Origin of the sequence: Alteromonas sp. 07-89-2, from assembly GCF_013113925.1 — a bacterium.
Lineage (GTDB): Bacteria > Pseudomonadota > Gammaproteobacteria > Enterobacterales > Alteromonadaceae > Alteromonas > Alteromonas macleodii.
Map to the genome: position 1 here is coordinate 1 of NZ_VTYM01000027.1, position 55,547 is coordinate 55,547.

Annotated in this window: 43 protein-coding genes and 1 other RNA gene; 16 read left to right on the top strand and 28 right to left on the bottom strand. The window is 45.2% G+C overall.

All coding sequences use genetic code 11. From position 1 onward, the window contains the following. Positions 1-102: 102 nt before the first annotated feature. The 3 genes from F0261_RS16325 to F0261_RS16335 all read right to left on the bottom strand — a co-directional run bounded on the left by F0261_RS16325 (position 103) and on the right by F0261_RS16335 (position 3,554). On the bottom strand, positions 103-639 hold the full coding sequence (locus F0261_RS16325) for a redoxin domain-containing protein (protein WP_014975770.1): 537 nt from the start codon (positions 637-639) through the stop codon (positions 103-105). 319 nt (positions 640-958) lie between these two features. Next, positions 959-2,905: a M1 family metallopeptidase gene (locus F0261_RS16330; RefSeq protein WP_171338467.1), complete on the bottom strand. Its 1,947-nt coding sequence runs from the start codon at positions 2,903-2,905 to the stop codon at positions 959-961. 220 nt (positions 2,906-3,125) lie between these two features. After that, on the bottom strand, positions 3,126-3,554 hold the full coding sequence (locus tag F0261_RS16335; protein ID WP_171338468.1) for an organic hydroperoxide resistance protein: 429 nt from the start codon (positions 3,552-3,554) through the stop codon (positions 3,126-3,128). Between the two features lie 139 nt (positions 3,555-3,693). Between F0261_RS16335 and F0261_RS16340 the strand changes: the two genes are divergently transcribed. The 3 genes from F0261_RS16340 to F0261_RS16350 all read left to right on the top strand — a co-directional run bounded on the left by F0261_RS16340 (position 3,694) and on the right by F0261_RS16350 (position 5,726). Further along, entirely contained in the window at positions 3,694-4,137 is a 444-nt protein-coding gene (locus F0261_RS16340; protein ID WP_171338469.1) for a MarR family winged helix-turn-helix transcriptional regulator, read from the top strand. Between the two features lie 346 nt (positions 4,138-4,483). Beyond that, positions 4,484-5,158, top strand: a complete 675-nt coding sequence (locus F0261_RS16345) for a hemolysin III family protein (RefSeq protein ID WP_014948411.1) — start codon at positions 4,484-4,486, stop codon at positions 5,156-5,158. 46 nt (positions 5,159-5,204) lie between these two features. Next, a complete protein-coding gene (locus F0261_RS16350) occupies positions 5,205-5,726 on the top strand; it encodes a hypothetical protein (RefSeq protein ID WP_171338470.1) in 522 nt (173 codons plus the stop codon). Positions 5,727-5,832: 106 nt separating this feature from the next. Here the strand turns inward: F0261_RS16350 and F0261_RS16355 are convergent, their stop codons facing one another. The 4 genes from F0261_RS16355 to F0261_RS16370 all read right to left on the bottom strand — a co-directional run bounded on the left by F0261_RS16355 (position 5,833) and on the right by F0261_RS16370 (position 9,242). Then, positions 5,833-6,765: a hypothetical protein gene (locus F0261_RS16355; protein WP_014948409.1), complete on the bottom strand. Its 933-nt coding sequence runs from the start codon at positions 6,763-6,765 to the stop codon at positions 5,833-5,835. Positions 6,766-6,782: 17 nt separating this feature from the next. After that, positions 6,783-7,541 (bottom strand): hypothetical protein, encoded by a 759-nt coding sequence (locus tag F0261_RS16360; RefSeq protein WP_014948408.1) that lies wholly within the window; start codon positions 7,539-7,541, stop codon positions 6,783-6,785. Then, positions 7,541-8,077, bottom strand: coding sequence for an RNA polymerase sigma factor (locus tag F0261_RS16365; RefSeq protein ID WP_014948407.1), 537 nt, complete (start codon positions 8,075-8,077; stop codon positions 7,541-7,543). The genes F0261_RS16360 and F0261_RS16365 overlap by 1 nt, the downstream gene beginning before the upstream one ends. Before the next feature lie 256 nt (positions 8,078-8,333). Further along, a complete protein-coding gene (locus F0261_RS16370) occupies positions 8,334-9,242 on the bottom strand; it encodes a hydrogen peroxide-inducible genes activator (RefSeq protein WP_014948406.1) in 909 nt (302 codons plus the stop codon). Positions 9,243-9,577: 335 nt separating this feature from the next. Here F0261_RS16370 and F0261_RS16375 point away from each other — a divergent pair, with 335 nt between their 5' ends. Beyond that, positions 9,578-10,555 (top strand): universal stress protein, encoded by a 978-nt coding sequence (locus F0261_RS16375; RefSeq protein ID WP_014948405.1) that lies wholly within the window; start codon positions 9,578-9,580, stop codon positions 10,553-10,555. 96 nt (positions 10,556-10,651) lie between these two features. Here the strand turns inward: F0261_RS16375 and F0261_RS16380 are convergent, their stop codons facing one another. The 6 genes from F0261_RS16380 to F0261_RS16405 all read right to left on the bottom strand — a co-directional run bounded on the left by F0261_RS16380 (position 10,652) and on the right by F0261_RS16405 (position 17,682). After that, positions 10,652-11,923 carry an inorganic phosphate transporter gene (locus F0261_RS16380; RefSeq protein WP_039224609.1) on the bottom strand — a complete coding sequence of 424 codons (1,272 nt, stop codon included), beginning with the start codon at positions 11,921-11,923 and terminating at the stop codon, positions 10,652-10,654. 340 nt (positions 11,924-12,263) lie between these two features. Next, complete coding sequence (gene phoU / locus F0261_RS16385) at positions 12,264-12,980, bottom strand: phosphate signaling complex protein PhoU (protein ID WP_014948403.1); 717 nt, start codon at positions 12,978-12,980, stop codon at positions 12,264-12,266. Beyond that, positions 12,968-13,138 (bottom strand): hypothetical protein, encoded by a 171-nt coding sequence (locus F0261_RS16390; protein WP_171338471.1) that lies wholly within the window; start codon positions 13,136-13,138, stop codon positions 12,968-12,970. The genes phoU and F0261_RS16390 overlap by 13 nt, the downstream gene beginning before the upstream one ends. Next, entirely contained in the window at positions 13,131-13,937 is an 807-nt protein-coding gene (gene pstB, locus F0261_RS16395; RefSeq protein WP_014948402.1) for a phosphate ABC transporter ATP-binding protein PstB, read from the bottom strand. Before pstB ends, F0261_RS16390 begins: the two co-directional genes overlap by 8 nt. 15 nt (positions 13,938-13,952) lie before the next feature. Further along, positions 13,953-15,512 carry a phosphate ABC transporter permease PstA gene (gene pstA, locus F0261_RS16400; protein WP_075176031.1) on the bottom strand — a complete coding sequence of 520 codons (1,560 nt, stop codon included), beginning with the start codon at positions 15,510-15,512 and terminating at the stop codon, positions 13,953-13,955. Further along, positions 15,505-17,682 carry an ABC transporter permease subunit gene (locus F0261_RS16405; RefSeq protein WP_171338472.1) on the bottom strand — a complete coding sequence of 726 codons (2,178 nt, stop codon included), beginning with the start codon at positions 17,680-17,682 and terminating at the stop codon, positions 15,505-15,507. Before F0261_RS16405 ends, pstA begins: the two co-directional genes overlap by 8 nt. 209 nt (positions 17,683-17,891) lie before the next feature. On the opposite strand from F0261_RS16405, the gene F0261_RS16410 reads away from it, so the two are divergent. The 4 genes from F0261_RS16410 to F0261_RS16425 all read left to right on the top strand — a co-directional run bounded on the left by F0261_RS16410 (position 17,892) and on the right by F0261_RS16425 (position 23,154). Then, positions 17,892-18,398, top strand: coding sequence for a glycine cleavage system protein R (locus F0261_RS16410; protein WP_014975755.1), 507 nt, complete (start codon positions 17,892-17,894; stop codon positions 18,396-18,398). Between the two features lie 187 nt (positions 18,399-18,585). Further along, positions 18,586-20,658, top strand: a complete 2,073-nt coding sequence (ppk1, locus tag F0261_RS16415) for a polyphosphate kinase 1 (protein ID WP_014948398.1) — start codon at positions 18,586-18,588, stop codon at positions 20,656-20,658. 16 nt (positions 20,659-20,674) lie between these two features. Further along, the gene (gene ppx / locus F0261_RS16420; protein WP_171338473.1) at positions 20,675-22,237 is read left to right on the top strand and encodes an exopolyphosphatase; all 1,563 of its coding nucleotides are present in this window, start codon (positions 20,675-20,677) and stop codon (positions 22,235-22,237) included. Positions 22,238-22,386: 149 nt separating this feature from the next. Then, entirely contained in the window at positions 22,387-23,154 is a 768-nt protein-coding gene (locus tag F0261_RS16425; protein ID WP_171338474.1) for a transporter substrate-binding domain-containing protein, read from the top strand. A 24-nt stretch (positions 23,155-23,178) separates the two neighbouring features. Here the strand turns inward: F0261_RS16425 and F0261_RS16430 are convergent, their stop codons facing one another. After that, positions 23,179-25,305, bottom strand: coding sequence for a S9 family peptidase (locus F0261_RS16430; protein ID WP_171338475.1), 2,127 nt, complete (start codon positions 25,303-25,305; stop codon positions 23,179-23,181). Positions 25,306-25,538: 233 nt separating this feature from the next. On the opposite strand from F0261_RS16430, the gene F0261_RS16435 reads away from it, so the two are divergent. After that, the gene (locus F0261_RS16435) at positions 25,539-25,988 is read left to right on the top strand and encodes a hypothetical protein (RefSeq protein ID WP_171338476.1); all 450 of its coding nucleotides are present in this window, start codon (positions 25,539-25,541) and stop codon (positions 25,986-25,988) included. A 106-nt stretch (positions 25,989-26,094) separates the two neighbouring features. On the opposite strand, the gene F0261_RS16440 is transcribed toward F0261_RS16435, so the two are convergent. The 8 genes from F0261_RS16440 to tkt form a co-directional block, all read right to left on the bottom strand. Next, positions 26,095-27,573 (bottom strand): TolC family protein, encoded by a 1,479-nt coding sequence (locus tag F0261_RS16440; RefSeq protein ID WP_171338477.1) that lies wholly within the window; start codon positions 27,571-27,573, stop codon positions 26,095-26,097. Then, on the bottom strand, positions 27,563-30,748 hold the full coding sequence (locus F0261_RS16445) for an efflux RND transporter permease subunit (protein ID WP_171338478.1): 3,186 nt from the start codon (positions 30,746-30,748) through the stop codon (positions 27,563-27,565). The genes F0261_RS16440 and F0261_RS16445 overlap by 11 nt, the downstream gene beginning before the upstream one ends. A 9-nt stretch (positions 30,749-30,757) precedes the next feature. Beyond that, on the bottom strand, positions 30,758-31,843 hold the full coding sequence (locus F0261_RS16450) for an efflux RND transporter periplasmic adaptor subunit (protein ID WP_171338479.1): 1,086 nt from the start codon (positions 31,841-31,843) through the stop codon (positions 30,758-30,760). A gap of 195 nt (positions 31,844-32,038) precedes the next feature. Further along, entirely contained in the window at positions 32,039-32,353 is a 315-nt protein-coding gene (locus tag F0261_RS16455) for a hypothetical protein (protein WP_232306460.1), read from the bottom strand. Positions 32,354-32,575: 222 nt separating this feature from the next. Continuing rightward, the gene (locus F0261_RS16460; protein WP_171338480.1) at positions 32,576-33,475 is read right to left on the bottom strand and encodes a fructose bisphosphate aldolase; all 900 of its coding nucleotides are present in this window, start codon (positions 33,473-33,475) and stop codon (positions 32,576-32,578) included. A 301-nt stretch (positions 33,476-33,776) separates the two neighbouring features. After that, positions 33,777-34,952 (bottom strand): phosphoglycerate kinase, encoded by a 1,176-nt coding sequence (locus F0261_RS16465; protein WP_014975742.1) that lies wholly within the window; start codon positions 34,950-34,952, stop codon positions 33,777-33,779. Positions 34,953-35,068: 116 nt separating this feature from the next. Next, positions 35,069-36,079 carry an erythrose-4-phosphate dehydrogenase gene (epd, locus tag F0261_RS16470; RefSeq protein ID WP_014948384.1) on the bottom strand — a complete coding sequence of 337 codons (1,011 nt, stop codon included), beginning with the start codon at positions 36,077-36,079 and terminating at the stop codon, positions 35,069-35,071. Positions 36,080-36,097: 18 nt separating this feature from the next. Continuing rightward, entirely contained in the window at positions 36,098-38,089 is a 1,992-nt protein-coding gene (gene tkt, locus F0261_RS16475) for a transketolase (RefSeq protein WP_076011292.1), read from the bottom strand. Between the two features lie 394 nt (positions 38,090-38,483). On the opposite strand from tkt, the gene metK reads away from it, so the two are divergent. Next, entirely contained in the window at positions 38,484-39,629 is a 1,146-nt protein-coding gene (metK, locus tag F0261_RS16480) for a methionine adenosyltransferase (protein ID WP_014948382.1), read from the top strand. Between the two features lie 239 nt (positions 39,630-39,868). After that, positions 39,869-40,339: a hypothetical protein gene (locus tag F0261_RS16485; RefSeq protein WP_171338481.1), complete on the top strand. Its 471-nt coding sequence runs from the start codon at positions 39,869-39,871 to the stop codon at positions 40,337-40,339. 88 nt (positions 40,340-40,427) lie between these two features. Here F0261_RS16485 and F0261_RS16490 read toward each other — a convergent pair whose 3' ends face one another. Beyond that, positions 40,428-40,925, bottom strand: a complete 498-nt coding sequence (locus F0261_RS16490) for an exonuclease domain-containing protein (RefSeq protein WP_014978429.1) — start codon at positions 40,923-40,925, stop codon at positions 40,428-40,430. Positions 40,926-41,261: 336 nt separating this feature from the next. Here F0261_RS16490 and F0261_RS16495 point away from each other — a divergent pair, with 336 nt between their 5' ends. From F0261_RS16495 to F0261_RS16505, 3 genes are read left to right on the top strand one after another with little or no spacing between them, the layout of a single operon-like run. Then, on the top strand, positions 41,262-42,440 hold the full coding sequence (locus F0261_RS16495) for an ABC transporter substrate-binding protein (RefSeq protein ID WP_171338482.1): 1,179 nt from the start codon (positions 41,262-41,264) through the stop codon (positions 42,438-42,440). Then, complete coding sequence (locus F0261_RS16500) at positions 42,437-45,316, top strand: ATP-binding protein (RefSeq protein ID WP_171338483.1); 2,880 nt, start codon at positions 42,437-42,439, stop codon at positions 45,314-45,316. Before F0261_RS16495 ends, F0261_RS16500 begins: the two co-directional genes overlap by 4 nt. A 23-nt stretch (positions 45,317-45,339) precedes the next feature. Further along, entirely contained in the window at positions 45,340-46,104 is a 765-nt protein-coding gene (locus F0261_RS16505) for an ABC transporter substrate-binding protein (RefSeq protein ID WP_014978427.1), read from the top strand. A gap of 19 nt (positions 46,105-46,123) precedes the next feature. Here the strand turns inward: F0261_RS16505 and F0261_RS16510 are convergent, their stop codons facing one another. Beyond that, complete coding sequence (locus tag F0261_RS16510; protein ID WP_171338484.1) at positions 46,124-47,068, bottom strand: EamA family transporter; 945 nt, start codon at positions 47,066-47,068, stop codon at positions 46,124-46,126. A 400-nt stretch (positions 47,069-47,468) separates the two neighbouring features. Between F0261_RS16510 and F0261_RS16515 the strand changes: the two genes are divergently transcribed. Next, positions 47,469-49,865, top strand: a complete 2,397-nt coding sequence (locus tag F0261_RS16515; protein ID WP_171338485.1) for a TonB-dependent receptor — start codon at positions 47,469-47,471, stop codon at positions 49,863-49,865. Between the two features lie 68 nt (positions 49,866-49,933). On the opposite strand, the gene rnpB is transcribed toward F0261_RS16515, so the two are convergent. The 4 genes from rnpB to F0261_RS16535 form a co-directional block, all read right to left on the bottom strand. Further along, positions 49,934-50,284, bottom strand: an RNA gene (gene rnpB, locus F0261_RS16520) — RNase P RNA component class A. 37 nt (positions 50,285-50,321) lie between these two features. After that, on the bottom strand, positions 50,322-51,785 hold the full coding sequence (locus tag F0261_RS16525) for a potassium/proton antiporter (protein ID WP_171338486.1): 1,464 nt from the start codon (positions 51,783-51,785) through the stop codon (positions 50,322-50,324). A gap of 161 nt (positions 51,786-51,946) precedes the next feature. Continuing rightward, positions 51,947-54,514, bottom strand: coding sequence for a protein translocase subunit SecD (gene secD, locus F0261_RS16530; RefSeq protein WP_171338487.1), 2,568 nt, complete (start codon positions 54,512-54,514; stop codon positions 51,947-51,949). A gap of 84 nt (positions 54,515-54,598) precedes the next feature. Then, positions 54,599-54,913 carry a hypothetical protein gene (locus tag F0261_RS16535; RefSeq protein WP_239245054.1) on the bottom strand — a complete coding sequence of 105 codons (315 nt, stop codon included), beginning with the start codon at positions 54,911-54,913 and terminating at the stop codon, positions 54,599-54,601. Positions 54,914-55,164: 251 nt separating this feature from the next. Here F0261_RS16535 and F0261_RS16540 point away from each other — a divergent pair, with 251 nt between their 5' ends. Then, positions 55,165-55,440 carry an alpha-E domain-containing protein gene (locus tag F0261_RS16540; RefSeq protein ID WP_014978406.1) on the top strand — a complete coding sequence of 92 codons (276 nt, stop codon included), beginning with the start codon at positions 55,165-55,167 and terminating at the stop codon, positions 55,438-55,440. The last annotated feature ends 107 nt before the right edge of the window (positions 55,441-55,547 follow it).

A 55,547-nucleotide genomic window follows, 5' to 3' on the forward strand; every position in this document is an offset into this window, starting at 1 on the left:
AATATCCATTTGGGTCTCCTCACCTTGTTAACTTGATTGTTCAATTCCAAGTTTGGCACATTGCGATGCCGTTTGAGGGGGGAGACCATTCCATCGTTGACCTTATCCTTTAAAGGTGCCTCGAATGGGGTAGTTGTTATCTGGGTTACGTATAAACTCCAAGCCTGATACGAGTTGCTCTAAGTCTGGGCGCACAAACGGCGCATTTGCTATTTCAGCAATATGAATGTCGTTTTTTTCATTCACTACAAATAGCGCAGGTTCAGCAAAATTGTGGTCGGTTTCTTTATCTGAGCGCGGCTTGGAGATGTATAGCCCAAGTTTTTCCATATCTTCTTGCGAGAGACCGTAAGCAATAGGGAACGTAATCGACAGGTCGTCTAGATGCTCATCGAGCTGTGCTTTGCTGTCACCACTTACAGCCACCAAATCAATATTGAGCTCGCGTAGACGACCTTTATAATCTTCTAATTTGTTCAGGAATTTAGTACATATTGGGCAGTGTTTACCGCGATAAACAACCACCATTTTCCAATCACATCCCTCTTCTTTATTGGTAAGCGACACCGTTTCCCCTGTGGATAGGGTTGCTGAGACATCGGGAAATGTCGTTGCTGGATGCATTTTTTGCGTATACATAAAAACTCCTTAAAGTCGGTTTAATCCTTCAAAGTACAAGCGAGATCGCGATAAGCTGCTTTGTACAGATACACATCAAAGTAAAATTCTATACGTTGTACCCAACTTTCAGATCGTTTGTTTGAACAATTGTTCAAATTTTTATTATTTTTCCTCTCGCGTTTTCTATACCAGTGACAGACACAAAAAAGCAGCTCAATTGAGCTGCTTTAATTTTTTAGCCAAGTAACGGTAATCTACAAACGTAGACCTTTATTGTCGTTATCACAAAAACGAAGGTCTTCTTATCGAGACCGGTTCGTATGAGTCTAATAAAGGCTTAGTTCACATAGCCTTCATTAGCTTTCACTGTAAGTGGGTGATAGCCCGGTTTCGCTTCTTCAAATGCGCGTTTAGCAAACGCCTTGCCTTCAGGTGTTTTTGATAGCTCGCGGTAGAGGGGCTTAACAAGCTTATTGCGCCCTATCGACACCAAGTAGCTATACAAACGATCATAGGCAGGCTGATAGTTATTCTCTACTGCGATCATCAACCAGCTATGAGCAATTTCGTTGTTTTTAGTCGAGGTGAGTGAAAACGCTGAATCTAGCTCAGCCAGCTGTGCGTTGCTTAGCGATTCAGGCATGTTGTTTAGAAAATATAGCCACTCGTGTACAGTCCACTGCGCAGTTTCAATATCCGCCGCTTTCACGTCGCCAGAAAGCCAAGCGCTTCGTGTGTCATCGATTTTAGTGAACGCATCAGATTCTGGCTGTGGCGCTTCCTCGGGAATGCCTGGTTCAAAAATCCACGTTTGGATGCGCTCCGCGTCTAGCTTATCTGGATATTGCTTTAACAAGGTATCATCTAAATAAGCAATAAACGTGTCGGTAGTAATGCTCTTAAAAGCAAAGTCTTTAAAGTACTGCATTAAGAAAGCATCAAAGTTTTCTCGGCCAATCTTTTGTTCAATTTCACGTAAGAACAGTGCGCCTTTTTCATAGGGAATATTTGAGAAAACATCGTCCGGATTGCGACCACGAAGGTCGATAGCCAGGATCTCATCATTTTCCTCTAATGCAGCAACATCATTCTCCAGGTCTTGATAACCGAGCACCGCTTCTTTTTTAAAACGATCGTGACCGTAGATCATTTCCATAATTCGGTAAGTTAAGTAGGTTGTGAAGCCCTCGTTTAACCACAGATCACGCCATGTAGCGTTTGTTACCGTGTTACCAGACCAGCTGTGCGCCAGTTCATGAGCAATCAATGAAACCAAGCTTTTATCACCCGCGATAACCGTTGGGGTGATAAACGACAAACGAGGGTTTTCCATACCGCCAAACGGGAATGACGGCGGTAGAATTAATAGATCGTAACGGTCCCACTGGTAAGGTCCATAGGTTTCTTCTGTTACTTCTAACATCGCCTCTGTATCTTCAAATTCTTTCGCTGCACTTTCAAGTAGCGCAGGCTCAGCATACACACCGGTACGTTCACCCATGGCTTTAAATTCTAAATCACCTATTGCCAACGCGATAAGATACGAAGGGATAGGCTGCGGCATAGTGAACTCATATTCACCATCGCGCTCGGTGGTAGGATCGTTTGACGCACTCATCACCGCCAACAGCGCTTCAGGTGTCTTAATGGTCGCGTCATAGGTTACGCGTACTTGCGGTGAGTCTTGAAGCGGAATGAAGCTTCGCGCGTGAACCGCTTGCGCTTGGGTAAACAGAAACGGGTGCTTTTTACCTGCAGTTTGCGCTGGCGTTAACCATTGTACGCCAGACGCTTCAGGTGAGGTTGAATACGCAACCGTTACTGCGTTTGCGGAACTAGGTAACGTAATCGTAAGAGGTGTACCTAAATCAGGGTCGACCTCTCCCATTTCAAAAGGAACACTTTCACCGTCTACGGTAACACTTTGAATGTCTAATGCTCGCGTATCTAACACCAATGTGTTGTTGTCGGGCTTTTCACGCTTTACATCAAGCGTTACGTCGCCAACAAGCTGCTTGGTCTCAAAGTTTGCAGTTAGGTTTAGACTGAGATGGGTAACCCGAATCTCATTAGGGTTCGCGAAGGAGTGATAATCTACCCCAGAGGCAATAGCCGCGTCAGCTTGGTTTGCTACTGCAACATTTTGTGCTTCAGTGTCTGAAGTCGAGTCTACGCTGACGGCTTGATCTTTGTCTGTCTTGGCTGCGTCTACATTGCTGTTGTCACTGCATGCGAACAAAACAGGCGCGCATACGAATGTAGCCAGTAATCCGTATTTTTTCATATAACTTCCTAAAGGATGATTGATACGATCTCAGTGTATCAATCTGTTATATGACTGGCGACTCTAATTCGAAGAGCTGCGTTGTAACTGCGCTATATTTCGAAAAGCAGTAAGGGTTAACGTGAATAAGTGCAGGATAGCTACGCCATCTGACGAAGGCGTAGCTATTTGACAAGGGCATTAACTATCTGCGTTAACCGCTGACTCGTTTGCCGTTTAATTAAGCAAGGCTAATATCTACTTCAATGTTACCGCGGGTCGCATTTGAGTATGGGCATACTTGATGCGCAGTTTCCACCAAGCCTTGCGCTTGTGCTTTGTCCATATCGCCCAAATCTACCGTCAGTTTTACTGCTATAGCAAAGCCTTGTTCAATAGGTCCAATTGCAACGTTGCCAGTTACACTAATGTCATCGGCCAGCTTAATTTTTTGCGATGCAGCCACATGCTTAAGTGCACCGATAAAGCACGCCGAATAGCCCGCTGCGAACATTTGTTCGGGGTTCGTCCCTTCTCCACCTGCACCGCCCAGCTCTTTAGGTGTAGAGAGTTTAAGGTCTAGCTTACCATCACTTGATTTCGCTGTTCCTTCACGACCACCCGTTGCTATTGCACTTCCAGTATAAACGACTTGTTGAAGTTTATGCATAGTTACTCTCCTCATAAATTTATTTAAACAACTACTTTGCATGCAAAATAAATTATCACCAAACCAACTTGCAGATCAAGTGTTTTGCATGCAAAATATTATTGTTAAGAAAAAGCCGTATCGATAAGGGTTAAGCGTCATGTCAGAATTATTAAAGTTGGAAAATCAGCTTTGCCACCGTTTTTATACGCTGTCGAATGCATTCACTCGTGCTTACCGCCCCCTTCTTAAAGCGCTGGATATCACCTATCCTCAATATGTGACTTTAATGGCGCTTTGGGAAGATGACGACATTACTATTGCCGAGCTTTTAGACAGAACGGCCATAGACGGTGGTGCTATGTCGCTGATTCTTAAAAAGCTACAAGAAAAAGGCTTTTTAGTTGTCACTAAAGATAAAGCCGACAAACGCGTTAAGCGCGTTCAACTCACTGAAACGGGCAAGAAGAAGAAAGCCATAGCAGAAGACGTTCCTGCGCAAATGCTCTGCAAGCTCAATGGCATGACTGCAGATGAAAGCCGTACGTTAAAAGTCCTACTGGACAAATTAGGCGGCTGTTTCGAGAATGCAGATTTAAACTAGTCCGGATAGATAATCACCACTCAGCCCTTCATTCCCACGCTTTGCTAGGAAACTTGCCAGCGCCTTGTTAGTGGGCAATTATCTATGCGTATTGGTATTTTAACCTCTTTTTGTAATCTGATTGTCATCAGATTTTTGACGTTTTCTGTTATTATTTTCGCATTGAGCGAACAAGTGTGCGCTATAATTGTCCTAATGGACGTAGTAGGGAAAATGCTGAACCGCGCGCTTCAATTGAAAGCGCTAGTCGCTGAAATGATCGCATGTCTTGTCGAGAAAGTGCGACAAGAGGCTTTAAAGGCATTTACTACCCATTATTCTTAGAAATAAAAAAACAGGAGCTGTGATGATCCAAGAACAGATTCAGACACAGGCTGTGCCACAATCAAAAAGCATTCCTGCAAAAGCCTACTCTGTACTGGAAGAGTGGCTGAACAGCATTAGTCATGGGGTTGGCTTTATTGCTGCTATCGTGGGTTTAGTATTTATGTTGTATCGAGCGGAAGATACGCTCGCGTTAACCACTGCAGCTATTTATGGCTCTACACTCATTCTGGTGTTTTTAAGCTCAACCCTTTATCACGCCATTTCCCATCAAAAGGCAAAGGGATGGCTTAAGCTATTTGACCACAGCGCAATATACTTATTGATAGCAGGTACTTACACACCATTATTACTGGTTTCGATTGGTGGCGTGTTGGGTATTACTATGACCGCGATTATCTGGAGCTTGGCAATTGGCGGCGTGGCGTTTAAGCTCGTCGCGCAGCACCGTTTCCCAAAGGTATCCGTGATGACTTATTTGCTGATGGGATGGATTGCACTGGGTCTTATCTACCCTCTTTATGTCGCCCTTCCCGGTGCTGGCCTATGGTTATTGGTAGCAGGCGGGCTGTGTTTCAGTGTAGGCGTGTGCTTTTACGTGGCAAAAAAGGTAAAGTACACCCATGCAATTTGGCACATGTTCGTGATTGGCGGATGTAGCTGCCACTACTTTTCAATTTATTATTTTGTCGTTTAACAAAAGGCCCAAATTAAGCTGCTATGCCAAAACCATGTAAAAACTTATGCTAACAAACAAGCAAGACGCTGAGAAAAAGAAAGACAGCACTACGTTGACACCAAGTATTGCGTGGTTTTCACTACACGCAGGCCAAATATGCTTGGGTAAAAAGCCCGTTGAAAGTGACTTTGAACGCCTTAAGTCACTGGGTGTTACCCATATTGCAACGGTTCAGACCAGTGAAGAACATGCGCCAGTTATACGCGAAAATTCTGTCGCAGCTGGGCTAGAGTGGCTATGGGTTCCCTTTGTACATCCATCGTCAGAATCGCCTACTGAGGATACGCATCTTCATCAATACCTTCATGAACTATCTCAAATGTTGACCGAAGGAGCGAAGATATACTTACATTGCGATGGCTCACAGCACCGCTGTAGCCTTTTGTTCTATGCACTTTGCCACTATTGCCGTGTTCCATCTAATAGCGCTTACAATGCACTACACAGCTTTGGCGCTAGTGCGGCAAATAACCTTAAGAGATCTGAACTCACATGGGCAGCAGAATTAGGGCATATTGCACCTTAAATGTAGGCCAATAAAAGGCGCGCCTTTGTTATCAACGTTCATTAACGAAGGCGCGCGTGCTGTTTTAACAAAGCAAAGCGTTCATAAGTGCGCCGAGCTTATTTATTTAAAACTGATAAATATTAGCGTTGGTGAGAAGTTTATTCGCGTCTATTTTTTCTTGAACACAGCGCACTATATCAGCACGAGTAAATACATAAATTCGGTCTTTGCGCTCGCGGCTCTCGTCCATTTCAAAATCTTTCAGCACCATACTGATATGTTCATTTTCCGGCAGACCGCGTAAGCCTGATCCAAATCGGCATAAGGTCTCGCTCATGCTCGACTCAAAACCGGCCAGAAACGTTTTGTAAGCTTGCTGCTGCTGCGCTTTTCGCGCCTCCATTTGTTTAGTCTGTTCTTTTTCAATGGCTTTGAGCTCATCCCTCATGCTTTTCTCTTTCGCTTCTAATTGCTTAAGCTGCTCACCAGACTGCTCTTTTTGCGCGAGTAACTCTTTTTTTCGCGCCTCGTCTGCGTGACGCAATTCAAAGGTAATATCTCGCAGTTCGCGCTCTACTTCTCTTGCTTCCCAGGCAAGTTCACGCTGCATGTTGCGCAAGTCGCGTAAGCGACTATTGTTGTCAGCAAACGCCTGAGAAAAACGATGGCTGGTTTCTTCTGCGTAAGCTTCCCACTCTCTGGCTGCTTCAAACACAATGTCATCTACATCACTAAACGAATTTGCAGACGGAACTGGTGGTGCAGGTGGTACGGTGGCAACTAATCCTTCTACCAGCGTTTCTATCTCTCGTACCCAGTTACCGCTTTGGCCTCTTACTGAAAAAGTAAATACCGCCCCCTGGCCAGCAAGATAGCTGGTTTCAATTTGACTCACTCTCCAAGAATCAGTCGCGGCATTTTGTCGTAAGGACGTTTTGAGTACCCCAGACATTATTTCTAATTCATTTGATAGCGTGTCATATTTTTGCGCACTTTGTGCGTTCGCAAGACCACCAGCAGCAGAGCAAAGTAGTAAAGCAGTTAATAAACGTTTCATAATTTCACCTAATTACATTAATCATCTAGCGACGACTGTGGATTGTTTGTTTCATACGGCATGGCTAATGGCACTTCAGAACGGCTTTTGGGTAAATTTACCGCGCTGTACCCTATTTCAATGTCATCAATTTCATCCTGTAGACGCGTAAATTGGCGTGCATAGAATCTTTGATCATCAATACGCTGCTCGTTGATAAATTTAATAAGCTCGGCAAAGTCGTGTTTGCGTTCTTCTCTACTCGATGCTAACAAGTACTTAGTAAGCTCCGCACTGCTTTGTTGCTGCTGTGTAGATAGCGCCTGAGCGTATTCTTTGAATAGTGTTTGGTTTGCTTGTTGATAGAAATCACGTTGCTCACCTAAAGCTTTAGCAACTTCTTGCGTAACGCGTTGCTCAACCATTTCATCCACTGCGTTGGCGCTTTTGTTTGAAAACGTAAGCGCTATACCGTTATCGCTATACGACAGCTTTGCACCGGTGAGTACGGCTAACAGCGCACAGGCCGACATGGCCATGGCACACGACGGCAAGCTAAACCAAGACGACAGCGAACGTGGTTCATCTTTCTTAAAAAAGGTCTGTTCTTTGTCCCACTGGGGAAGTGCCGGAGCAACGAAGCTTGCACTTGCGCTGTTCAAACGGACGCTATTTTCTACCGCCTGCGCGAACTCAGCATCTGAATCGCACAACGCGTTAAACTGCTTTTCCTGCTCGCTATCAAGCGAGTTGTCCAAATAAGCTGAGAATAAGGCTTCTTTGTCATATAAGGTCATTATTCCAACTCCAACTTCAACTTCAACTTTGCCAAGGCTGCGTAAAGTCGCGACTTAGCGGTATTTACTGAGATATCCATTTGCTGTGCAATTTCTTCGAACGTGAAGTGGCCGAAGAATTTCAATTCCACCACCGCCTTTTGGCCCAAAGGTAGGGTCTGCATAGCCTGCGTTAATGCTCTACTCTCTCTGTCGCTATAAAGCTGCATTTCAGGGCATGGCGCACCGCAAAGTGGCGCCTGTATATCGTCAATGTCAGAATGCGGCTTTCGCTTGCGATACAGTTCAACGCAGCGACAGTGGGCAATGCGATAGAGCCAACTTTTAAAACTGCCCTCACCTTTAAAACAGGCAAGACTGCGAAACACAGAGATAAAAATCTCCTGCATTAAATCTGCTGCATCATGGCTATTCCCTGTCATTCGAATACCGTATTGATACATAGCGGTTTCGTAGCGAGATATAAGCGTAAACCACGCTTTTTTATTACCCTTTAATGCCTGTTCCACGAGTTTTTCATCTCGTTTATTAAACACGCCGTTCCCCGTTTTTACGCTCTTTTTTTTACTTAACCATTAAGTCGATAAGCTTTGCAAAAAAGTTTGTTTAATTGATAAATAAATTGTCATTTAGGGAATAACGCCAATGAAACTGTGCTTTAAGCGATGGATGAAGAACTTCTTTGGGGTTGGTGCACAAGACAATAATTGATGTCAGCAATAAAAAAGCGGCTGAACCTATAGGCTTAACCGCTTTAGCTAAATATGAAAGGTAGCGCGCTCAGCGCCAAGGTTATTTTAGTGTAGGAATAGGCAACAGTGGCGAGATAATTTCACCGATACGACGAAACAGCTGCATACGCGTAGTGCCTGAACGCCATACTAAGCCAATCTCACGAAACCCCTGCTCTTCAGCGGGGAAGCTCTTAAGACCTGTGTGCTCAAGAATAGACTGGTTTATCGCAAGTTCAGGTAAGAAGGTGTAACCCATTTTGCTATTCGCTAATTGCACCAAGGTATATAAGCTGCTTGCCGCTACGCTGCTAATTTGGTCGCTGTGCTGAAGGTTACACGCGCTCACCGCATGCCCGGTCATACAATGTTCTTGCTGAAGTAAGAAAATACTCTTTTTAGGCAGGGTTGAAATGTCGACAGGATTAGGTAGTTGCTCAGCCATATCTTTGTGCGCAATAAGATGGAACGGGTCATGCCCCAAGACCATCTGTTTACACCCTGGTGTTTCCATTGGCAACGCTAGAATAAGTAAGTCTAATCTGCCGTCGGTCAATTGCTGTAGCAACTTCTCCGTTGTGTCTTCCTGCATTTCTAAGTTGATCTCGGGTAAAAATGCAGAAAACGCCCCCATCATGCCTTCAAAAAGAAACGGCGCAATGGTTGGAATAACACCTAGTTTTAAGGTGCCTCGCTGCCAATTGCCCGCGTTTTGCGCATACTCAACCAGCTCTCCCGCTTCCTGAAGTAGCACTTTACTGCGTTCAACAATATCTAGTCCCAACGATGTAAACACAAAGGTTTTATGTTCACGCTCAAGAAGTTGGCTTCCGAAGTGCTCTTCAAGGTTCTGAATGGCCGTACTCAATGTTGACTGACTTACGTTACAGCGCTGTGCAGCACGGTGAAAATGTTGCTCTTGATGTAGCGTCACCAAATAGTGCAGGTGCTTAAGATTAGGCCATTTCATGGGCATCTCACAATTATTTAAAAAGGGATTAAAAAATATTGGATTAATCTAACATAAAGATTAAATAGCGCCTAGGGTTGATACCCATGGTTAACGAGAGCGATCTTCTATTATTCGCAGCTGTGCGTATACAACATCCTAAAAAAAGAGGTAGATAATTCTGTTTATTGTGCAATCTATAAGAAGCTTTTGAGAATTTGACATTTCGCGCTGGAAAGCCCCCATAAGTAGCGTTAGGATTAAATTAAAGCATTATACGCAACATATTTTTACAGCGAAGTAAGACCCGCTCTTGTATCATTCAGTCAATAGAGCAATTAACTATTGAGGGCAGTATGAAAGGACATTATAAGAACATTTTATGCGTATTGAGTGACTCGCATCGTCAAGATGATACGGTAGCCCAAGCACTGCATATCGCCAAAGCGCATCAAGCCTCGCTTACCATTATGCTTTCGTTAGAATCTTTACCGCCCAACGCCAGTATGGTTATGGAGTCTTTCTCTTATGTTGATTCTCAGCAAACCATGGAAACCCAAGCCCAGCATTGGTTAAAAGAACAAGCAGAAAGCTGGGGAAAACACTATCCTGTGTCTACCGCGGTAACGGTAGGTCAGCCGCTCATTGACGTTGTGCGTTATGTAAAAAAGAACAATATCGATCTAGTAATTAAACGGGCAGAAGAGAGCTTTCTAGATAAGTTGTTCGGAAGCTTAGACATGCGTTTATTCCGCAAATGCCCTTGCCCGGTTTGGATCATTAACCACAAGCCTCGCAGTCAGTACAAAAACGTAGTTGCAGCACTGGATTTAAACTATCACTATCCACAGCATGAAGTGTCTATTAGGCGCGATCTTAATCGCGACATTTTGCGTCACGCAAGCCAAATAGCCTTGCTAGAATTTGCACAGCTGCACATTGTCCACGTTTTCGATGCGGTTCCTGAGAACATAGCAAGAGACGGGTTTATATCGGTTGATAACGACAGAATGGAAACCGATCTTGCAAAAATCCATGCCGAGCGTGAATCGGAACTAGACAAATTGCTTGAAGAACTAGGCAATGAATTGGATGACAATGTATTAGAGTATTTGAAACCTCTGAAGCACATTGTTCACGGCTACCCTAGAAGAGAAATTGCAGCCACTACCACGTCCCTTGATACCGACATTATCGTAATGGGCACAGTGGCACGTTTGGGCGTGCCTGGCTATATCATGGGCGACACCGCGGAAGAAACCATTCATCAGCTAAAATGCGCCGTAGTGGGCGTTAAACCACGCGGTTTTGAAACGCCTATCTCTATTGATTAAAGAAAACATTCCACAAACAAAAAGGCCGTGCTTCACTTCAAGCACGGCCTTTTTTAATTCTTTTCGCTTAATACGAACGTTTGTAAGCGCTGTGTTTTACGCTACGCCAAACGACGCTTTAAGAATGTAGAAGAAAATAATCGAGAGGATTGCGCCTGCAGGCAACGTAACAATCCACGATACGACGATATTTCTCACAATGCCTAGGTTAAGCGCTGATACACCACGCGCCAGACCTACACCTAGTACCGCTCCTACAAGCGTTTGGGTAGTCGAAATAGGTAAACCTGTACCTGATGCGATAACTACCGTACACGCTGCAGCGAGTTCTGCTGCAAAACCGCGGCTTGGTGTTAAGTGTGTAATACCTTGACCAATGGTCTTGATAACGCGATGTCCAAATAGCGCAAGACCCGCAACAATACCTAAACCACCAAGAGGAAGGATCCAAGGTGCAAGCGTAGTGCTAGAGTTAATTTCGCCGCCACTACTTACTACGCTAACTACCGCAGCCAATGGTCCAATAGCGTTAGCTACATCATTTGAACCGTGGGCAAACGCCATACAACAGGCTGTTACTACCATTAGAAGTGCGAATACTTTCTCAACGTTAGCCGCCTGTAGGTCTGCATCTTCAGAACCGCTGAACTTCATACGGCCGATAAACCATTTACCCAAGAAGCCCAACGCTACGGCAATAGCAATCGCCAGCACATATCCGTTAACAGCGCTTAGCTCTAAACCAACGTGCTTAAGGCCTTTCTTGATAGTAACAAGCGACATCACAAAGCCCGCTAATGCCATATAGAACGGCACATAACGCTTAGCATTTGCAAACGGAGAGGCAGTTTGGAAGATGAGCTTGTGCGCGCTCATGAAAATAAGATAAGCAATGATGCCTGAAATAGCTGGGGTTACTACCCAACTACCAACAATACCACCCACTTTGTCCCATGCTACTGCGTCCATGCTGACGCCAGTGGCAGTAAAACCGATGATTGCACCGATAATTGAGTGAGTGGTAGATACAGGCCACCCCAACCATGACGCTACCGCAAGCCAGATTCCAGCTGCAAGTAGTGATGAGATCATGCCTAATACAAGGTATTCAGGTATGTCTATAAAATAGGTTGAGTCGATAATCCCTTTTCGAATGGTAGACGTTACTTCGCCACCTGCTAGGTAGGCGCCAGCAAACTCAAATATCATTGCAATGATAATGGCTTGTTTTATGGTTAAAGCTTTAGAACCTACTGACGTACCCATTGCGTTGGCAACGTCATTCGCTCCAATACCCCATGCCATGACGAAACCAACGCCGGCGGCAAGGATTATAAGAATTAGGCCATAACTTTCAAAAAATTCCACGGATAATCGCTCCCGATCTAAACGCGATTTAGGCTGGACGCTACTTGAGTAAGTAGCATGATCTCTTCACCACAAAGGCTAGAGAATGAAGTTAAAGACAAATTGTGTTTTATCATAAGGTTCGATTAAATTTTGCACGATCTGTTCTTGGCTGCGGCGCATGATAACGTAATCATGTTAGAAGCCATAGCGAAAATCACTGAAAAACGATAAAAGTATGCGGAATTATTTGAATGCGATGATAAATCCACCAAATATTTCAGTTTTATGACAAATAAATTTCGCATGTATCCATATTTGAATATCAATACGCAAAATCGTACTGACCATTTGGACAGGATTACGTCAAATCTTCCAATTTTTGTTGCATATTTTCCAACGGTGTATGCCTAACATCGGTACCCCGAGTAAGATAAACCACATACTCACACACATTCTTACATCTATCGCCAATGCGCTCTAACGAGCGCATTGCCCACAAAACATCCAACCAATCCTGCATGTCATCGGTGCTTTTCTGCATTTCGGAGGTGGTATACGACAGCAGACGCTTGTATTCACTATCAATGCGGTTGTCTTGGTCGTACACTTCTAATGCCGCAGCCTCATCCTGACGAGCAAAAGCGTCGAATGTGCCGCGCATCATGGCGGCCACGCGCTCGCCAATGAGCAACATGCTGCTCTTAATGGTATCTGAGCTCGGCAACTTATTGCGCGTTACTAGTTTGGCTATACGCTCGATTTCATCGCCCATTCGCTCTATATCGGTAATGGCTTTGGAAATGGTCATAATTAAACGCAGATCGCTGGCGGTAGGATGACGTTTTGCAATAATGCGTAAGCACTCTTCGTCAATTTGAATTTCCATGGAGTTAATTTTTAAGTCGTTCAACACCACTTTTTCAGCCAGAGCGGCATGATTGTGCTTTACCGCTTTTAACGTATCCACCAGCTGCTGTTCAACTTCGCCCCCCATGGTTAATACCGAGTTACGCAAGTTTTCCAGCTCGATATTAAACGTACCCGAAATATGCGTGTTTAAGGCTACCTGTCGCATGGTGATTTCTCCTCGCGGCGTAAGCATAACGAATAACGACAATCAATCGTGCCGCTACCTGTGGCAGAACTATCGTGACAAACCGCTACGTCTTGCCAAACTTCAGCATTGCGGTACAAACCCATGTGAGAACACACACCTACTGCTACCTTATCCATATCGCCCCGTTATGTAGTCTTCGGTTTGCTTCTTCTCTGGCATAGTAAACAGTGTATCGCTGTCTGCATATTCTATCAGCCTGCCCTGATGGAAAAAGGCGGTGTAGTCGCTTACCCTAGCCGCTTGCTGCATGTTGTGCGTCACGATAATAATGGTGCATTGTTTCTTTAATGCATCCATCAGTTCTTCGATAAAAAGCGTGGTCAGAGGGTCAAGGGCTGAGGTTGGTTCATCAAGAAGAAGAATGTCGGGCTTCAACGCCAGTGCTCTTGCAATCACCAAACGCTGTTGCTGACCGCCAGATAAAACATGAGCGGACTCAAATAAACGATCTTTAACCTCGTCCCACAGCGCCGCCTGTTTCAATGCGCTTTCCACCGCGTCATCTAAGTGTCGACGAATTTTAACGCCTTGAAGCTTAAGCCCGTAGCACACGTTCTCATAAATGCTCATAGGAAAGGGGTTGGGTCGCTGAAAAACCATGCCCACGTTCGTTCTTAGGCGTGACACATTTACTTTGCGGCTATTGATGTTTTGCCCATCAATAATAATTTCACCATCGTATTTGCAACCGTCATACAAATCGTTAAGGCGATTGAAACAGCTAATGAGTGTAGATTTACCGCAACCACTTTGACCAATTAACGCTGTAATTTTGTTTTTTGGGATCCGCATGCTGATGTCATTTAACACATGCTTGTTGCCAAACCACAGGTTGAGGTTTTTAACCTCTACCGCAGTTTGTTCTTCACCAATGTCGTTAACGTTTAGCGTATTGTGTTCAAACAACTTCAACATGTTACAAAACCTGTATTATCCTTTGAGATAGCGTTTGCGTAGGCGCGCTCTAAGTACAACGGCCAAAATATTTAATACGAACACCACCACAAGTAAAAGCAAGCAAGCGGCAAACATCATACTTGCACTCTTTCCATCAGTTTGGCTGTGAAACGCTCCGTCATAAATAAGCACGCCCAAATGCATAAACTGTCTATCAAGGTGGAGATAAGGAAACTCTCCATCTATAGGCAAGGTTGGCGCAAACTTGACCGCCCCCACTAACATAAGTGGCGCTACTTCACCTGCCGCCCTCGCAATCGCCAAAATTACGCCAGTCATAATACCCGGAGACGCAATAGGCAATACGGTACGCACTATAGTCTCAATTTTGGTAGCTCCTAATGCGTAACTGCCCGCTTTCAATCCTTCCGGCACCCTGCGCAAGCCTTCTTCAGTCGCCACAATCACTACAGGTAAGGTCAAAATTGCCATGGTTAAGGCAGCCCAGAAAACGCCAGGGCTTCCCATTGTGGGTGCTGGCAGTGTGTCACTAAACAATAGCTCATCAATACTGCCGCCCAAGGTATAAACAAAGAAACCAAGGCCGAATACGCCGTAAACAATAGAAGGTACACCTGCCATGTTGCTTACACTGACACGAATAATGGTGGTAAGCGCCGTGTTAGGTGCATACTCGCTCAAGTAAATAGCGGCTAATACACCAAAGGGCGTTACGATGATGGTCATTAAAAATACCATGAGTACAGTGCCAAACAACGCAGGGAAGACGCCACCTGAGGTATTCGCTTGTTTAGGGGAATCGGTGAGAAAAACACCGATTTCCGAAAACGCCACCTGCCACTTTTCCCATGTACTTAGACGACTGACAAAATCCACATCTTGAATACTAGATATGGGAATAACAAACGGCGTTTCGTCAGCAAAACTTACCAATAAGGTATACTCGGCTCGTGTTGCTTCTAACGCTTCCACACGCTTTTGGTATTCGTCAAACGATGCCACTAAACGCTCTCTTGCTGGCGCGTCGGCAACAACATTACGTTTATCAAATTGAGATAGCGCTTCGTGAATAGGTGCAAGGTGTTGCGTATTTAAATCTTCAATTTGAGCGCTTATTTGGGCCACTTCCTCTAGCACAATGTCAATGTTACCAAGAGGTTGAGGCGGTTTAGATGGCACGACGATGTATTCAGGAATTGCCAACACACGCCTGCCGTCTAACAGTTTTATTTCTGCGCTTTGGTTTGCAAGTAGAGAAGTCTCTATTTCCTCTCGAGATAACTGGATTTGAAAGCCATAAGGATGCTGAGCATCTGAGAACTTAAGTGTCACATCCTCATTTGTTGATTCATCAAATAGGTTCGCAAGCACCGAAAACCTTGTGCCGTCTTGATGCGTACCGGTAACCGTATAGATGGGCTCTGGCCAAAAATATGCCGTACCTCGAAAACTAATAAGTATAAGAACGCTAACTAGCGCAATAAGCAGCAGGCTGGTGAAAAAAGCCGTTAAGCTAATGACTAACGATTGACGCTGTACCGCACTTAACCCAAACGTTGTTCGATTAACCATAGTACGCCCTACTTCTTATACGCTGTCGCAATAGCTCTGCCATGGTGTTTACCAAGAAGGTAAACAGGAACAAAATACACGCGGTGAAAAATAGAATTTGATAGTGCGCCGATGATACATCTGCTTCTGGAAGTTCAATTGCCAAGTTAGCAGTAAGTGCTCGCAAACCTTCTATCAAGCCCCAACTGGAGATTGGCGTATTCCCCGTCACCATAAGGACTATCATGGTTTCACCAAACGCGCGGCCAAAACCTAGCATAATCGCGGCAACAATACCCGGTAGTGCAACGTGAAGCACAACATGAAGTAAGGTCTGTAGTCGTGTGGCGCCTAAAGCAAAAGAGGCGTGTTTTAAATCATTTGGAACGCCGTTTATGGCATCTTCAGCAAGGGAATAGATACTAGGTGATATGGCCACACCTAACGCTAACGCTACCACTATAGTCGTTTTCCCGATGGGACTATCGGACTCGGCCGCAAGCATTGTAAACCCGTCTACCCCCATTATCGAGAAAATAAGCGAAGGCGCATACTCCACGCTAATAAAACCTAAAAGGAACACTCCGCTTATAGCAAATAGTAGTTCTGCTCCGTGTCTTAGCTTCTTTGGTAAGTATTCCGCAACAGGACGCTGCACCAGGGCAACGACAATAAGCACAAAAGGGATAACGATTAGGAAAAAGGCAAAGGAAAATAAAAACTGCTCAGCTTTTGGCGACAACCAAATAGCCGCGATGAAGCCGATGAGTACACTGGGAATCGCTTCGAGCAATTCGATAGCCGGCTTAATAACGTTGCGAAGGCGGCTTTTAGCAAAAAACGCGGTGTAAATTGCGGCACCGATAGCAACCGGAATAGCAATAAGCAGCGCTAAAAGAGAGGCTTTAATACTGCCTATTAATAGCGGTGTTAAGCTAAACTTTGCCTCTTGAAAATCAGAGGCACTGGTGGTTTGCCATACGGTTTCTTCCGTTTCATACCCTTCGTAGTGCTGCGGTTCAAACAGAGAGGCCCATGTAGTAACGCCGCTTAAGTGCCTGCCTTCCCATACTGATAAGGTGCTATCTGAATAGACATAAAGCTTATTGCCGTACCAAATGATATTCTCAGCAGAACGCTCTATCTGTTGTGATGCCACTACATCGCCTGATACACGGTTTACCAACAACACTCTTGCTTTATCGGTCAGCACAGCCACCAAGTTCATACTGGCATGTTCTGCCACATCCTTAACGTTCTCTCCTGGTAGCGCTACTTGGTAGGTTTGTTCAAAGGTAAGGCCTTTATCGCTTTTGCTCAGCACCCAGCGAGTAAGTGCCTGTGTATTGCTGTTCATTAGGAAAAAGGTGCGGTCTTTAGCAAGTGGGAATACAATCTTCTCATCTAATGACGCTGTGATGTTTTCTGCTATTGGCAGTAGTGACGCCCCTTCATCCGTGAGCCTATTTAGGTAAAGCGCATCATCCACTTGGAGTAACACGCTCTGACTGCCGGGTAACAATACGAGTCTGTCTATATTATGAAACCGTTTATCCACAACCTGTGTAGGACGAAGCCGATTTACCCAACGGATAAACACTTTATTGTCTTGAACGATAGAAACCACTGCCCATTTTGAGGACAGTGCAATGCTCCAGTCACTGCGTCTCTCCCACTCATCTTTGGGAAGCGCGAACGTAATGCTGTTCGACAACGCCGCTTGCGGCGTACTTGTGGCAATATCCTCTGCGCTACCGTCGGTCATATTGAACGATCTAACCGGTAAAACTCTCACTTGGGCGTTGGGAGAAACGTCTACGATATAGTTCTCTCCCATCACACTGTGGGAAGACAGTCTATGCTCACAAGGGCGGATGTAATCGTGATTACTTACCAGAGCATCGCCTTTAAGCAACTTTAATCCCAATCGACAGTCAGACTTCCTAACCAGCATTGGCTGACTGTTAATGATGTCGCCTGCGCTGATAATTTTTTCATTATCTGACGTTTTCAAGCTCAACAGATGATTTAAGCTAGGGGTATATGCCAACGGCAGAGCTTGGCTGATTAGATGGGTAATAAGAATAACTAACGTCAACAAAACAAGGCCGCCGAAGCCGGTCACTACATAGCGTGACCACCTGTCGCTTCGCTGGCGTTTTTTGTTTGTGCTGTTGCTGTCGAAAGTCATGCGGCTGTTTAGTAATTCTTATTTTCGAAATTCTTCATTTTTAAGAAGAATAACTCTAAATTGCACTGGTGAGCAGTGTAAGTTTTGTTATGCTAATAGCAAGTGAAAGTTTAAAGCATTACCTTCGCGCAACCTACTCTGCGCCTATGGTATTACCCAACAGGAAGACGATCAAAGTTTTTCTCTACACGCCCAATAAGGAGCATCGTATGCAATCATTGGTTATAAGCATTATGGGTAAAGACAAGCCGGGTTTAGTAGACGCACTGGCTAAGTGTGTATACAAACATGAGGGCAACTGGCAAGGGTCGAGCTTTGCGCATATGGCGGGAATGTTCACCGGTTTTGTAGAAGTACATGTTGCCGATGAGAACAAACAGGGCTTAATCGATGCGCTAGACGCCATTAAAGATTTGTCGGTGCAATCTGTAGCGGTAGCTAGCAGTGAAAATAACAACACCACCAAATTGACGGTTGATGTAATGGGCAATGACAAAACCGGTATTGTCCAAGAGCTTACCTCTGTTTTAAACCAGTTCAATTTGAATATTCTCACCTTTGCTTCACACTGTGAAAGCGCGCCTAACTGGGGCAGCCTGATTTTCAAAGCAAAAGCAGAAATTGCGGTGCCAGAAGATTTTGACGACGGCGCACTGCAAGACTCGCTGGAGTCGTTGGCTAACGATTTGGTGGTGGATATTACCGCGAAGCGATAAAAACAAGTGCGTATTTGTGGTGCCATACACTATCCGCGCATCACAATTACGAACTCATCATATTGAAAGTTAATGGAATAACCACAACGCAATGCGTGCGCACTTGCACCAGAATACGTGTTGTCACAGTAGTGTCACTGACTGATGGCAGTCTTTGACCATTTTTATGAACGTGAATTGAGACATTATGGATAACGACGTTTTATATTATCCCAAAGAATTAAGCTGGCTTGCATTTAACGAACGCGTATTGCAAGAAGCCGCAGATAAAAACAATCCCGCCGTGGAGCGAATTCGTTTTCTTGGTATTTACTCAAATAACCTAGATGAGTTTTATCGCGTGCGCGCCGCTGACGTGAAACGACAAATTACCATTGCGCAAAATGACGGCAATGAAGAGGAAGCTGAACGCCAAACCGCTCTTATGGCGCTTATTCAGAAAAAGGTAGTCCAGCTTTCTGAAAAGTTCGACCAAATTCATAAGGATGTGGTTAAGTCCCTAGCTCGCTACAACATACATATTCTTCGAAAAGACGATTTAGACGATTATCAAAAGCAGTGGGTACGCAACTTCTTCGTTAACAAAGCACTGCGTCACATTGCACCTATTTTAATAGATAAGAAGACCGACCTACTTAGCCGTTTGAACGGTACTTCAGTGTATTTATATGTGGCGCTTAGAAGAAAGGACCGCAATCCTAAATTTGCGGTTATTCAGGTTCCTACCTCTGAAATGTCGCGCTTTATGCTGATCCCACCGCAAAAAAGCCGCAAGAAGAAGAGCATTATTATGCTCGATGACATGATTCAGCTGTGTATCGAAGACATTTTCCGCGGTTTCGTGAAGTTCGACGAAATTGAAGCATTCTCGTTTAAAATGACGCGTGATGCGGAATATTCTATCAACGAAGAAATTGACGAAAGCTTCGTTGAAAAGATGTCTGAAAGTATGAAGCAGCGCCTTATCGCTGAGCCTGTGCGTGTTATCTACGACACGAACATGCCAGAGGACATGAAATCTGACTTGCGCAAGCGACTTAAGATAACGAAGCTAGATACCATGCACGCTGCTGGGCACTATCGTAACTTTAAAGACTTTATTGGCTTCCCTAATGTGGGTCGAGAATATTTAGAGCATACGCCGCTGCCTGCTATCGACAGCAAGGCATTCTCTAAGTACAACACCGTTTTCGATGCCATTACTGCACGAGACATACTACTATACTACCCGTACCATCGCTTCCTACACTTCACCGAGTTTTTGCGTCAGGCGGCTTTCGACCCGAATGTTAAGACCATACGTATTAATATTTATCGTGTTGCCAGTAATTCACGCATTGTAAACTCGTTGATTGACGCAGTAGACAACGGCAAAAAAGTAACCGTTGTGGTAGAACTTCGCGCCCGTTTTGACGAAGAGGCAAATATCGAATGGTCTAAGCGCATGACTGATGCAGGTATACGCGTTGTACTTGGCGTGCCTACTCTTAAAATTCACTCTAAACTTTGTATTGTGACCCGTGAAGAACGGGGCAGTTTGGTGAACTATGCGCATTTCGGTACGGGTAACTTCAACGAGAAAACAGCAAAGATTTATACCGACTACAGCTTATTCACCCGTAATCAAGAACTCGCCGATGAAGGCGTGGCGGTATTCGATCTTATTCAATACCCTTACCGACGCTACAAGTTCCAGCATCTTCAAATATCGCCATTAAACGCCAGAACCAAAATTCAGTCGTTAATTCGTCAAGAAATTCAGCATTTGAACCAAGGCCAAAAGGCACAAATCACTTTCAAAATTAACAACCTTGTTGATAAAGAACTCATTGATGATTTGTACCGGGCTAGCCAGGCGGGGGTTAAGATCCGCGGTATAGTGCGCGGTATGTGCTCACTTAATCCGGGGATAAAAGGAATAAGCGAAAACATCGAAATTATCTCTATTGTTGATAGATTTCTCGAACACCCTCGCGTGATGATTTTTGAAGGTGGCGGCGATAGAAAAGTGTATATCTCTTCTGCTGACTGGATGACCCGTAACATGGACAACCGCATTGAAGTAGGTTGTCCAGTGTATGATAAAGGTCTTCAACAGCGCATTGTTGATATAATGGAGCTACAATTTAAAGATACCCTGAAGGCTCGAGTGATTGACAAGGATCAGAGCAACAAGTACGTTCGCAGGGGAAATCGTAAAAAACTTCGTTCTCAGATAGAAATTTATGACTATTTGAAGAAGCTAGAAGACACTTTGTAGGATAGAAAATTAGTACATGACCCAGCACGAATCAGTTTTTAATGACGTGGAAACCCGCGAAGTCAATAAAGTCGCAGCACTAGACATTGGCTCAAATAGTTTTCACTTAGTAGTAGCACGCATTGTTGCTGGGTCTGTGCAGATTCTGCATAGAGTTAAACAAAAAGTACGCTTGGCCGAAGGTCTCAACGACGACGATATCTTGTCTGATGAAGCGATGGAGCGTGGGCTTGCTATGCTAAAAGTAGTAGCAGAGAGCCTTAAAGGTTTTGAGCCCGACTCCGTGAGAATTGTCGCCACTCATACGTTGCGCAGAGCGCGTAACGCCCGCGATTTTATCAGCGCAGCAAAAGATATCCTTCCCTACCCTATCGAAGTCATTTCTGGTGTAGAAGAAGCGCGACTTATTTATTCAGGCGTTGCACATACTAACCACTCCGACGGCCAACAGCTGGTTATTGATATAGGCGGTGGCTCTACTGAGTTCGTTATTGGCGAAGGTTTTACGCCTTTACTTTGCCGCAGCCTTCAAATGGGCTGCGTAAGCTATACCAAACGGTTTTTCCCTGACGGTGAGCTAAAGCCAAAAGCCTTTGATCGTGCTATCACGGCTGCACAGCAAGAGCTTGAGTTAATAGATAATAAATATCGCAGACTGGGCTGGGTCCAGTGTATCGGTACGTCTGGTACCATTCGTTCGCTGTTTATACTTTGTCAGCAAGACAGACCCAATGGCCACGATATTCCGGTGACACTTAAAAGTTTGCGCAATTTAATGAAGCAATTCATAAGCGCAGGGCATATAGACAAATTAAGCTACCCAGATTTAAGTGAAGATCGTCGTGTGGTTATTGCTGGCGGCCTCGCTATTCTTATCGCCGTTTTCAAAGCCCTAGAGATTGAAGGCTTGATGTACTCGCCTGCCGCCTTGCGCGAAGGCGTGCTTTATCAGATGGAAGATGAGCTTCATCACGCTGATATTCGCGGCAGAACCGCTAGTAGTTTGGCAACCCGCTACGATGTAGATACGTCCCAAGCCACTATGGTGCTTAATACAACCCTTTCACTTTTCAACGATGTTGAAAAAGCATGGAAACTTAAAGGGCGTGACTTTAAAAGCATGCTCGGCTGGGCAGCTTTACTTCACGAAGTCGGCATGCAAATTAACTCTCGAGGCATACAAAAACACAGCGCCTATATTCTTGGTAATGTGGACATGCCTGGGTTTACGCAGGAACAACAATTACTGCTAGCTACGCTCGTGCGATTCCATAGAAAGAAAATTCGAACCAATGAATTGCCCGCATTTAATCTTTTCGATGAGCAGTCGGTTAAGCATTTAATCGCGTTACTGCGTTTGGGTGTACTGCTTAATATTAAACGCCAAGAGGGTTTTGTACCTGACCTCGTTGTTAATGTAGAAAAGAACGAACTGACCATTACCTTCCCCGATGGCTGGTTAGATGAAAAACCTATTATCTCAGCTGACCTGCTACGAGAAAGCCACTACTGGAAAGCGCTTGATTTAAAACTCACAGTTGTTCCTGATATCGAGCAATTACATCCCGCGGTAGAATAAGCAAGTACCGACTATCAGCACCTCAAATTGAACATTTTATAGGCAAATATCAGTATTATTTGCCTATAAAACCGGTATACTACGCATTAGCATTACCTTATCTAAAACCTCCAATTGATGTTATTTTTTATAGGTTCTTAACAGTAGTTATGTTTCGTAGTATCTGGATTTTTTTGTTGCTGATTGTAAGTTCATTTGCCTTCGCATCGTCCAACCATGTCTACTTTCTAACCGAGGTCACCCCACCCTATTACTGGATTAATAAGGATGGAAAAGCACAAGGCGTCAACGTAGACCTCGCAAACGCACTAGAACCTCTGCTGCCATTTAGCAGTTCGTTGGAACACATGCCGTGGGCCCGTGCAGTACAAGAAACCCTCGATAATCCCAATCTGGTACTTCTATCTTTATTGAAAACACCGAACAGGGAAGATGAATTTGAGTGGATTTCATCAGTAAATCACATGCAAGCCTCGCTGATCCGCTTAAAGCAGAAAGAGACAGCACACGTCAATTCCTTAGACGACGCGAAGCAGTTCCGAGTAGGCTCAATACGCGGCTATGGCTCAGCATCGTTTTTGCAGCAAGAAGGTTTTGAAGAAAATAAAAACCTCGCTTTGGTTGCTGAGCCAGCACTACTGTGGAAGCTTTTGTATATGGGGCGCATCGACTTTGCATTAGCCAATTTTGAGACAGGAAAGTATGAAATCAGCGACGCAGGCTTTAACCCTAACGACGCAACGAGCGAATATGTTATCGAAGCATTGGGTGCTGATCTTTTTGTTGCCACTGGCCTTAAGACTGAGCAAGACAAAGTAAGCTCACTTAAACATGCGCTTTCGATTTTAAAAGCGAATGGCGAATATACTCGAATACTAAAAAAATGGGGCCTTGAACCGATTGAGTCGGCGCATTAGCCCCACTTAGTCTCAGCACACTAATTATTGAGCTTCAACTTGCGTACTTTGTGACTGCACGCTGTCGTATTTTTTAAACCACGCCAAGATATTTTCAACTTTACCAATCATTCTAGATGGCTTAGAAGCAATCCCGTGCGGCGATCCAGGTACTTTTACCAGCACGCTATCAACCTTTTGAATCTTTAACGCTTGATAGAACTGCTCGGTCTCAGACATTGGCGTGCGCTTGTCCTCCACTCCCGTGATCAGCATGGTGGGGGTCGTTACATTGCCTACTAGCGATAGCGGTGAGCGCTTCCAGTAGTGCTCTACATTGTCCCAAGGCTTACCCGGAAATTGGAAAGGGATTTGATATAGACCTGAATCGGCAGTCAGCACTTTCGATAACCAGTTGATAACGGGTTTAGCGACTACGGCTGCTTTAAATCGGTTCGTAAGGCCAATGGCATAGGCTGATGCAATGCCGCCTGCTGAACCACCAGTAATAAACAGTCGCTCTGGATCAGCGATGCCTTTTTCAATAAGCGCATCTACACCCGACATATGGTCTGAGAAGTCATATTCCGAACTGTATTTCCCTTGAAGTAGCAATGCAAAGCGTTCTCCATAACCTGTACTGCCTCTGTGATTATCATAAAACACCACGTAGCCCTCTGCAGCCATGCGCTGCAGTTCAGCAGTGAAAACAGGGCCATAGGCGAGATTAGGTCCGCCGTGAATTTCTAAGATAAGCGGATACGTTTTCGAGCTGTCATAGTTTGGCGGCAGAATGTACCACCCCTGGATTTCTTCGCCATCAATAGAAGACGGATAGACAATTTCTTTTACTTCGCCAAGTTGCTTATGACCTAGAACGTCTTCGTTGAGCGATGTAAGCTGTCGCTCGTTTCGCGTAGTGACATATAAATCAGCGGGGCGGTCGGTACGTCCTTTGGTATACGCCACTACATCATCAACAGCGTGATAAGTGCCAAACACATAAGGTCGTCCTAACGTAGTACCGCCCAGCCCCTTAGCTACGGCTTTTACGCTGCCCGATAGCGATACCACATCCACCTGCGCTAAACCGCGAACCGACTGCTGAAAATAAACGTGCTTATTATCTTTCCAGTGAAAGTTAGACACTGAATTATCAATGTCTTTTGTTAAATTTTGAGCATCTGTACCATCGCTCTTCATCACATATAAATAGCTATTTTTGTACATCACTTTTTCATCATCGCGGCGTGCGTAAGCAATGTGCTTTCCGTCAGGCGATACGACAGGCGATGATTCAAGGCCTTTGTCGTTGGTAAGCTGTGCGATATTACCCATCATATCCACAGAAAAGATGTCCCCCTCAACAGGCTCATACTCCCAATTGTCACTGCGGTTGGCAGAGAAATAGATTTTGTCGCTATCAGGAGAGAAACTTAAGCGCCCATTGTGGTGATAGTTCCCTGAAGTAAGCTGTCGTGCTGTGCCTCCGTCAGCAGGAACAATAAAAATATGGGTGTAAGCAGGTTCAAGAATGCCTCGGCCATCGGCTTGATAGCGCGCTTTGGTAATATATTGAAAGCTAGGAGACCACTTTGCACCGTCAGGCTTTTTAGGCATTTTAATGTCTAGCGGCTTTTCCTTGGCATCAACGCTCATAGTGAAAGCAATGTGCTTACCATCTGGCGACCAAGTGATGTTACTTGGGTTTGAGGTGACATTTGTTACGAGTGCCGTTTGCCCTGTATCCATCCAACGCACATACAATTGCGGTTTACCTTCTTCATTAGAAAGGTAAGCCAACCGGCTACCGTCTGGTGACCAGCGAATAGAATAGTAACTCTTTTTCGACGACAGTAAGGGGCGGTGTGACTTTCCATCAACCGACGCTAGCCATACGTTCGCTCGACTGCTGTCCGACATAATGTCGTTTGAACGGCGCACATATGCAACATATTTACCGTTTGGCGACACCTGAACTTCGCTCACGTATTCCAAATTAAAAATATCTTCCGATTTAAAATAGCGTTCAGAGTCGGTAGTAAGAGATTCTCTCTCATTGCTTGCAAGCGCTGTGGCTGGCATAGCTAGCGTGCTAGCGCTAAATAGTGCAGCCCATATAGCAAACCGTTTTTTGACTGACGGGTACCTGTGATTTCTCGTAAAAGACATATCTCACCTTAATCTATTTGTTCTTATCCGTTCTTTTTATGGGGTGATCACGTTGTAGTGATGCATTTATCGTCTCCATATTACTGAATATATTCAGCCAATAAAGATTAAACGTTGAGCGACATCGCTAGGCGATTAAGCGCAGTACACAGGGGCGTTGGCTTTAGCCGAATGGTTAGTTGCGTGATAGCGGTAAAGTGCTAACTTCTATATAAGGCTTAGAGGTAATGCCCATGAATAATCCACACGGCGAGTTTGAATGTAGCGTAAGCGGTCAGTTGCTGCTCTTCTCAGCGCGCGGACCGTGGAATGACGAAACCATGAGAAATGGCGTAGTTAAGATGTCTTCTGACATTTCAAAATTTGAACAAGGCACCAAGTGGGCACAAGTAAGCTGTCTTTACGGTGAAAGCCTGATGCCCCCTTCCACCTTTGATATTTTTGTAAAACAAACTCGGGTAAGAAAAACCCGCGGCCTGTCGTTTCTTGCCGTGGTGATATTAGATACCGACATTATGCTGACAACTAAGCATCAGATTTCTCAGTGCTACGACGCTGCCGAGGTTCCTTATGGCTTTTACGAAACGGTAGAAGATGCTTTGGAAGCGATGACGAATAATGGCTATGATTTTGATACTGACGAAGCTGAGCGCTTTTTTGCCCGCTTTAACTTTACGCGTTAACATTTAACACGCATGCGTTCTGCTTTTGTCACACGTTGAGTCTGAAATTCACCGCCAGCTTTTGATAAAGGCGAAAAAAAGGAGAGCGAGCGCTCTCCTTTTTATTTTAAGACTGCCATCCGCCTCCGAGTGCCTGATACAAATCGACCAGTGCGGCCATTTGCTGCTGACGAGTTTCTATAAACTCGCTACGCGCTTCCAGTGCTTCTCGTTGCGCAAGCAGCACCTCTAAATATTCACCATGAGCTGACGAAAAAAGCCTATTGGCAATATCAATCGACTGTTCGAGTGAAGCAATTTGATGACGCCGTGCTTCAGCACTTTTCTCCAAATTATCAAGCTTCGATAAACTGTTTGTTACTTCAGCTACCGCCGTTAAAACGGTCAGTTCATATTCGTAAGCCGCTTCAATTTGTTCGGCGCTGGCATTTTGATAAACCGCCTCAATCGCCCTGCGGTTTATTAATGGCGCAAAAACATCACCAGATAAGGAATATGCCAATGACTCAGGCACATTAAACAAGTAACGACTATCAAACGCCGATAAACCTACCCCTGCTTTTAGCTCAAAAGAAGGGTAGAAGTTGGCTCTAGCCACATCGATATTTAACTCTGCTGCTTGGAGCGTGAGTGCAGCTTGTTTTATATCCGGGCGATTGTCTAATAACGTAGAGGGTACACCCACCTGCGGGCTTTTTAGCTCGGCGCTGAGCAACACGTTACTGTCCCTTTGAATGGGCTGTGGAGTGCGTCCTAATAACAGATTGAGCGTGTTCTCTTTCTCTAGAATTTCCTGCTCAATCAAGTAACGCTCGCTCTCGTTTTTCTTCACTTCCGCGTTAAAGCGCGCAACGGGTAGCGATGACGCCCGCCCGTATTCTTTCAACGCATTAATAGTGTGAATAACATTGCGCTGTAGCGAAATGGTTGAGTCAAGATTCTCTAGCTTGTTATCTAGCGCCAGCAGTTCATAGTAAGTACGCGCAACTTCAGATACTAACTGGGTAACGAAAAAGTTCTTACTTTCAATCGACGCCAAGTATTCAAGCGAGGCCACTTTAGACGCATCTCTCAGCTTATGCCAAACGTCAATTTCCCACGATGCATTAAGGCCTAGCTTTAAGTTTGCCAGCGGGTCGGGAAATTCTTTATCCTCCTTGATATTTAACTGTTCTTCTACTGCGCCTTCCCGGGTATATTCGCCTACCTTTTCGGTTTCAGCGGCTACCCCCGCAGAGAGTCGAGGCAAATATTCCCCTTCCCGTGCATACACTTCATTCGACGCCATATTGATGCGTTGAATTAATATAGACACCTCTTGGTTGTTCTTAACCGCCGTATCCACCAGCGCAGAAAGCGTAGGGTCGTTAAACCACTCACTCCATCGAATATTTGCTTGTGTACTCTGGTTAATCCCTTGACCAGCCTGAGTATCCATTTGCGAAACTCTCGCGTTAAACTGCTCTGGCAAATCTAGTTTAGGGTTTCGCGTTTCAATGGTAGGAATGGCACATGCCTGTACTAACAACGCACTACTAAGCGCTAACCACAGCGGCTTATAGGTAAATCGCTTTTTATTTGTCATCGCTTAGCACCTCATCGTTATAGTGGTAAGTTTCAGTAAGAGGGACATGATCTTCGTTTTTGATTAATGACTTACCTTCTTCAAGTTTGGCGAACAAGTAGTAAAGCCCAGGAATAACCAGCACACCAAAAATAGTGCCGAACAAAGTACCGCCTAAGGCAGAAGCACCAATAGTTCTATTTCCCACTGCGCCTGCCCCCGTTGCAATAACAAGCGGAATTAGCCCTGCTACAAACGAGAACGATGTCATTAAGATTGGACGAAAGCGCTGTTTGGCCGCTTCAACAGCTGCGTCAGCAATCGATAAGCCCTGCTGATTTTTTTGCACTGCGTATTCCACAATAAGCACGGCATTTTTGCCGAGTAACCCAACCAGCATAACTAAGCCAAGCTGCGCATAAACGTCGTTGGCCAGCCCCATTCCTTTGAGAAACAGGAATGAGCCGAGAATACCGGTAGGTAGTGAAAGAATGACTGCAAAAGGTAGAAGCAGACTTTCGTATTGTGATGCCAGCACGATATATACAAACAACAATACTACAGCAAAGATAACGATGGCTTCATTGCCTCGTTTAGCCTCGTCAAATGACAGGCCTTCCCAACCTATGTCATATCCTTTTGGCAGGGTTGCAGCCGCTACTTCCTCAACTGCTTTTATCGCTTGCGCCGAGGTATACCCTGCTGCAGGCTCTGCACGAATTGCTGCCGAGGTATAAAGGTTGTAGCGTGTAATTTCATTAGGGCCTTGGGTTTTAATCAGCTTCATAAAGGCCGAGTAAGGCACCATTTCACCCTCTTCGTTTTTCACGTAGTAATCCAATAAGTCACTGGGATAACGACGATATTCCGGTGCACTTTGTGTGTACACTTTGAAGAAGTTATTAAAGCGCGTGAAGCCTTGCTCGTAAGTACTACCAATAAGAATATTCAAATTCTCCATGGCCGCGCCAATAGATACCCCTTTCTGCATTGCAGCTTGGTTATCTATCTCAATTTTATATTGAGGATAATCGGCAGCATAAAACGTGAATAAACCTTTTAGCTCATCACGTTTACCAAGCTCTTCCATGAAGGCTTTGTTGATTTGGTCGAACTCTTGATAGTCGGTCGTGTTGGTTTTATCAAGTAAACGAAATGATAACCCCGACGACGCGCCATAACCCGGCACAACAGGCGGTTCGAAATACTCAATCACTGCACCTAAGTGGTGTGTTTTGGCTTCTAGTTCTTCAATAATGTCACGTACCGACTGTTCGCGATTAGCCCAATCTTCAAGGTTAATCAAGCAGGTACCAGCATTTGAACCTCGACCTTCCGTAAGGATTTCATAGCCAGCAAGCGAGGACACCGAGGAGACGCCTTCAACGTCCAGCGCCAAGCTTTGCAGCTCTCGCGCTACTGTATTCGTCGCTTCAAGGGTACTACCTGGCGGTGTTTGAATAATGGCATAGATTTGCCCTTGGTCTTCACCGGGAATAAAGCCTGTAGGTAATGCCTGATTAATGCCAAAGGTACTTACCACAAAGCCCGCAAGCAGCACTACAGTAACACTGCGGCGTGTAACGATAGCTTTGATAATGCCTGTATAACGACCGGTTAACTTATTGAAATAATAGTTAAACCCATCAATAAACTTGCTTAATGGCGTTGCTTTTCTTGTGTGTGAATGAGGGTTTTTAAGCAACATTGCACACAGCACTGGCGTTAATGAAAGCGCCACAATACACGAGATGATAATTGACGATGACATGGTAATAGAGAACTGGCGATAGAAGACACCTACCGGGCCCGTCATAAAAATAAGGGGCACAAAAACCGCCGTCATCACCAGTGTAATCGCGATAATAGCTCCCCCCATTTCGCCCAGTACTTGTTGGGTCGCCATATAAGGGGTTAGGCTGCTGCTCTCTTCCATTTTCGCGTGAACGGCCTCCACGATAACAATAGCGTTATCTACCACAATCCCTATCGCTAATACGAGAGCGAACAGAGTAATAAGATTTATGTTCACCCCTGTGGCCTGCATGCAGAAAAACGTCCCTACCATTGAAACCGGCACAGCAAGAAGCGGGATAAGTGTGGAGCGCCAGTCACCCAGAAAGATGAACACCACCAAGGAAACCAAAATAAAGGCTTCAAACAAGGTATGCAGCACTTGTTCAATAGAGGCATCTAGAAACTTGGAAACATCGTAGTTGATTTCGTACTTCATGCCTTCTGGAAACGTTTTTTCTAGTTCAGCCATAGTGGCTTTCACCTGAGAAATAACCTCGTTGGCACTGCTTCCGTAGTTCTGCTTAAGTACTATGGCAGCGGAAGGATATCCGTCTTTGTTTGAATAAATATCGAAAAATTCACTACTTAACTCAACGTCGGCAATATCACCTAATTTGAGCAAGCGACCGTCGGAATCGGCGCGAATAATGATATTTTTATATTCTTCAGGCTCGTCGTAACGTCCTTCGTAAATAAGCACGTATTCTTTGGACTGAGCAGTAATGCCTGAGCTTCTGCCAAGTCGTCCAGGGCGTCCAATCAAGCTTTGCTCGTCTATCGATTCCATGATCTCATCTACAGAAACATTGTAAGCACGCATGCGATCAGGCTTTAACCAAATTCGCATGGCGTACTGGCGACTTCCCAATATTTTTGCACTGGCAATACCGTTTACCCGCTGTATCTCTGGGATAAGGTTGATATTGGAATAGTTGTACAGAAACTTTTCATCAGCCGTTTCGTCCGTGCTATAAACGTTTATGTACATCAACATGCTAGGCTGAACCCGCTCTAGTACCACCCCTTCTAACTGCACGAGCTGGGGCAGCCGGTTCATGATCTGGTCAAGCCGCGTTTTCACATTAATGAGCGCCTGATTCGGATCTACATCTAAATCGAAGATAACTTGAATGGTGGCTTCACCCGCGCTGGTCGCATCAGACACGATGTACTTCATGCCCGGCACACCGTTGATTGAACGCTCAATGGTAACCAGCGATGACTTCACCAATACATCAGCGCTCGAACCGGGATATGCCAGAGAAATAAGCACTCGCGGCGGAGCAATATCTGGAAACTGTGACGTGGGTAGGCTAAACACCGACAACACGCCCAAAAATATAATCATCAGCGATAGCATGATGGCCATCACTGGACGTTTAATAAAAACTCCAAACATAGCGCCCCCTTATTCTGCGTGCAGTGACAGTTCAGCTAATGTGTCACTGGCTGAAATAAGTTCAGGCTCTATCTCATCGCCGTTCGAAACTCTTCGCAGTCCTTCAATCAAAATAGTGTCGTCCGGCGCTAGTCCGTCTGAAACCAGATAGATGTTAGGTAGTTCTGCAGCGATGTTAATGTGGCGGGTTGCTAACTTGTTCTCGCTATCCAGCACATATACAAAGCTTTGATCGAGAATTTCGAATGTGGCTTTCTGAGGAATAACTAAAGCACCCGGATAGGCAATATCCACCATGACATTACCGGTTTGCCCATGTCTTAGCAGTTGGTCTGGGTTAGGGAAAGACGCACGCATTTCAATGGTACCGGTATGATTATCAAAATCAGCTTCAATGGCATCTATCACGCCTTGATGCGCGTAAATACTGCCATCGGCAAGCTTTAATCGCACTGACGTTTGATCATTTGATGCGCTGTTCTGCGCGTACTTTAAATACTCTGATTCAGGCACATTGAAATACACCCACATTGTGCTGATATCAGACAATGTGGTGAGCAGTTCGCCCTCATCAAGCAAACTTCCCGTTCGAGCTTCCAGTCGGTCCATTTTGCCTGTGAACGGCGCTTTGATATCTGTGAATGCTAAGTGAGTTTTTGCCAGTTCAACTTCAGCCTGAGCTTTTTGAAGCTGTGCTTCTATGACGGCAAGTTCGTTAGGAGAAACAATGTTTTGTTCAACAAGCGACTTTGTATTTTTGTACTCCATCTCGACCGCTTTAGCTTCGGCTTCAGCGCGGTGTAGTTCAGCTTCGTATACGTTCGGCATTATTTTGAACATGGGCTGACCACGTTCTACCGTTTGTCCCTCATCAACAAAGGTCGATTGAAGATAGCCTTTTTCCATAGCTCTAACTTCAATATGTTGAATGGCACGTATCTGACTGACGTACTCTTTTACCAGCGTTGTGTCTTGTACGATAGGATGAGTAACGTTGAATTGAAGTTTTTCGTGATGCGCAGCATGTTCTTCATGTCCACAGCCACCTAAAAGTGCGGAAACAATGCTTACTGCAAGAAGTGCTTTTTTGCTCATAATGTAAATTCGTAATAAAAAGGCTAATCGTGACATGCCTTATAAAAAGACAGCATGCCACTAGCGCGCTTTCAGCAAATAGGTTCACCGCTGATAATTAAGCACGCAAAAACATCCAGCAAAGCGCTGGTGCGTTGTTAGGAATATCGAATTAACTTGTTTTTTAGGTAGCCAATAACCGCTAACCCTAAAAAACTAAGCAATAGGCGGCGCTCGGGTTAACGGCGTTGCGTAGTTAAGGGATGTTTTGAAATGCCAGCGCGGACGTGGCTTTGCGGTTTCAGTGAAGGAGTCCGCAAGGTAATCCAGCACAACATTTTGTGGCGGGACGGGCTCTTCCGGCGCACTTTCCTCAGTATCAAATTCAAATGAATATTCTGAGATGGAAGCATCAAAATGATGCTTGAACGTGATCGGCTTGTAATCCTGTTTAAGTCCAGATAAGCAAGTAAACAACAACGCAATTAATGCGTATATGGTGTACTGCTTCATGTACTGATGATTATTCACCGATGATTATTCCAGAAATTCAATTATATAAGGAAAATTGCGGCGTTATGCTACACAGGCGATTACGCTTTTACAAGAAACATTCTTGCTAGTAAACGCAGGCAATAAGCGATTGCACGTTTTCAGAATCGACAAAAGCGGAATGGAATAAGAAGTGACAAAACCGCACAACGAAAAAGAGCGCCATTAGGCGCTCTTTACAATCAATTTAAAAGGAGAGAATTAAGCTTTAGACGCTTGGTAGATACCTTCAATTGCAGTATCTAGCGTTGCCTCGAACTCTTCTTGAGACTGCTTTGCAGAAACGCCTTCGGTCAATGCTCGAGAGAAACTCGCAATCATACCTTGGTTTTCTGCCAGTTTCGCATTTGCTTCTTCACGGCTATAGCCGCCAGAAAGCGCTACAACCTTAAGCACGCGAGGGTGATCGACAAGCTCTTTGTAGAAATTAGCTTCTGTTGGAAGCGTTAGCTTGAGCATAACTTCCTGGCCTTCGTTTAGAAGGTTTAGCTGCGTTAGGATCTCTAATTTAAGAAGAGCTTCAGCTTCCGCTTTTTGTGGGCTGTGGATGTCTACTTCTGGCTCGATAATCGGAACAAGGCCTGCGGCTAAGATTTGTTTACCCACTTCAAATTGCTGAGCAACAACATCTTTAATACCTTGGTGATTCGCAAGCTTAACAACACTTCGCATCTTAGTGCCAAACACGTCTTGCGCTACCGCTTTAGCTAGCAGTGCATCAAGACCAGGCATTGGCTTCATTACTTGAACGCCATTGCTTTCTTCAGCTAGTCCTTTATCTACCTTTAAGAAAGGAATAACACGCTTTTTCTGCCACAGGTAGTGTGCAGAAGACATGCCTTCAATTTCTCTATCAAGGGTGTTTTCAAACAAGATTGCGCCAAGAACGCGCTCGCCGCTAAAAGGGGTGCTGGTGATAATGCGTGTACGCATTTCGTGAACAAGATTAAACATCTCTTCGTCTGAGCTGTACTCTGACTCTTCGATGCCATATAAGCGCAACGCTTTAGGGGTACTACCGCCGCTTTGATCTAACGCTGCAATAAAACCGGTTTGCGTCTTCAGTTTATCCAGCATTGCCTGCTGAGCTTGTGATGCCATTGCAACACTCCTTTTGTATATTACTGCCTTAATAGACAGGTGTAGGGTTTATTGTTATACCAATTCTATTAAAGATCTGTTTGTCTCAGACGCAGCATGCCAGCACCTTAAGTAAACACATCTGTAATAAAGTTGGTATTTATGCCTGCGTACTTCACTGTTTCGCAGGTGTAATCGTTTCCGATTAAAAGGTCACGCTCAAAAATGCTGTTACTGAGCGTGACACTTATGGGGTAACGTTTGTACTAGGCCTTAGCTATCTAGAGCTTTAAAACGCTGCGTTTTCATGCAACGCCCAGGCTTATTTATTTTTTTCTTCTAGTACTGCTACCGCTGGTAGTGTTTTGCCTTCCAAGAATTCTAGGAACGCGCCACCACCTGTTGAAATATAAGAGACCTTATCGGCAATCCCGTATTTATCAACTGCTGCTAGTGTATCACCACCACCTGCGATTGAGAATGCGTCGCTTGCCGCAATCGCTTCAGACAGCGCTTTTGTTCCAGCACTGAACTGTTCAAATTCAAATACGCCTACAGGGCCATTCCATACAATGGTTCCCGCGTTCTTGATAATGTCCTCTAACGCCTTTGAAGAGTCTGGACCAATATCAAAAATCATATCGTCGTCGGCAACGTCACTGACTACTTTTAGCGTCGCTTCGGTATTCTCATCAAACGCTTTGCCCACGACCACATCTGTAGGTACTGGAATATTACCGCCATTCGCCTGTGCTTCATTCATAAGCTGCGTGGCTTGCTCGGTAAGGTCCATCTCTACTAGTGACTTACCTACATTATGGCCTTGAGCAGCAATGAAAGTGTTGGCAATACCGCCACCAACAATCAGCTGGTCAACTTTTTCAGCCAATGTTTTTAACACGGTCAACTTGGTAGACACTTTAGAGCCACCCACAATAGCAACCATTGGACGCTTAGGGTTGTCTAGCGCTTTGCCAAGTGCGTCTAATTCTGCAGCAAGTAATGGGCCAGCACAGGCTTTTGGTGCAAATTTAGCAACGCCATGAGTAGACGCTTGTGCGCGGTGAGCAGTACCGAACGCATCCATAACAAAGATATCGCAAAGTGCTGCGTACTGTTTTGCTAACGTTTCGTCGTCCTTCTTTTCGCCGTTATTAAAACGTACGTTTTCAAGGATAACTAATTCGCCGTCTGCAAGCTCCACGCCATCTAAGTAATCTTTTACAAGCTTAACTGGTACGTCTAGGGCGTCATTAAGATAATCAACAACAGGTTGAAGAGAGAATTCGTCTGCAGGCTCGCCTTCAGTAGGACGACCAAGGTGAGACATCACCATAACTGCCGCACCTGCGTCTAGGGCTGCTTTAATCGTAGGGATTGATGCTTTGATACGCGCATCAGAAGTTACTTTGCCGTCTTTTACCGGCACGTTTAAATCTTGTCTAATTAATACGCGCTGACCTTTTAGGGCCATATCGCTCATGCTTGGAATTGCCATCGTCTTTCCTATGTTAATTTAAATTCAGTAGAGCGAGTTTTGAAGGTAAGACACGCTCAAATTAACTGTGAAAGCTGCGCGGGCTGGTGCTACCAACCCTTGGCAGCATCAATGCTTTATTTTGCGTCGAACATCACTTTTGCGGTATCGAGCATACGGTTTGCAAAACCCCATTCGTTGTCACACCATACTAGTGTTTTAACCAGTTGTTTGTGACTGACTCTTGTTTGTGTGCCATCTACAATACACGAGTGAGGGTCGTGATTGAAATCTACCGACACCAAAGGCTCTTCGGTGTAGTCCAAAATGCCCTGTAAACGCCCCGCTTTTGCATTGCGAAGGGCTTGGTTCACTTGCTCAATCGTTACCTTAGATTGAAGCGTTACACTTAAATCCATGGCAGTAACATTGATAGTTGGCACTCGAACCGCAATGGCTTCAAATTTTCCCGCAAACTTAGGCAGAATGCGCTCTATACCGGCAGCAAGTCGGGTATCAACGGGAATAATCGACTGACTTGCAGCACGGGTTCTGCGCAAATCTTCGTGATAGGCGTCGATAACTTGCTGGTCATGCATAGACGCGTGAATGGTTGTGATCGTACCACTTTCAACACCGAACGCAGCGTCTAGCGCTTGGATAACAGGAACAATGCAGTTTGTGGTGCAAGAGCCGTTGGAGACTAATTTTTGTTCACTGGTCAACGTGTCTTCATTGGTTCCGAAAATGACCGTATTGTCTAAATCTGGTGACCCGGGTGACGAGAAAAGCACTTTGCCAGCGCCGGCATCTAAATGTGCTTGCCCCGATGCTCTGTCATCAAACTTGCCCGTACACTCAAGCACAATATCAACGCCCAAGTCTTTCCAGGGTAGGTCTTTAATATCGCTTATCGCGAGCAGTGTAATATCGTCGCCCGCGACATTTAGCGTGTTATTTTCTAAGGCCACATCAAAACGGAACCGCCCGTGGGCGGTATCGTATTTAAGTAAATGTGCTATGCCTTCGGGTTTAGCAATGTCGTTAATGGCCACCACGTTAAATTCGTTGTTGCGCCCACTTTCATACAGCGCGCGCAACACGTTACGACCAATACGACCAAACCCATTTATGGCAATATTTACCATAGGCTTATCTATTACCTCTTACAGAGACAGTGCAGCCTCTACTACAGCGTCAGTGGTAATGTTGAAGTGCTTGAACAGGTCTCCTGCAGGTGCAGATTCACCAAAGGTGTCCATGCCTACGATAGCGCCATTGAAGCCAACGTACTTGTACCAGCTATCTTTAGACAAGGCTTCAACCGCTACGCGTTTAACTACGCTAGAAGGCAGTACACTTTCACGGTAGTCAGCAGACTGACGGTCAAATACGTCAGTTGATGGCATAGACACTACGCGAACGGCTTTGCCTTGCTCGGTCAGTTTCGCTGCGGCTTCAACGGCTAGCTGAACCTCAGATCCGGTACCAATAAGAATAAGCTCTGGCGTACCTTCACAGTCTTTAAGTACGTAACCGCCTTTAGCGATATCTGCAACTTGTTGAGCCGTTCTTTCTTGCTGCGCTAAGCCTTGGCGTGTGAAGATTAGTGTTGTTGGGCCATCAGTGCGCTCAATAGCAGACTTCCACGAGACAGCAGACTCAACCTGATCACAAGGACGCCAGTTATCAAGGTTAGGCGTTGCACGTAGCGCAACCACCTGCTCTACCGGCTGGTGCGTTGGGCCGTCTTCACCTAGACCAATTGAATCGTGGGTGTAAACGAAAATTGCAGGCTGCTTCATTAGTGCGGCCATGCGTACCGCGTTGCGTGCATATTCCATAAACATTAGGAAGGTTGCACCGTATGCCTTAAAGCCACCGTGAAGGGCAATACCATTCATCATGGCAGACATACCGAACTCGCGTACACCGTAATAAATGTAGTTACCTGATGCATCGTTTGCTTCAACGCCTTTGCTGCCTTCCCAGATGGTAAGGTTAGAACCAGCAAGGTCAGCAGAGCCGCCTAATAGCTCAGGAAGTAGTGGACCAAATGCGTTTAATGCATTTTGCGACGCTTTACGTGAAGCAATATTTTGTGGGTTAGCTTGAAGCTCAGCAATAATTGCATCTGCTTTTTCGCTGAAATCTGCTGGCAACTCGCCATTTACGCGGCGTTTGAACTCTGCCGCAAGCTCTGGGTAAGCGGCTTCGTATGCTGCGAAAGCGTCATTCCACGCGCTCTCCGCGTTTGAACCTTTCTCTTTAGCATCCCAACCCGCATAAATATCGTCTGGAATTTCGAACGCGCCATGGCTCCAGCCAAGCTTTTCGCGAGTGGCTACAATTTCATCTTCACCTAGTGGTGCACCGTGACAAGACTCGGTACCTTCTTTATTTGGCGAGCCGAAGCCAATAGTGGTTTTGCAACAAATAAGCGTAGGCTGCGCGGTGTTCGCTTGCGCCTTTTCAATAGCGGCTTTTACTTGCTCTGCATCGTGACCGTCAACGCCATCGATCACTTCCCAACCGTAGCTCTTAAAGCGTGCTGGTGTATCGTCAGTGAACCAGCCTTCTACTTCGCCATCAATTGAAATGCCATTGTCATCCCAAAACGCGATAAGCTTACCAAGGCCTAGTGTGCCGGCTAGTGAACATGTCTCGTGTGAGATACCTTCCATCAAGCAGCCGTCGCCTAAGAATGCGTAGGTGTGGTGATCAACAATATTGTGACCGTCACGGTTAAATTGTGCCGCTAGCACTTTCTCGGCAAGTGCCATCCCCACAGCATTACTGATACCTTGGCCTAGTGGACCAGTGGTCGTTTCAACACCTGGCGCATAACCATACTCAGGATGGCCTGGCGTTTTTGAATGCAATTGACGGAAGTTCTTTAATTCTTCAATTGGCAGTTCGTAGCCTGAAAGGTGAAGAAGAGAGTACAACAGCATCGAGCCGTGACCATTTGAAAGCACAAAGCGATCGCGGTTAGCCCAAGATGGGTTTGCAGGGTTGTGTGATAAGAAATCACCCCATAGTACCTGTGCGATATCAGCCATCCCCATTGGGGCACCTGGGTGACCAGATTTAGCTTGTTGAACGGCATCCATGCTTAATGCACGGATTGCATTGGCGAGTTCACGACGAGAGGGCATGTTGTCTCCTGATTTATTTTGTATCTTTTGTTTCGTATCTCAGCGGGCTAGGCAAGCTAGACGAGCGTAGAGGTAAGGCGTTCGCTCTACTTCTTTATACGAATGAATGTGGCGTTATTCTTACCTATGCCACCTTACAGTTCAATGGCTTTTGATTGCCAATAGTGAAAGTCATAGTAAAAAATGGTCTATACCTTAACCATCACGTATTCCCAATACAGCAAAAACGGTTATATCTGACGCCTAGAGCCTGAATAACCCTATAAGTGATCGGATTGTGTCAACTATTCGTAACGAAGAGACTTTTAGACGTCTAGAAGTAAAGACTGGTATTTATAACTTGTTTTAGTACAATATACGACTATTTTGATAATTTAACGCTTACGGAGCATTTATGGCCACGCATTTATTCACATCCGAGTCAGTGTCTGAAGGACATCCGGACAAAATTGCTGATCAGATCTCAGATGCGGTTCTTGACGCTATTTTAGAACAAGATCCTCGCGCTCGGGTGGCCTGCGAAACGTATGTAAAAACCGGTATGGTTTTAGTGGGTGGTGAAGTAACCACCTCTGCATGGGTAGATATTGAAGAGCTTACCCGAAAAACAGTTAAAGAAATTGGCTACACGCACTCAGATATGGGCTTCGACGCTGATTCATGTGCGGTATTAAATGCTATTGGCAAACAGTCACCTGACATCAATCAAGGTGTTGATCGCGCAAGTCTTGAAGAACAAGGTGCTGGTGACCAAGGTCTAATGTTTGGCTACGCTAGCGACGAAACTGACGTACTAATGCCTGCGCCAATCACGTACTCTCACCGCCTTGTTCAAAAACAAGCTGAAGTGCGTAAATCTGGTAAGCTAGACTGGTTACGCCCAGATGCTAAAAGCCAAATTACTTTCAAATATGAAAACGACAAGCCTGTTGGCATCGACGCAGTTGTGCTTTCAACCCAGCACTGTGATTCAGTAAGCACTGAAACAGTTCGCGAAGCAGTAATGGAAGAAATTATTAAGCCAGTGCTGCCTAGTGAATGGATTGATGGAAATACACGCTTTCACATTAACCCGACGGGACGATTCGTTATCGGTGGTCCAATGGGCGACTGTGGCTTAACAGGTCGTAAAATCATTGTTGATACTTACGGTGGTATGGCCCGTCACGGTGGTGGCGCGTTCTCTGGTAAAGATCCATCAAAAGTAGACCGCAGTGCAGCATACGCGGGTCGTTACGTTGCTAAGAACATTGTTGCAGCAGGTCTTGCCAAGCGTTGCGAAATCCAAGTGTCTTATGCAATTGGTGTGGCAGAGCCAACGTCTATCAGTATCGATACCTTCGGTACAGGTGTGGTAGATGAGAAAACATTAGTGGCACTGGTCCGTGAACATTTCGACCTACGCCCGTATGGACTTATTCAAATGCTAGACCTTGAGCGCCCTATCTACCGCCCAACGGCTGCTTACGGTCACTTTGGTCGTGACGAATTCCCATGGGAAGCAACAGATAAAGCAGAAGCGTTAAAAGCATCGATTTAATTCGACAACCAAATAACGCTTTTAAATACGCCGCTCAGTTTTTATAACGCTTTGCAAAAAAGTGTTTGTATAAACTAGCGGCGTTTTTATTTGGCTCGCAAAATCAACGAAACAAATAAAAAACAGTAAAGAATATTTTCATCATTTATTTTTTGCAGCTATGCTTAAATAACGAACACACTATCGCTTGTAGTTTCTGGTTGTTTACAAGCCATGATAACAACAACTTGGGCTCTTCCATGAATGTGGTTACTGGAATTCTTCTGGCACTTACTTTGGCTGCGTCTATGGCGGCTTCCCCCGTGCTCGCGGAAATGAATGCTCCCCACTACAGTCCTATCCAATTCAAAAGCAAAAAAATAGCCCGGTGGCAGCTAAATACTATGTACCGCATTCAATCTACAACCGAAACTTATCTATACGACAATAGTTATACCTACCCAGCGGGATCACAAGGTATGTTTAGCGCCAGCCGGCGGTTTAACACTTGGGTTCCGCAAAAGGTCTATGCAACGTACAAAACCAACAATACCGCCTTTCAGCATTACGCAGAGTGGCTTTATTTACCTCATGATGTAGGTACTTTTACTCGGTTGGGCTGGCTGCTTGGCAAAAGCGAGGGTTTAAACATGGCGGTAGAACTTGAACATAGGCAAGTTGGGGAAGAAGAGAATATGGCTCTCTCCTTGGGCGTTAATTACTTGTTTTAAGTCATCCTTGTTTTAGGTCACCGCTACATTGCATTCACAGTGCGCTTTAAGTATTCCCTCCAATCATAAAGACGAAACGTAGCTGCCGTTAAGCCAATGATAAGGTTTTTGCGTAAGTCTGTTGAATTACCATCGCGTCGGAACTCGCTCTATGACGCTTAACATCAAGTTGGCTCGTAAGGCGGCTTTTCACCTCATGCCATTGATTCATTTGTGCTTCAGACAAAATATATTCTAATGCTCTACACGTAAAAGACATTTCTACCTGCGCTGCGGCGTAGAGCTTAATTAGCCACGGGTTATCAACTACCCAACCGTCACTATAAACAACCGTATTGCCAAGGAAGTTATTTAACTCAACACAGACTTTTCGAGGCTCTTCTCCTCGAGTTTGCAGCATCTGCTGCGTTATGCCGTGCAGTGACTCCGCTTTTCGATCCCAGTGAACCCACGAGTCAAAGGGCCGAAGTAGCTTACACCACTTTGCACCATCATAGCGCACGATACCTATTTCAATAGGGTAACTCGCTGCGCCAAATCCACTTGCTTCAATGTCTATTATTGTTGGCAGGGTATTTTTTCGCACTCACGCTCCAAACCGCTGTTTATCCTTGCTTGCAACATCCGCAAACCATTTTTATCAGGCGGTTTTACTGCTACCTCGTCACCAGAGGAACAACTAAACAACGTCGAACACTGTTTAGCAAATGTACAACCACTCTTCTCAAAATATAAGCTAATAGTAGAATCGTGCCACAATTAATGCGCACTCGTTTAGTACACCAACCCGTAGCCAGCGCTCAAAAATCTCGTAAAAGCTCTCAAAAAAGCATCAAACTTATACTAAAGGATAAGACGTTTACGCTAAAAGACTGAGCACATTGCTATACACTTTTAAGGTTAACATTTAGGTAGCCTATTCATGCGTGCACTTTCTATCTTTCTCTCGCTGGCTTGCGTCTTTTCAATTTTTACTGCAAGTAAAGCATTAAGTTCAACGGAGCCTCTGGTGATTGGTATTGATGCCGATCTTTCAGCGGTAGCTGTTGAAGGTGGCATCGCTATTACAAGAGGGGTCGAGCTTGCCGTCGACGAAATAAATGCCGCTGGTGGGATTCTAGGTCGTCAAATAAAAGTTATTGCGAAAGACCATCGCGGCAACCCAGCTCGAGGTGTATATAACATTGAGCAATTTTCCCAAACTCCCAATTTACTTGCGGTAGTAGGCGGCGTTCATACACCTGTAGTTCTCGCTGAAGTCGACCCAATACACAAAAAAAACATTTTGATGTTGGTTCCTTGGGCAGCAGGGACGCCTATTATCGACAACGGGCACTCACCGAATAACATATTTCGCGTGTCGGTACGCGACGCTGAAGCAGCGTCAGTCCTAATTAATCACGTTAAATATATGGGGCTATCAAATATCGCGTTGGTATTGGAAAGAACAGGATGGGGACGCTCAAATCTTGAATCATTAACCCAAGCTGCAAGTAATAATGATATTGATATAACAGCAACTCATTGGATAAATTGGCAGCAGAAAGACTTTTCTGAGGATATCGCGGCAATAAAAAGCGCGAAAGCGGAAGCGATTATTCTTGTCACTAACGTTCCTGAAGGTGTTGTTGTACTCGATGAGATGGCAAAACAAGGCATCGCCTCTCTCCCTGTTGTGTCGCATTGGGGAGTCGCGTCGGGTCAGTTCGCCTCTTTACTTGCAAAGCCCATCGCTAACTACAATGTGTCAGTACTTCAAACCTTCCACTTCAACCACCAGAAAAATACCAAGGCAAAAAGCTTGTTAGAAGCCTATTATAGTAAGTATGGCTTGGTGGATGCGACTGCGATTGGTGGTGTGACAGGTTTGGCTCATGCTTATGATTTAACTCATTTAATCGCGGCAGCTGCCGCGAAAGCTGGTAGTATAGAAGTGAACGCATTACGCGGTGCGCTAGAGTCTCTTCAAAATGTGCAAGGTGCAGTGAAGCACTACACAGCTCCATTTTCAGAGGACAGACACGATGCACTCTGGGCAAAGGATTATTTTATGACTACGTTTAACGAAAAAGGTCACTTGGTAACAACGGGCGTGCAATGATGCAGCAGCCCCCAAGGTTACGCTCTCTTCTGCTTTCAAGCATGCTACCGCGACTGGTTTTACTCGTCGCGGTTTTGTCTATCATTCTATTTGCTCTCTCTTTTCACTTCATTGTTAAACAAACCGACCAGCTTCAACAACAATCTGTTGATGGTTTAGAACAAGATATCAATTACATTGTTAGCGATACCACTAGACAGCTAGCAGACTTGGCAGCTAACGATATCATCATCAATTCCTTGGTTGATTTCGAGCAAAGGGATAATTACCTTCCCATGTTTTTCCGCTCGTTAAATTTAACTCAGGCGAAAAGTGTCGAGTTTGCGCTATTTGATTTTGCCGGGAACCGGGTGATTGATAAAAACTGGAATGCTGTTATCCCCGAGTCGCTCAATAGTGCATGGCGCCAGCAAACCCTTGGTTCATCGAATGCATACTCCTCGGTATCAAAGAACGGCGTATTAATAAGCGTTCCAGTGTTACTTAGAGGCGTAGCGGAAGGCGCGCTTGTCATGTATGTGGATAGCTTGCAGTCTTTGCTCGCGCCTTACCCCAGACTGACTAACCAGCTTGTTACCGACTCTAGTGGGCATGTCCTATTTAGCAGTGAGCCCTCACTCATTGCTCCAAACTCAGGCTTTTCCGATTTTGATGACAGCGGCTACGCTATAAAAAAGGCTGATTGGCAAAATCTAACCTTGTACAGCGTTAAACCCACCATCACCGCATACAGAGAAGCCGCATGGACTGGGATTGTATTGCTAGCAATGATTGTAGGCTTCGTATTTATCATTTTGCATATGGTGAGTATGACGGGAACGCTTGCCGAGCGAACACTTTCGACTTTGTACAATGACATTAAGAATCGTCTAAACAGTGATGATAAGACCTCACTACGACTTGATAGTGACGTTGAGGCCCAAGAACTTGCGGATATTCGCGAAGCGTTTGACAAACTGATTTGGGATCTGACAGAGGTTTCACTGTCTAACGAACAGTTTTCCAACGTGTTGGAGTCAATGGGCGATATGCTTGTTGTGGTTGATCAAGACAAGCAAATTTTACTTTCTAATAAGCGCTTTGACGACTTTTGTCATGACCAGTACGGTGAAAAGAACGGTATTTTGAAGTTCATTATGCAAAAGCTCGCTTCTTCACAGAGCAATGAACTTACACACTTTTCGGTATCAACCGGCCAAGAGCGGTTTGTTCATTGGACTAAAACATCACTGGCCGATGCTAATGGTAATATTCGTGGTGATATCTATGTTGGTAGCGACGAAACTGAACAACGCTCTCTTGAAAGTCACGTTAAAGTGCTCACTCACGCTATGGATGAAGCAACCGTGTCGATCATCATTTCGGACATTAAGCGCGTCGGCCAACCAATAATATACGTAAACAGTGCCTTTGAAGAGCTTACAGGCTACAGTCGTGAAGAAATAATCGGTCATAACTGCAGGTCGATGCAGGGCGATGAAACCAGCAAGCAGACAGTTGACCAAATCCGCAAGGCTATTGCAGTGCGCGAGCCTATTGAAACGACGCTACTCAACTATAAAAAAGACGGCAGCGCCTTTTACAACCGTTTGAATTTAACGCCGGTAAAAATAAATGGTGAAGTCACTCACTATATCGGGTTTCAACAGGACGTTACTCAACAACGACAAACCGAACAGTATCTTCAGGATGCGCGAGAAAAAGCGGAAGAGTCTGCCCGTCTTAAATCGAGTTTCCTCGCTAGTATGAGCCATGAAATACGCACGCCAATACACGGTATTTCTGGTGTTTTGCAGTTAATGGCTAGCTCTGAACTCACTGAGGAGCAAAAGCACTACCTGTCTCTTGCTAAGTTTAGTATCCAGGGCCTTTTACATATCGTAAATGATATTTTGGACTTCTCTAAAATTGAGGCAGGCCAACTCCAAATTGAAGAAAACCCATTCGACATTTTAGAGTCGCTTGAAAACCTTCAAAGTCAGTACGCGATTATGTGCCAAGAAAAAGGGTTAGCGCTATATTTTCACTTTGATTTACAAGGCTTTCACGTTGTACAAGGCGATGATGTACGCTTTAGACAAATACTCTCGAACTTGTTAGGTAATGCCGTGAAGTTCACCGACAGTGGATGCATTGAAGTCACCACCAGCATTCAGCAAAACGCAGATAACAGCCTTAAGCTTTTATGTAGCGTAAAAGACACCGGCATTGGTATCGCACAAGATAAGCAAAGTACAATCTTTGATGTCTTTACCCAAGAAGACCTTTCTACAACTCGCAAATTCGGCGGAACAGGCCTTGGCCTTTCTATTAGCAAACAATTATGCGAACTCATGGGCGGCGATATAAAACTTGAGAGCGTTAAAGGTCACGGAAGCACGTTCTCTTTCACTATTATGCTTGAACAAGCCGACGAAGCCCTGCTTAAGCCAGTTCACCACTCCTCAGGAGTGAAACGGGAAAAAGGGAAAAAACGTAAAGTATTAATTGTCGAAGACAACGACATTAATCAGGTTATTGTTAAACAGCACCTAAATAACCACACTACATTGAGTGCCAAATCAGGCCTAGAGGCACTTGAAGCGTTGAACAAAATGAAAGTGACCTTTGATGTTGTCTTGATGGACTGTCAAATGCCGGAAATGGACGGCTTTGAAGCAACTAAACGCATAAGAAATGGTGAGGCCGGAGAACGCTATTTGAATGTGCCGATCATCGCACTAACCGCCAATGCCATGAAAGGTGACAAAGAGCGCTGCGTTAATGCCGGAATGGACGATTACCTAAGTAAACCTTTTGATGCTATTGACCTCATCGACAAAGTTGAGCATTGGGCAAGTATTGAAAGAAATAGTGAAGAAAGCGCCGTTCATTAACCTATCGTAGTGGAACATCTTGAGTGAAAGCCTTAGCGACATTAGCCCCTCACATCAAAAAAGTTGTTTCGTTTATCTTATTGATTAACGTTTCGCTTTTTGGCGGTGGCGCGACTGCCGACGAAGTACTACGGTATAACCTTGGAACGTCAGGCAGCTCTATCCCGTACGAAAATGCTGTCGACGAAGACAGGGCCGGTATTCTAGTTGAAATCCTTCCCCTTATTATGAATAGAGCAGGTATTAAGACAGAAAAAGTCATGCTCTCTACCAAACGTGCCATGCTTGCATTTAAAACAGGCGCTCTTGATTTCGACTTCTTCAGTCCAAGCTGGTTGTCTAAAGATGAGCCCGCGGGCGACTTCACTTTCTCAGATCCCATTATAGACATCACAGAATACTTTATTACTCTGCCTGAAAACCATAGCCAATACCAAACCGTCGCCTCTATCTACGGTGAAACCGTAGGGATGATCTCCGGCTATGTGTATTTTGATTCTGATAAGTTCGTCAGAATGGACTTTCAAGCCGAGAGTAACCTTATCTTGGCCCTTGGCATGAAACGGATAGATGTCATCATAATGGAGGAAGCAGCGGCGCGTTACTGGTCTTCAATGCACGACGTAAAAATAGTGCTGGGCCCCATCCATACCGCAGGCAAAATGGCGTTGCGTGTTCACAATCGACATAAAGATAAGCTCCCCGCCATTAACCGCGCCATTGCTGAATTAAAACAAACGGGTCAAATTGATAGAATACTTAACAAGTATTCTGACTTTTCATTATAAGCCACACGCGGTTTCAACATTACGCCGTTGCCTTTTTGCCATAGCGCTTTAAAGCAAATGGAAATTTTATCGTTTGGATTAAAAGGCTAAGACACACCAGCGTCATGCCAACCCACCCCACCGGCTTGAATACTTCACCAATTAGAAAAATAGCGAAAAGTGTCGCAACCAGTGGCTCAATTAACGTAATAAGCGTAGCTTTACTCGCTTCGGTAGTGCGAAGACCATAGCCAAATAGCAAATAACCAAGAAACATCGGCACCACAGCCATATAGAGTGAAACGCTAATGTGGATAGTGTTAGCAAACAAGTTTTGACCGGTAAACCAGAGGGAAGGCAACAGAGCAACGGCAGCGCAACCGAAAAGTCCGGCCATGGCAGATTTTGAATTTGCGCCAGCGTCAATGTGTTGCTTCGCAGCCCATGAGTACCCAGCGTAAGTTAAACCTGCAATTAAACCCAATAGAACGCCGAACACCTGATCATCTTTAGATGCTGACAACGCCATTGCGTCGTGTGCCTTACCCATGGCTAACATGCCAATCCCAAACGCACCAAACACAAAACTAATAAACCATTTTAAAGACACGGGCTTTTTACTTAAAAAGTACTCTAAAAGCGCAGCAAATAGTGGTGCACTGGCGATAGAAACCACGGTGCCAATGGCAACGCCTGACAAACGCATTGAGCTGTAAAAGGCCAGCGGATAAATTGCAACACATGCACTGCCAAACAGAAAGGTCAGTGGTGTAGAAAAAAGAATAGGTGCATCCTTTACCAGTGATTTTCGGGCACTAACACAAAGCAATACACCGCCTATACCCATTGCAAAGGCACCGATTGCCAGAGGACTGATTTCTGGAGCGAACTGAGCGGCAGTGCCTGTTGTCCCCCACAGAAAGCTTGCGATAACAATTGCTAAGACCCCTTTTACTACATCGCTTGTATTCACTGCCTTCTCCACTCTATTACTCACCTTCTTAGCTTTAACTGTTGAACAATGCTTTCATGTTGTACTTTCTAATTAACCCATCAGCTTTTACTGTGACGCTGATATAAACCGATTGCTGCCGCTTGCTTTTATCACTCAGTCATTTTTGCTCTTAGGGTCAACACCTCTCTCATAAAGATGATACTTAGATTATTGCTTTTGTAATTAGCCAGATAGACGCTTCTTTTGACCTTTTAGACGCACATTCCCCACACACTTCCAATTAACACAAAGTTAACAAGTAAAACGTACCGCATTAGATACAACAAAAAATGAAATATTTGTTTCGCAAGTTATGGAAATAACCCAACTTTTTTGCCACATTACGCCCTTGCCTGATAACAAAATAGAAACAACCAACCTGGATGGACTTATGTTTAAAATAGAAAAATCGTCGTTTAGACGAAGCACACTTAGCGTTGCGGTAATGGGGCTGCTTAGCTCCGGTGCAATGGCACAGGACACACAACAAAAGCATGACGATGACTTTGAGCAGATCATTGTAACTGCAACAAAGCGTGCAGAATCCATTGAAGACATTCCTTTTTCAATCAACGCACAAACGCAGCGAGACTTTGAACGCAGCGGTGCAGGAAACTTAGAAGACGTCGCAAGAAACGTGGCGAGCGTCTCAATTCAAAACTTAGGACCAGGCCAAAGCCAAGTATCTATGCGTGGCGTTTCAGCGGGTCAAATTGTACGAGACCAACCAGGCGTCAAGGAGCAGGTCGGCGTATACCTCGATGAAAGCGTGATCTCGCTGTCTTTATTTACTCCAGATCTCGACCTTTTCGACCTTAACCGCATTGAAACCCTGCGCGGTCCGCAAGGTACGCTTTTTGGATCTGGCTCTATCGGCGGAACCCTTCGCTACATCACCAATCAGCCAGAGTTAGATACCTTTGAAGGTAAGTTTGAAGCTAATCTTAATAGTGTGACAGACGGTGGCGTGGGCGGTCACGTTAAGGGCATGGTAAATGTACCTATTTCCGACACCATTGCCATGCGCGCGGTGGTATACCGCACTGATTACGCAGGCTTTATAGATGCGTTAGGTGAAAACGGCGCGTTTAGCGAAGACGTGAACGACGGCGATAGAACTGGCGGACGTGTAGCGTTCATTATCGCACCCAACGATAAGCTCACGATTACACCACGACTTATCTTCCAAGAATTGGAAATGAACGGGTTTAACAGGCAGGAAGTGTATAACGTGTTTGCTAACCCTTACACAACGACCCGCCCAGCTATTCAATTGGGTGAACGAGAACAGTACCTGCTGCTTGAAGAAGGCTTCTCTGACGATACCTTGATTGCTGACGTAACTGCTGAATATCAAGCTGACGTTGCTGACTTTACTTTTGTTTATAGCTATACCGACCGCGATATTCTTGTAAGTCGCGATGCCAGCGCGCTTTCAGGCTCAGTAAGTATCGACTTAGGTTTTCCTGATGAAGCCGTACTCTTACCGTCGAACTTATTAGACAGAACGGAAGTAGAGCAAGATACCTTTGAGCTTCGCGCCGCATCCAATGGCGATGGCGCGCTAGACTGGCTAGTTGGCGCTTTCTACTCTTCTACAGAGCGTGTTTACGACCAATCACTCCCTACCCCTGGGTACGACGCATTTACCGACGCCACCTTAGGTGAAGGCACGTCGGCAGCGGTTGCCAATGGTTTTGAAGCTGATTCTCCCTACAACGCCTATTTACCGTACGACTTGAAGCAGCTTGCTGTGTTTGGTGAAGTGAACTATCAAGTGAACGATGACTTTAAAATGACCGTGGGCTCTCGTTTTTACGATTATGAAGAAGAGCGTCAGTTTATCTCTGGGGGCTTATTTGCCAACGGCGACAACCAGACCGATTCTACAGAATCAGATGGCTTTACTTCTCGCGTTATCGGCCAGTATAGCGTAAACGAAAACGTGAACTTAAATGCTCAGGTGTCTCAAGGATTTAGACTTGGCGGTGTAAATGACCCGCTAAATAGAAGCCTGTGTACCGACCAAGATGAAGCAATCTTTGGTTCGTTCCAAGACTATGACGATGAAAAGCTCACCAACTATGAGATCGGTATGAAATCATCAGGTCGTGGATGGTCAGCTAACATCTCGGCTTTCTATAACGATATTGAAGATCTTCAGGTTACATTGGATGCTGGTTCTTGCTCTTCACGTGTATCATTTAACGTGCCTGACGCCCACACCCAAGGTATTGAATTTGAGCTTACGCGTCAGTTTACTGACCAGCTCTTTTTCTCATTAACGGGTAGCATCATTGAAGCCGAGTTCGATTCAACCGTTGTTGATGGTGATGGTGCGGTACTAGGTGGCGTAGAAGACGGTAACCGCCTAGCTTCAGTACCTGAAGAGAGCTTTGCCATCGCATTTACCTACGATTTAGCGCAGCCTTTATTCTCTTCAAACAGCACCTATTTCCAAGGCTCTTACCAGTACGTGGGAGACCGTATAACCCAGCCTAGTGACCAAGTTGCAGGGGCAGGTATATTCACTTCAGGCCTTGCCTTTGGCGGTGCCACTGGCGCAGAAACAACGGAATTAGACTTGTTGTTAGACGACTACGGCACGCTTAATATGAGCTTCGGTCTTACCTACGATGACTATGAAATATTGCTGTATGCAAACAACCTGTTCGACGAAAACGCGCAGCTATCCTTTGATAGAGAACGTGGTGGACGAGCTCGACTTGGATTTACGGTGAACCAGCCACGCACCATTGGTGCGACGTTCCGCTATTTCTTTCAGTAAAGAGTAATAAATGTCTCTGCCTGAGGAAATATCCCTTCAGGTAGAGGCTTCACTTTCTTTTGGGAAAAGAGTGGAGTTGGCCGTAAGCCGGGTTCTGTCGTGGGCAACCATTCCTCTAGATCAGCAATCGCTCACTGATTCAAGCAACCTACCCGATCCCCATGCGGGCCACACGTTGAGGGATCCTATTTGGTCTTGCTCCGGGTGGAGTTTACCTTGCCACACTCTGTTACCAGAGGTGCGGTGCGCTCTTACCGCACCCTTTCACCCTTACCGGCATGTAAACATGCTTAGGCGGTCTTCTCTCTGCTGCACTTGTCGTCGGCTCACGCCGCCCAGACGTTATCTGGCACCCTGCCCTTTGGAGCCCGGACTTTCCTCCCCTTTCTTACGAAAGCGGCGATTGCCTGGCCAACTCCGCGGCGCATTCTACATGAAGTACTCTACAATAGCACCCTATTCCTGCTCGCTGTAAAAGCAGTGCTCAACGGCGCTTTTATCGAGCAGTTTGGTGATAATGAAAATTTGATCGCCCATTTCTATTTTGGTACTTCCTTTAGGTATAAGGGTTTCTTCACCACGGGCAATCATCGCCACTACCGTATTATCGGGAAGGGCTAATTCGCTAATGGTTTTATGTAGTGCCGGTGATAACTTCGATACCTCTATTTCTATAAGCTCGCGCTTGCTCTTAGCGACTTTAACAATTTCCAGCGTACTCGACTCTTTTACTTCATCGTCCAACACTAAGCCTAACTTACGCGCCGCATAAGGTAAGGTGGAACCTTGCAATAAGGCGGAAATAAGCACGATAAAGAACACCACATTAAAAATGAGCTCGGCGTATGGCATGCCGAATATTAGCGGAAATATAGCGAGTATAATTGGCACCGAACCGCGTAAGCCTACCCATGAGATGAGCAATGATGCTTTGAACGAAAATTTCGAAAGCAACAAAATCGGCATAACCACCAGCGGACGTGCAATAAAAATAAGCACAAACGCAATTAAAAGGCCTTCTTTCCAATTAACAAACAGCTCGGTGGGCGTTACCAACAAACCTAAAATAACGAACATGGCAATTTGCCCAAGCCAGGCCAGCCCATCCAGAAACACGAACGTATTACGCTGATAAGCAAAGCGGCTGTTACCCACGATAACACCCGTAATAAAGGTAGCGAGAAAACCGCTGCCATTTAAGTTCGCAGCAAGGCCAAAAGACAATACACCAAACAACATCACAAATACCGGGTACAAACCGATGGCCATTAAGGTGACGCGTCTGAAAAGCCATACTGCAATACCGCCGATGGCAAGGCCCACTATCGCTCCCACTCCCATTTGACTGGCAAACAGCGAAAGTAAGTCAACTGGCTTAGTGGTGCTGTCTTGAATAAGCGTAATAAGGCCGATTGTGAGGAATATGGCCATTGGATCATTCGACGCACTTTCCAGCTCTAATGTGGATTTTATTTTTAAAGGAATGCGTATTCCAGCGTTGCGCAAAACAGAAAACACTGCTGCGGCGTCTGTCGACCCTACAATAGCACCAAGCAATAAGCCCTTATAAAGCGGTAAATCGAGAATAACCATAGCTGCGATACCGGTGACCACTGCCGTACCAATTACGCCAAAAGTGGCGAGCAACGCGGCGGGTTTCCACGCCTGCGCTATGGACTTTTTTGACGTTTGTAGACCGCCATCAAATAGGATGAGAATAAGCGCAAATGTACCAATGGCATGCGCAGCATCAGCATTGTCAAAGAAGATTCGCCCGATACCATCTTCTCCAGCCAACATACCTACACCAAGGAATAAAACTAAAACAGGTACGCCAAAGCGCGGGGACAATTTACTGGCCAGTACGCCCAAAATGGCAAGCACTGCACTGAGTAAAATAATGTGATCAACTGCAAACATTATACGTTCCTTATTGCCCTTGATGCTCTCACGCAAATTATTCGGGTATGCGTGAGAGCATCAAGGGTTCCTGTTAATACTGCTACCTTACCGCGTTTTTGCACCAATGTATTGAGATACAAAAGCCCGCTGAGGTATTGGGGTTAAGGAACTTGTGCCGCCTAAGGGATATGCGACAACGAAGCCCTAATCTCTTCTGCAGTAGGCTTTAACTGCGCTTTGCCTTGTTTCTCTCTTCTGCTGCCCAACAAATACAGCAGCGTAGAGGTGATAAACAAGGTCGATGACGTGCCAATTACGACAGCAAAAACCATAGGGACTGCAAAACTTTCTACTGCATCACCACCAAAAATAGCCATCGGTAACAACGCCAACAGCGTGGTAACGGAAGTGAACACCGTGCGGCTTAGCGTGCTGTTCACGGCCCCATTAATAGTATCTGCCAATGGCTTGTTTGGGTCTAAACGCAATAATTCACGGATGCGATCAAGCACCACCACCTTATCGTTTATAGAGTAACCAATGAGCGCCAACAGTGCTGCAACAGCCGTTAAGTTAAATTCGATGCCCGTAAGCGCGAAAAAGCCTATGGTTTTGGTTAAATCGAGTATCACGGTTAGCAGCGCTGCGCTCGCAAAATGCGCTTCAAAGCGTGCCCACAGATACACCAACATGCCGCCACCTGCGATAAGCAATGCTAGAATGGATAGCTCTGCAAAGCCTCCGCTGACTTTGGGTCCAACCATATCAATTTTATCAAAACTTACCTCACTGTCGGCTTGCGAAATCGCACGCTTTAGTGCGTCAGTCTGCTTTGCGTTGCTATTTTCAAGCTCGCCACTGCTATCTAGAACAGGGGCTCGCAATAAATAGTGATGTTCACTGCCATATTCTTGAATTGCTATTTGATGAAAGCCATTGCTTTCAATCACATTCCTTAGCTCATCGGTAGTAAGGGTTGGTGCGGTCAACTCAATCATGGTGCCACCGGTAAAGTCGACGCCATAATGTAAGCCAGGCTTAGCAAACAAGCCGATTGAAAGCACGGTTAGCACTACCGAAACAGCGAGTGCAATTTTACGTTTTGCTAGAAAATTAATACCCCTAAGCTTATCGCTTAACCGCAAAAGAGGTGATGAAAAGCGCAAAGGAACGCGCTGCTGCGCGCGATCTTGCGTATTCTTTTGTTTCGATTTAACCACTCTTAGCATTAACATTTTAGTTAGGGCTACAGCAGTAAATACCGAAGACACCAGACCAAGGGCAATTGTAATTGCAAACCCTTTAATAGGGCCGCTACCAAACATAAACAACAAACTTACCGCTATTAGTGTGGTGAAGTTTGAATCCACAATAGTCGCAAACGCTTTATCAAAACCCACTTCTATTGCACTGGCTGCCGGACGACCTTTTTTACTTTCTTCACGAATACGTTCATTAATCAAAATGTTCGCATCGACCGCCATGCCCATGGTTAGGATCAAACCTGCAATGCCCGGCAACGTCAGAGTTGCGCCAAACAGGGTTAATGCGCCAAACACCAACGCCATATTGATACAAAGAGCAAAACTTGCGATAGCGCCCCACCTGCCATAAATCGCCACCATAAATGCCAATACCAGTAACGCACCTGCCACGCCGCTTTCCACTCCGGTTTGAATTGCATCGCTGCCTAAATCTGGCCCCACCGTACGCTCTTCAATAATGGTAAGTGGCACAGGTAGCGCACCAGTGCGAAGCATTAGTGCAGTGTTGCCCGCCTCGGGCAATGTAAAGTTACCGGTTATTTCACCACGACCACCCGGAATCACGCTATTTATGACGGGGGCTGTAACCACTTTGTCGTCAAGGACGATAGCAAGCACACGGCCGATGTTGTCACGTGTCATAGTGGCAAACTGCTTGGCACCTGCGCTGTCTAATCGGAACGTCACTACTGGCTGGCCATTTTCACTACTTAAGACACCTGCCGCATCAGTAATATGCTCACCTTCTAGCGCCACTTTTTGCTCTAAGCGATAGGTATTACCCGCCGCATCTTGCTTATTCATAACCTGCTCAGACTGGCTATTCGCGGCCCAGTGAAAAGTCATTTGTGCGGTAGTGCCCAATAATTTTTTAACTTGGGTGGGGTCAGACATACCCGGCATCTGAACTAAAATGGCGTCTTTGCCTTGTAGAGTAACGCTAGGCTCAGTAAGCCCCGTTTCGTTCAAACGCTTTCGAACTACTTCAACACTTCGGCTTAACGTGTCTTTAACCAGTTGTTCGGTATATAGCTCGTTAAGCGTAAGGGTAACGGTGCTTTGCTTTATCTCTACATCAAGTGCACTTGAACCATTTGGCTGAGCGGAAATTTGATAGGCAATATCGTTAACTTTTCTAGCATCATCTGCATTACGCAATGTAAAGACGACACTTCCAGAACGACTATCTTTATGAGTGAGTGAATGAGACGTCTTTGTATAGCGCACGTTTTGACTGCGCAATTCGCTAAGTAAGTCACTCGAAAAGCTATTTAGTTGCTTTTCAAACAAGGCGTTGGTGTCTGCGGCTAATAGCAGATGCGAACCACCTTGCAAATCTAAGCCTAAAGATAGTGTGGAAGTGGTGTACCACGTAGGTAGTTGCTGTTTAATTGATTGTGGCAATATGTTGGGCGCAGCGCTCAGTAAACCGAGCATAACGATGAGCACATACACAAAGCCACGAAATGAAAATCGTGCCATTTTAGAATCCTGAATAATTAAATTTTTAAAGCGCCTTAATATGCAGCTAAGCGAACGTGCTAGCGCAATAAGGCAAAAAGAGAATTAGCTCAGGGATAAAGGTGGTCCGCGAGAAGGTTGGCGGTAGTGTTGGCGAGCACGGGGTACAACATATGCCATACCCAAACACAGCACAATAGCCAGAGCAATAAACCCCAAGGTCAATTCAACAATTGCCTCGGGCCCATCGCCTTGATCGTCACTGTTTTCTAGCTTAGTGCCGGTAAACCGTAACGAATAGCTCTTGCCCGCGTAGTTAAATTGGGCAAGTGGTGACTGCTGACTTACTTCAACTTCATTATTAATTTGACCACTTTGGAAGCTTGCACTAAGGATGAGACACGAGAGTACCCATGCCATGAAAAGCGGCATGTAGGACGAAAACCCGTGGCGAAAGTTTAGTGCTCTCAAAGTAGTGAATTGTCTATATGTGAAGGAAAAGTCGCACTTAAGACACGCGCTGTTTTATAGCGCATATATTGGGGCGAGTATACATTAACCAACATCATGAGTAACGAAATTACCGTTGAAGTACATAATTTTTGGGTTTTACATTTCTGCCCATCGCTTCTTCTTGTAAGTTTACTCACTTGGATACAAGGTGATTTTATTTGCTTTTTGTATATCAATTGGCAATGAAGCCATTGCTAGACATAACAGGAAATCGCGAGCCATTTGAGGCCATTTATAATGAATACAGCCAGGAGAATGTCGTTAAGTTCCTTACGGTAGACACACGCAATCCGTCTTCCATATTGAATTCCCTTCAATACGCAAGAGATAATGCGCGCACAATCACAGACGTTATTCCAACAGAAGTTATAAGTAAACGCTGGAAATGGAAGCCAGAACACAAAAGTAAGAAGACAAAACAAAGCCCGCGCTAAGCGTAATGCCAGTCAGTTAAGCTGACTGGCATTTTTCTTTGTGGGGTATTTAGTCGGTCTTTTCCTCACTACTCTGGGGTAATACCTGTCAGGTCGTTTGTCAGGGA

What these genes read in the sequence shown, in the direction of transcription:
- F0261_RS16325 (WP_014975770.1), bottom strand. Translation starts at nt 639, where the DNA reads ATGTATACGCAAAAAATGCATCCAGCAACGACATTTCCCGATGTCTCA.
- F0261_RS16330 (WP_171338467.1), bottom strand. Translation starts at nt 2,905, where the DNA reads ATGAAAAAATACGGATTACTGGCTACATTCGTATGCGCGCCTGTTTTG.
- F0261_RS16335 (WP_171338468.1), bottom strand. Translation starts at nt 3,554, where the DNA reads ATGCATAAACTTCAACAAGTCGTTTATACTGGAAGTGCAATAGCAACG.
- F0261_RS16340 (WP_171338469.1), top strand. Translation starts at nt 3,694, where the DNA reads ATGTCAGAATTATTAAAGTTGGAAAATCAGCTTTGCCACCGTTTTTAT.
- F0261_RS16345 (WP_014948411.1), top strand. Translation starts at nt 4,484, where the DNA reads ATGATCCAAGAACAGATTCAGACACAGGCTGTGCCACAATCAAAAAGC.
- F0261_RS16350 (WP_171338470.1), top strand. Translation starts at nt 5,205, where the DNA reads ATGCTAACAAACAAGCAAGACGCTGAGAAAAAGAAAGACAGCACTACG.
- F0261_RS16355 (WP_014948409.1), bottom strand. Translation starts at nt 6,765, where the DNA reads ATGAAACGTTTATTAACTGCTTTACTACTTTGCTCTGCTGCTGGTGGT.
- F0261_RS16360 (WP_014948408.1), bottom strand. Translation starts at nt 7,541, where the DNA reads ATGACCTTATATGACAAAGAAGCCTTATTCTCAGCTTATTTGGACAAC.
- F0261_RS16370 (WP_014948406.1), bottom strand. Translation starts at nt 9,242, where the DNA reads ATGAAATGGCCTAATCTTAAGCACCTGCACTATTTGGTGACGCTACAT.
- F0261_RS16375 (WP_014948405.1), top strand. Translation starts at nt 9,578, where the DNA reads ATGAAAGGACATTATAAGAACATTTTATGCGTATTGAGTGACTCGCAT.
- phoU (WP_014948403.1), bottom strand. Translation starts at nt 12,980, where the DNA reads ATGCGACAGGTAGCCTTAAACACGCATATTTCGGGTACGTTTAATATC.
- F0261_RS16390 (WP_171338471.1), bottom strand. Translation starts at nt 13,138, where the DNA reads ATGGATAAGGTAGCAGTAGGTGTGTGTTCTCACATGGGTTTGTACCGC.
- pstB (WP_014948402.1), bottom strand. Translation starts at nt 13,937, where the DNA reads ATGTTGAAGTTGTTTGAACACAATACGCTAAACGTTAACGACATTGGT.
- pstA (WP_075176031.1), bottom strand. Translation starts at nt 15,512, where the DNA reads ATGGTTAATCGAACAACGTTTGGGTTAAGTGCGGTACAGCGTCAATCG.
- F0261_RS16405 (WP_171338472.1), bottom strand. Translation starts at nt 17,682, where the DNA reads ATGACTTTCGACAGCAACAGCACAAACAAAAAACGCCAGCGAAGCGAC.
- F0261_RS16410 (WP_014975755.1), top strand. Translation starts at nt 17,892, where the DNA reads ATGCAATCATTGGTTATAAGCATTATGGGTAAAGACAAGCCGGGTTTA.
- ppk1 (WP_014948398.1), top strand. Translation starts at nt 18,586, where the DNA reads ATGGATAACGACGTTTTATATTATCCCAAAGAATTAAGCTGGCTTGCA.
- ppx (WP_171338473.1), top strand. Translation starts at nt 20,675, where the DNA reads ATGACCCAGCACGAATCAGTTTTTAATGACGTGGAAACCCGCGAAGTC.
- F0261_RS16425 (WP_171338474.1), top strand. Translation starts at nt 22,387, where the DNA reads ATGTTTCGTAGTATCTGGATTTTTTTGTTGCTGATTGTAAGTTCATTT.
- F0261_RS16430 (WP_171338475.1), bottom strand. Translation starts at nt 25,305, where the DNA reads ATGTCTTTTACGAGAAATCACAGGTACCCGTCAGTCAAAAAACGGTTT.
- F0261_RS16435 (WP_171338476.1), top strand. Translation starts at nt 25,539, where the DNA reads ATGAATAATCCACACGGCGAGTTTGAATGTAGCGTAAGCGGTCAGTTG.
- F0261_RS16440 (WP_171338477.1), bottom strand. Translation starts at nt 27,573, where the DNA reads ATGACAAATAAAAAGCGATTTACCTATAAGCCGCTGTGGTTAGCGCTT.
- F0261_RS16445 (WP_171338478.1), bottom strand. Translation starts at nt 30,748, where the DNA reads ATGTTTGGAGTTTTTATTAAACGTCCAGTGATGGCCATCATGCTATCG.
- F0261_RS16450 (WP_171338479.1), bottom strand. Translation starts at nt 31,843, where the DNA reads ATGAGCAAAAAAGCACTTCTTGCAGTAAGCATTGTTTCCGCACTTTTA.
- F0261_RS16460 (WP_171338480.1), bottom strand. Translation starts at nt 33,475, where the DNA reads ATGGCATCACAAGCTCAGCAGGCAATGCTGGATAAACTGAAGACGCAA.
- F0261_RS16465 (WP_014975742.1), bottom strand. Translation starts at nt 34,952, where the DNA reads ATGGCAATTCCAAGCATGAGCGATATGGCCCTAAAAGGTCAGCGCGTA.
- epd (WP_014948384.1), bottom strand. Translation starts at nt 36,079, where the DNA reads ATGGTAAATATTGCCATAAATGGGTTTGGTCGTATTGGTCGTAACGTG.
- tkt (WP_076011292.1), bottom strand. Translation starts at nt 38,089, where the DNA reads ATGCCCTCTCGTCGTGAACTCGCCAATGCAATCCGTGCATTAAGCATG.
- metK (WP_014948382.1), top strand. Translation starts at nt 38,484, where the DNA reads ATGGCCACGCATTTATTCACATCCGAGTCAGTGTCTGAAGGACATCCG.
- F0261_RS16485 (WP_171338481.1), top strand. Translation starts at nt 39,869, where the DNA reads ATGAATGTGGTTACTGGAATTCTTCTGGCACTTACTTTGGCTGCGTCT.
- F0261_RS16495 (WP_171338482.1), top strand. Translation starts at nt 41,262, where the DNA reads ATGCGTGCACTTTCTATCTTTCTCTCGCTGGCTTGCGTCTTTTCAATT.
- F0261_RS16500 (WP_171338483.1), top strand. Translation starts at nt 42,437, where the DNA reads ATGATGCAGCAGCCCCCAAGGTTACGCTCTCTTCTGCTTTCAAGCATG.
- F0261_RS16515 (WP_171338485.1), top strand. Translation starts at nt 47,469, where the DNA reads ATGTTTAAAATAGAAAAATCGTCGTTTAGACGAAGCACACTTAGCGTT.
- F0261_RS16525 (WP_171338486.1), bottom strand. Translation starts at nt 51,785, where the DNA reads ATGTTTGCAGTTGATCACATTATTTTACTCAGTGCAGTGCTTGCCATT.
- secD (WP_171338487.1), bottom strand. Translation starts at nt 54,514, where the DNA reads ATGGCACGATTTTCATTTCGTGGCTTTGTGTATGTGCTCATCGTTATG.
- F0261_RS16535 (WP_239245054.1), bottom strand. Translation starts at nt 54,913, where the DNA reads ATGGCATGGGTACTCTCGTGTCTCATCCTTAGTGCAAGCTTCCAAAGT.